The 57,671-nt window shown below is 65.7% G+C and carries 52 protein-coding genes, 1 tRNA gene and 1 other RNA gene (2 of these 54 only partly in view); 28 read left to right on the forward strand and 26 right to left on the reverse strand.

The genetic code is table 11. The features are described 5' to 3' along the window. The 7 genes from G015_RS0100405 to G015_RS0100430 all read right to left on the reverse strand — a co-directional run. A protein-coding gene (locus tag G015_RS0100405) for a 50S ribosomal protein L25/general stress protein Ctc (protein ID WP_018993509.1) crosses the window boundary here: on the reverse strand, positions 1-447 show its 5' portion. It extends 258 nt beyond the left edge of the window; 447 of the gene's 705 nt are visible here — the first part of the coding sequence; it begins with the start codon at positions 445-447; its stop codon lies off the left edge, out of view. A 107-nt stretch (positions 448-554) separates the two neighbouring features. After that, positions 555-1,511 carry a ribose-phosphate diphosphokinase gene (locus G015_RS0100410; RefSeq protein WP_026182170.1) on the reverse strand — a complete coding sequence of 319 codons (957 nt, stop codon included), beginning with the start codon at positions 1,509-1,511 and terminating at the stop codon, positions 555-557. Between the two features lie 130 nt (positions 1,512-1,641). Further along, positions 1,642-1,754, reverse strand: a non-coding RNA gene (locus tag G015_RS13805) — RtT sRNA. Positions 1,755-1,787: 33 nt separating this feature from the next. Next, a tRNA-Gln gene (locus G015_RS0100415) sits at positions 1,788-1,862 on the reverse strand. 205 nt (positions 1,863-2,067) lie between these two features. Beyond that, positions 2,068-2,961 (reverse strand): 4-(cytidine 5'-diphospho)-2-C-methyl-D-erythritol kinase, encoded by an 894-nt coding sequence (gene ispE / locus G015_RS0100420; RefSeq protein ID WP_020145976.1) that lies wholly within the window; start codon positions 2,959-2,961, stop codon positions 2,068-2,070. Further along, the gene (gene lolB, locus G015_RS0100425; RefSeq protein ID WP_038049966.1) at positions 2,958-3,563 is read right to left on the reverse strand and encodes a lipoprotein insertase outer membrane protein LolB; all 606 of its coding nucleotides are present in this window, start codon (positions 3,561-3,563) and stop codon (positions 2,958-2,960) included. The genes ispE and lolB overlap by 4 nt, the downstream gene beginning before the upstream one ends. Positions 3,564-3,607: 44 nt before the next feature. Next, on the reverse strand, positions 3,608-5,326 hold the full coding sequence (locus G015_RS0100430) for a tetratricopeptide repeat protein (protein ID WP_020145978.1): 1,719 nt from the start codon (positions 5,324-5,326) through the stop codon (positions 3,608-3,610). A 256-nt stretch (positions 5,327-5,582) separates the two neighbouring features. On the opposite strand from G015_RS0100430, the gene hemA reads away from it, so the two are divergent. Genes hemA through prmC form a run of 3 tightly spaced genes read left to right on the forward strand, consistent with a single transcriptional unit; the run spans position 5,583 to position 8,820 of the window. Then, positions 5,583-6,881 (forward strand): glutamyl-tRNA reductase, encoded by a 1,299-nt coding sequence (gene hemA / locus G015_RS0100435; protein WP_020145979.1) that lies wholly within the window; start codon positions 5,583-5,585, stop codon positions 6,879-6,881. Then, the gene (gene prfA, locus G015_RS0100440) at positions 6,878-7,963 is read left to right on the forward strand and encodes a peptide chain release factor 1 (protein WP_020145980.1); all 1,086 of its coding nucleotides are present in this window, start codon (positions 6,878-6,880) and stop codon (positions 7,961-7,963) included. The genes hemA and prfA overlap by 4 nt, the downstream gene beginning before the upstream one ends. Further along, positions 7,963-8,820: a peptide chain release factor N(5)-glutamine methyltransferase gene (gene prmC / locus G015_RS0100445; protein WP_020145981.1), complete on the forward strand. Its 858-nt coding sequence runs from the start codon at positions 7,963-7,965 to the stop codon at positions 8,818-8,820. The genes prfA and prmC overlap by 1 nt, the downstream gene beginning before the upstream one ends. Before the next feature lie 49 nt (positions 8,821-8,869). Here prmC and G015_RS0100450 read toward each other — a convergent pair whose 3' ends face one another. After that, positions 8,870-9,229, reverse strand: coding sequence for a hypothetical protein (locus tag G015_RS0100450; protein ID WP_026278812.1), 360 nt, complete (start codon positions 9,227-9,229; stop codon positions 8,870-8,872). A 163-nt stretch (positions 9,230-9,392) separates the two neighbouring features. On the opposite strand from G015_RS0100450, the gene G015_RS0100455 reads away from it, so the two are divergent. Then, positions 9,393-10,148 (forward strand): molybdopterin-synthase adenylyltransferase MoeB, encoded by a 756-nt coding sequence (locus G015_RS0100455; protein WP_018175340.1) that lies wholly within the window; start codon positions 9,393-9,395, stop codon positions 10,146-10,148. A gap of 13 nt (positions 10,149-10,161) precedes the next feature. Here G015_RS0100455 and G015_RS0100460 read toward each other — a convergent pair whose 3' ends face one another. From G015_RS0100460 to gatC, 5 genes are all read right to left on the reverse strand, one after another. Then, a complete protein-coding gene (locus G015_RS0100460; protein ID WP_018993503.1) occupies positions 10,162-10,578 on the reverse strand; it encodes a hypothetical protein in 417 nt (138 codons plus the stop codon). Between the two features lie 100 nt (positions 10,579-10,678). Further along, complete coding sequence (gene hslO / locus G015_RS0100465; RefSeq protein WP_018137954.1) at positions 10,679-11,575, reverse strand: Hsp33 family molecular chaperone HslO; 897 nt, start codon at positions 11,573-11,575, stop codon at positions 10,679-10,681. 18 nt (positions 11,576-11,593) lie between these two features. After that, positions 11,594-13,027, reverse strand: a complete 1,434-nt coding sequence (gene gatB / locus G015_RS0100470; RefSeq protein ID WP_020145982.1) for an Asp-tRNA(Asn)/Glu-tRNA(Gln) amidotransferase subunit GatB — start codon at positions 13,025-13,027, stop codon at positions 11,594-11,596. A 10-nt stretch (positions 13,028-13,037) separates the two neighbouring features. After that, the gene (gene gatA / locus G015_RS0100475; protein WP_018137956.1) at positions 13,038-14,489 is read right to left on the reverse strand and encodes an Asp-tRNA(Asn)/Glu-tRNA(Gln) amidotransferase subunit GatA; all 1,452 of its coding nucleotides are present in this window, start codon (positions 14,487-14,489) and stop codon (positions 13,038-13,040) included. Positions 14,490-14,556: 67 nt separating this feature from the next. Then, complete coding sequence (gene gatC, locus G015_RS0100480) at positions 14,557-14,844, reverse strand: Asp-tRNA(Asn)/Glu-tRNA(Gln) amidotransferase subunit GatC (protein ID WP_018137957.1); 288 nt, start codon at positions 14,842-14,844, stop codon at positions 14,557-14,559. 143 nt (positions 14,845-14,987) lie between these two features. On the opposite strand from gatC, the gene G015_RS0100485 reads away from it, so the two are divergent. The 5 genes from G015_RS0100485 to rnd all read left to right on the forward strand — a co-directional run bounded on the left by G015_RS0100485 (position 14,988) and on the right by rnd (position 19,151). Continuing rightward, positions 14,988-16,034 (forward strand): rod shape-determining protein, encoded by a 1,047-nt coding sequence (locus G015_RS0100485; protein ID WP_018137958.1) that lies wholly within the window; start codon positions 14,988-14,990, stop codon positions 16,032-16,034. 128 nt (positions 16,035-16,162) lie between these two features. Further along, complete coding sequence (mreC, locus tag G015_RS0100490) at positions 16,163-17,095, forward strand: rod shape-determining protein MreC (protein ID WP_155987365.1); 933 nt, start codon at positions 16,163-16,165, stop codon at positions 17,093-17,095. Then, positions 17,092-17,583: a rod shape-determining protein MreD gene (mreD, locus tag G015_RS0100495; RefSeq protein ID WP_018137960.1), complete on the forward strand. Its 492-nt coding sequence runs from the start codon at positions 17,092-17,094 to the stop codon at positions 17,581-17,583. The genes mreC and mreD overlap by 4 nt, the downstream gene beginning before the upstream one ends. Before the next feature lie 97 nt (positions 17,584-17,680). Further along, the gene (locus G015_RS0100500) at positions 17,681-17,983 is read left to right on the forward strand and encodes a DUF1244 domain-containing protein (RefSeq protein ID WP_020145983.1); all 303 of its coding nucleotides are present in this window, start codon (positions 17,681-17,683) and stop codon (positions 17,981-17,983) included. After that, complete coding sequence (rnd, locus tag G015_RS0100505; RefSeq protein ID WP_018137962.1) at positions 17,976-19,151, forward strand: ribonuclease D; 1,176 nt, start codon at positions 17,976-17,978, stop codon at positions 19,149-19,151. Before G015_RS0100500 ends, rnd begins: the two co-directional genes overlap by 8 nt. A 36-nt stretch (positions 19,152-19,187) precedes the next feature. Here the strand turns inward: rnd and G015_RS0100510 are convergent, their stop codons facing one another. Beyond that, positions 19,188-19,625: a hypothetical protein gene (locus G015_RS0100510; protein ID WP_018137963.1), complete on the reverse strand. Its 438-nt coding sequence runs from the start codon at positions 19,623-19,625 to the stop codon at positions 19,188-19,190. A 28-nt stretch (positions 19,626-19,653) separates the two neighbouring features. On the opposite strand from G015_RS0100510, the gene G015_RS13810 reads away from it, so the two are divergent. Beyond that, positions 19,654-20,244, forward strand: a complete 591-nt coding sequence (locus G015_RS13810; protein ID WP_081601194.1) for a SprT-like domain-containing protein — start codon at positions 19,654-19,656, stop codon at positions 20,242-20,244. Between the two features lie 27 nt (positions 20,245-20,271). Here the strand turns inward: G015_RS13810 and waaA are convergent, their stop codons facing one another. From waaA to G015_RS0100525, 3 genes are read right to left on the reverse strand one after another with little or no spacing between them, the layout of a single operon-like run. Then, positions 20,272-21,537, reverse strand: a complete 1,266-nt coding sequence (gene waaA, locus G015_RS0100515) for a lipid IV(A) 3-deoxy-D-manno-octulosonic acid transferase (RefSeq protein ID WP_018137964.1) — start codon at positions 21,535-21,537, stop codon at positions 20,272-20,274. A gap of 13 nt (positions 21,538-21,550) precedes the next feature. After that, complete coding sequence (locus G015_RS0100520) at positions 21,551-22,096, reverse strand: D-glycero-beta-D-manno-heptose 1,7-bisphosphate 7-phosphatase (RefSeq protein ID WP_018137965.1); 546 nt, start codon at positions 22,094-22,096, stop codon at positions 21,551-21,553. After that, positions 22,093-22,692, reverse strand: a complete 600-nt coding sequence (locus G015_RS0100525; protein WP_020145984.1) for a D-sedoheptulose 7-phosphate isomerase — start codon at positions 22,690-22,692, stop codon at positions 22,093-22,095. Before G015_RS0100525 ends, G015_RS0100520 begins: the two co-directional genes overlap by 4 nt. A gap of 189 nt (positions 22,693-22,881) precedes the next feature. Between G015_RS0100525 and msbA the strand changes: the two genes are divergently transcribed. The 7 genes from msbA (at position 22,882) to G015_RS0100555 (ending at position 31,117) form a co-directional block, all read left to right on the forward strand. Beyond that, positions 22,882-24,702, forward strand: a complete 1,821-nt coding sequence (gene msbA / locus G015_RS0100530) for a lipid A export permease/ATP-binding protein MsbA (RefSeq protein WP_020145985.1) — start codon at positions 22,882-22,884, stop codon at positions 24,700-24,702. 71 nt (positions 24,703-24,773) lie between these two features. After that, positions 24,774-25,781 (forward strand): lysophospholipid acyltransferase family protein, encoded by a 1,008-nt coding sequence (locus G015_RS0100535; protein WP_020145986.1) that lies wholly within the window; start codon positions 24,774-24,776, stop codon positions 25,779-25,781. Positions 25,782-25,809: 28 nt separating this feature from the next. Beyond that, a complete protein-coding gene (locus tag G015_RS0100540; RefSeq protein ID WP_020145987.1) occupies positions 25,810-26,865 on the forward strand; it encodes a glycosyltransferase family 9 protein in 1,056 nt (351 codons plus the stop codon). Beyond that, the gene (locus G015_RS0100545; RefSeq protein ID WP_020145988.1) at positions 26,858-27,991 is read left to right on the forward strand and encodes a glycosyltransferase; all 1,134 of its coding nucleotides are present in this window, start codon (positions 26,858-26,860) and stop codon (positions 27,989-27,991) included. The genes G015_RS0100540 and G015_RS0100545 overlap by 8 nt, the downstream gene beginning before the upstream one ends. Before the next feature lie 129 nt (positions 27,992-28,120). Beyond that, on the forward strand, positions 28,121-28,996 hold the full coding sequence (locus G015_RS13580) for a sulfotransferase domain-containing protein (RefSeq protein WP_051088991.1): 876 nt from the start codon (positions 28,121-28,123) through the stop codon (positions 28,994-28,996). Positions 28,997-29,063: 67 nt separating this feature from the next. Beyond that, a complete protein-coding gene (locus G015_RS13815; protein ID WP_083925111.1) occupies positions 29,064-30,218 on the forward strand; it encodes a glycosyltransferase in 1,155 nt (384 codons plus the stop codon). Further along, on the forward strand, positions 30,215-31,117 hold the full coding sequence (locus G015_RS0100555) for a sulfotransferase (protein WP_028490859.1): 903 nt from the start codon (positions 30,215-30,217) through the stop codon (positions 31,115-31,117). The genes G015_RS13815 and G015_RS0100555 overlap by 4 nt, the downstream gene beginning before the upstream one ends. A 36-nt stretch (positions 31,118-31,153) precedes the next feature. On the opposite strand, the gene G015_RS0100560 is transcribed toward G015_RS0100555, so the two are convergent. Both G015_RS0100560 and G015_RS13820 read right to left on the reverse strand, forming a co-directional pair. Beyond that, entirely contained in the window at positions 31,154-32,236 is a 1,083-nt protein-coding gene (locus tag G015_RS0100560) for a glycosyltransferase (protein ID WP_028490860.1), read from the reverse strand. 127 nt (positions 32,237-32,363) lie between these two features. Further along, the gene (locus G015_RS13820) at positions 32,364-33,404 is read right to left on the reverse strand and encodes a phosphotransferase (RefSeq protein WP_028490861.1); all 1,041 of its coding nucleotides are present in this window, start codon (positions 33,402-33,404) and stop codon (positions 32,364-32,366) included. A 481-nt stretch (positions 33,405-33,885) separates the two neighbouring features. On the opposite strand from G015_RS13820, the gene G015_RS0100575 reads away from it, so the two are divergent. From G015_RS0100575 to G015_RS0100600, 6 genes are all read left to right on the forward strand, one after another. Beyond that, positions 33,886-35,277 (forward strand): O-antigen ligase, encoded by a 1,392-nt coding sequence (locus G015_RS0100575; protein ID WP_020145994.1) that lies wholly within the window; start codon positions 33,886-33,888, stop codon positions 35,275-35,277. 65 nt (positions 35,278-35,342) lie between these two features. Then, entirely contained in the window at positions 35,343-36,023 is a 681-nt protein-coding gene (locus G015_RS0100580; RefSeq protein ID WP_020145995.1) for a 3-deoxy-D-manno-octulosonic acid kinase, read from the forward strand. After that, positions 36,016-37,152 carry a glycosyltransferase gene (locus G015_RS0100585; RefSeq protein WP_020145996.1) on the forward strand — a complete coding sequence of 379 codons (1,137 nt, stop codon included), beginning with the start codon at positions 36,016-36,018 and terminating at the stop codon, positions 37,150-37,152. The genes G015_RS0100580 and G015_RS0100585 overlap by 8 nt, the downstream gene beginning before the upstream one ends. Then, positions 37,149-37,751, forward strand: a complete 603-nt coding sequence (locus G015_RS0100590; RefSeq protein ID WP_020145997.1) for a hypothetical protein — start codon at positions 37,149-37,151, stop codon at positions 37,749-37,751. The genes G015_RS0100585 and G015_RS0100590 overlap by 4 nt, the downstream gene beginning before the upstream one ends. A gap of 70 nt (positions 37,752-37,821) precedes the next feature. Next, positions 37,822-38,493: a sulfotransferase family 2 domain-containing protein gene (locus G015_RS0100595; RefSeq protein ID WP_020145998.1), complete on the forward strand. Its 672-nt coding sequence runs from the start codon at positions 37,822-37,824 to the stop codon at positions 38,491-38,493. Continuing rightward, on the forward strand, positions 38,477-39,769 hold the full coding sequence (locus G015_RS0100600; protein WP_020145999.1) for a hypothetical protein: 1,293 nt from the start codon (positions 38,477-38,479) through the stop codon (positions 39,767-39,769). Before G015_RS0100595 ends, G015_RS0100600 begins: the two co-directional genes overlap by 17 nt. Before the next feature lie 12 nt (positions 39,770-39,781). Here the strand turns inward: G015_RS0100600 and G015_RS0100605 are convergent, their stop codons facing one another. The 5 genes from G015_RS0100605 to glnE form a co-directional block, all read right to left on the reverse strand. Further along, positions 39,782-40,591 (reverse strand): sulfotransferase, encoded by an 810-nt coding sequence (locus G015_RS0100605; protein ID WP_018137981.1) that lies wholly within the window; start codon positions 40,589-40,591, stop codon positions 39,782-39,784. Beyond that, complete coding sequence (gene hldE / locus G015_RS0100610) at positions 40,588-42,024, reverse strand: bifunctional D-glycero-beta-D-manno-heptose-7-phosphate kinase/D-glycero-beta-D-manno-heptose 1-phosphate adenylyltransferase HldE (protein WP_020146000.1); 1,437 nt, start codon at positions 42,022-42,024, stop codon at positions 40,588-40,590. Before hldE ends, G015_RS0100605 begins: the two co-directional genes overlap by 4 nt. 76 nt (positions 42,025-42,100) lie before the next feature. Continuing rightward, positions 42,101-42,325, reverse strand: a complete 225-nt coding sequence (locus tag G015_RS0100615; protein ID WP_018860791.1) for a zinc-finger domain-containing protein — start codon at positions 42,323-42,325, stop codon at positions 42,101-42,103. A 17-nt stretch (positions 42,326-42,342) separates the two neighbouring features. Beyond that, positions 42,343-43,263 (reverse strand): branched-chain amino acid transaminase, encoded by a 921-nt coding sequence (locus G015_RS0100620; protein ID WP_020146001.1) that lies wholly within the window; start codon positions 43,261-43,263, stop codon positions 42,343-42,345. 13 nt (positions 43,264-43,276) lie between these two features. Beyond that, on the reverse strand, positions 43,277-46,204 hold the full coding sequence (gene glnE / locus G015_RS0100625) for a bifunctional [glutamate--ammonia ligase]-adenylyl-L-tyrosine phosphorylase/[glutamate--ammonia-ligase] adenylyltransferase (protein WP_020146002.1): 2,928 nt from the start codon (positions 46,202-46,204) through the stop codon (positions 43,277-43,279). 433 nt (positions 46,205-46,637) lie between these two features. Here glnE and G015_RS0100630 point away from each other — a divergent pair, with 433 nt between their 5' ends. From G015_RS0100630 to G015_RS0100650, 5 genes are all read left to right on the forward strand, one after another. After that, on the forward strand, positions 46,638-47,675 hold the full coding sequence (locus tag G015_RS0100630; RefSeq protein ID WP_018993472.1) for a Fe(3+) ABC transporter substrate-binding protein: 1,038 nt from the start codon (positions 46,638-46,640) through the stop codon (positions 47,673-47,675). 217 nt (positions 47,676-47,892) lie between these two features. Further along, positions 47,893-49,572 (forward strand): iron ABC transporter permease, encoded by a 1,680-nt coding sequence (locus G015_RS0100635; RefSeq protein ID WP_018649234.1) that lies wholly within the window; start codon positions 47,893-47,895, stop codon positions 49,570-49,572. A gap of 1 nt (position 49,573) precedes the next feature. Then, positions 49,574-50,689 carry an ABC transporter ATP-binding protein gene (locus G015_RS0100640; RefSeq protein ID WP_018139064.1) on the forward strand — a complete coding sequence of 372 codons (1,116 nt, stop codon included), beginning with the start codon at positions 49,574-49,576 and terminating at the stop codon, positions 50,687-50,689. Positions 50,690-50,861: 172 nt separating this feature from the next. Further along, a complete protein-coding gene (locus G015_RS0100645) occupies positions 50,862-52,592 on the forward strand; it encodes an autotransporter assembly complex family protein (RefSeq protein WP_020146003.1) in 1,731 nt (576 codons plus the stop codon). Next, the gene (locus G015_RS0100650; RefSeq protein ID WP_020146004.1) at positions 52,589-56,737 is read left to right on the forward strand and encodes a translocation/assembly module TamB domain-containing protein; all 4,149 of its coding nucleotides are present in this window, start codon (positions 52,589-52,591) and stop codon (positions 56,735-56,737) included. Before G015_RS0100645 ends, G015_RS0100650 begins: the two co-directional genes overlap by 4 nt. 73 nt (positions 56,738-56,810) lie before the next feature. Here the strand turns inward: G015_RS0100650 and G015_RS0100655 are convergent, their stop codons facing one another. Together G015_RS0100655 and G015_RS0100660 are read right to left on the reverse strand one after the other, a co-directional pair. Next, the gene (locus tag G015_RS0100655) at positions 56,811-57,311 is read right to left on the reverse strand and encodes a thioredoxin fold domain-containing protein (protein WP_018139061.1); all 501 of its coding nucleotides are present in this window, start codon (positions 57,309-57,311) and stop codon (positions 56,811-56,813) included. Between the two features lie 190 nt (positions 57,312-57,501). Next, a protein-coding gene (locus tag G015_RS0100660; RefSeq protein WP_038049998.1) for an OmpA family protein crosses the window boundary here: on the reverse strand, positions 57,502-57,671 show its 3' portion. Its footprint extends 472 nt past the window's final position; the window shows 170 of its 642 coding nt (coding positions 473-642); the start codon falls outside the window, past its right edge; the stop codon is at positions 57,502-57,504.

The raw sequence follows: 57,671 nt of genomic DNA on the forward strand, positions 1-57,671 counted from the left end.
GATATCGATGGACTCGGGCAGGTCGCCCGGCAGGCACTCGACTTCGATGTCGTTCAGCATGCGGCTGACCATGCCACCACCCAGCTTCACGCCCTTGCATTCTTCCTCATTGTGGAAGTGCAGCGGCACGTGCACACGGATCGGCTGGTTCGCCGACACACGCAGCAGATCCACGTGGTAGATGGTCGGCTTGAACGGATGACGCTGCACGTCGCGCAGGATCGCCTTCTCGCTCTTGCCATCCAGCTTGACCGTCAGGATGTGCGAGTAGAACGCATCATGCTTCAGGTTGTGCACCATCGCGTTGTGGTCGAGGGTGATCGGCTGCGCGTCATTCTCGCCACCGTACAGGATGGCGGGCAGCTTGCCGGCGCGACGCAGGCGGCGGCTCGCACTCGATCCCTGCTCGTCCCGCTTCTCGGCTTCAATGGTAAAACTCATGCTCATCGTTGCTTTCTCCAAATGAACACGCCTCATCCGCGACCAGATGAGGCGTGAAGTTGGGGGACAATCCCCCGAAATCGTGGCGCCAGTAGCGCCTTGTGCCCGAGGCTTCAGTCCACAAACAGCGAACTGACCGATTCCTCGAGATTAATCCGACGAATGGTCTCGGCCAGCATCTCCGCGACCGACAGCTGCCGGATCTTTGCACAGGCCTGGGCATTCGGCTGCAGGGCCAGAGTGTCGGTCACCACCAGCTCGTCCAGCGCCGAACCGTTAATGTTATCAATTGCTGCACCAGAAAGCACGGGGTGCGTGGCGTAGGCGCTCACCGACGCCGCACCGTGCGCCTTCAGGGCCTTGGCCGCCTGACACAGCGTGCCGGCGGTATCCACCAGGTCGTCGATGATGATGCAGGACTTGTCGCGCACATCACCGATGATATGCATCACCTCGGACTCGTTCGCACGCGGACGGCGCTTGTCGATGATCGCCAGATCGGCATCATCCAGGCGCTTGGCAATCGCGCGGGCACGCACCACACCGCCAACATCCGGCGAAACCACGGTCAGATTGCCGGAGACATGCCGCCAGACATCGCCCAGCAGCACCGGCGAGGCGTAGATGTTGTCCACCGGGACGTTGAAGAAGCCCTGCACCTGATCCGCGTGCACATCGATAGTCAGCACGCGATCGGCACCGACCGCCTCGATCATGTTCGCGACCACCTTGGCCGAAATCGGCACCCGCGCCGAGCGCACCCGGCGGTCCTGGCGGGCGTAGCCGAAGTACGGGATCACGGTGGTAATGCGACCGGCCGAGGCGCGCCGCAGCGCGTCCACCATGATGACCAGCTCCATGATGTTCTCGTTGGTCGGCTGCCCGGTCGGCTGGATCAGGAACACGTCGCGACCGCGCACGTTCTCCAGGATCTCGACCTGCACCTCGCCGTCGCTGAAGCGGCCCACAATCGCCTTGCCCATCGGCAGGCCCAGGTGCTCGGCAACGCTCTGTGCCAGGCGGGGGTTCGCGTTCCCCGCGAAGACCATCATTCGGCTCTTGTCGACCACGGTTTTTTCCGGTCTGGGTGGTGCGGAGCGGGTGAACGGGTCACCTGGCTCCAAAATAGACCCCGGCGTGGCGCCGGGGCCTGTGGTGTGTGGCGCGGTGGCGATATCCAGCATCACCACCCGCGTTGTATGGCTGGGCCGGCAGGATTACGGCGCTTCGGGCCGCCGCCAGTGGCGGCGTTCTCTCGCGGCTATGCCGCTCGAGTCGAACCCGGTTCTCATCCTGCCAGCCCTTTGGCCGGTGCCGCGGCGCCGTGCGCCGCGGGTTTCGTTGTATGGCTGGGCCGGCAGGATTCGAACCTGCGCATGACGGGATCAAAACCCGTTGCCTTACCGCTTGGCTACGGCCCAATTACTCGTTGTTGCCTGCCCCAACCCTGTCCAGGTTCCGCTTCCGGAACCGATGACGGATCGGCTACCGCCGATCCGGGCCGGCAGGATGATGGCGCTGCGCGCCACCCTTCGGGCGCCACCTGCGGTGGCGTGCTCTCGCGGCTGCGCCGCTCGGGTCGAACCTGCGCATGACGGGATCAAAACCCGTTGCCTTACCGCTTGGCTACGGCCCAATTACTCGTTGCTCGGCACCATCATCCTCGGCGGCGCTGCGCGGAAGCCACTGCCGCAGGGGCGAAACATTCGCCAGCGGCGTCACCCAGCTCCGCCAGGGACGGGGCTGTGCGGTCTGCGCCTGGCGCGCGGCCGCCTCGTTCGGGAACATCCCAAAGATGCAGCCCCCGGTGCCACTCAAACGCGCGCGCTCCGTTTGCCCGCCCATCCAGTCCAGTGCCTCGCCAATGGCGGGATACTGCCGGCGAACCAGCGGCTCGAACACATTACGAAAGCGCGCGGCATCAATTTCGGGCGAAATTGTCTCGGCGGGACAGTCGCGTGTCAATTCCGCTGAGCCAAACATGGGCCCTGTCGCCACCGAAACGCCGGGGTCCACCAGCAGCAACCAGGCCAGATCCGGCTCCAGAGGAACCAGGCGATCCCCGACGCCTTCGGCCCAGGCCGCCCGGCCGCGCACAAAAACCGGCACATCAGCCCCCAGGCCCAATCCAATCGCGGCCAGGTCATCCTCCAACAGCCCGAGATCGAATAGTCGGTTCAGTACGACCAGCGTGGTTGCGGCGTCGGAACTGCCCCCACCCAGGCCACCTCCAATCGGGATGCGCTTGTCGAGATGCACCCGCACCCCAAAGGATGAACCGCTGGCCTCCGCCAGCGCCCGCGCGGCCCGCAGGCACAGGTTGTGACCTCCATCGAGCGCCCCGGCCGACATCTCGAATCGCCCCCGCTCCAGCGGTTCGAAGCGCAGCGAATCCGCCAGCCCGACGAACTGAAACACGCTCTGCAGCTCATGGTAACCATCGGCGCGCCGCCCCGTGATATGCAGAAATCGGTTGATCTTGGCCGGCGCGGGGAAGGCCACATCGAAATCGCCGCTCATCGCGTCGCCACGTGCCAGTTAGCGATGCGCACACGCAGCTCCACGCCCTCGCGCTCGAGGTCCATGCGCACCGGGAGCGCCATGCCGTCAACCTCATCGAACTCGCCGAACTCGATCACCCAGCCGGACTGCTCGATGCGCCGGGGCAAGCCGTCCTCGTCCACCTCGAGATCGTACTCGGCGCCCGGCGCGAGCAGACCCCGCACCCAGTAGCGCATGCCGGACACCGGTATCGACTCGTTCGTCAGGTAGGCGACCAGAGCATCCGGGTCCTCGGCCTGATACTGCTCGCCGGCTCGCGTGATCAGCACCGCGGGTTGATCCGGGGCCAGCGTCAGACGGCCACCCCCACGTCCCATGGGACCAGACAAGTCGAGGACATGGCGCTCCTGCTGCACGCGCCAATTCAGCTGCGCGGACCAGTATTCCGTCTCGGTGGAGAGCCCCAGACGGGCCGCCAGGCGCCACTCATCAAAGGCCTTCACGACCTCGGCGCGCTCGTCGAAGGCCTGTCGTGCAGCGGGGTCTTCGGTACGAGGCATTGGGGCCGTACAACCGATCAGCACCAGCGCCACGACGACACCTGACACCCAACGGGTCACTCCCGCCCACGAGGGCGCACGGGACTCTGGGGATCCAGACAACATCAATCGAGAAGTTCGTCACGCACCCGCAGCAGGCGCTCGTGATCCGGCTCGCGCTCCAGTGCCGCCTCCAGAATGGAGCGGGCCTCGTCGCGTTCGCCCCGCTCCCAGAGCACCACGGCGAGGTTGCTCGCGATCTCCCCGTCGTCGGAGAGATCGTAGGCGCGGCGCAGGAAGTCCTCGGCCTCGTCGAGGCGCCCGAGGCGATAGAGGACCCAGCCATAACTGTCGATGATCGCCGCGTCGTCGGGCTCCTGCGCGTAGGCCCGCTCGATCAGATCCAGCGCCTCCTCATAGCGGTCGGTGCGATCAGCCAGGGTATAGCCGAGCGCATTCAGCGCGGCGACGTTCTCCGGATCGTTGTCCAGGATCGCGCGGAAATCCGCCTCGGCGGCCTCGATTTCATCCTGGCGCTCGTGCACCAGGCCGCGCATATACAGCAACCGGGTATCGCCGGGGAACTGCACCAGCCCCCGGTTCAGGCGTTCGCGCGCAGCCGTGTACTCGCCCTTTTCACGCAGCAGGTTCGCCTCGCCGAGATAGGCGCGTCGGGCAAGCTCCGTATCCGGGCCCTGCTGCATCTGTTCGAAACGCTCGCGCGCAGCCGACTCGCCCTCGACCTCCAGCGTCATACGCGCCGCACGCAGGCGGGCATCATCGGCGTGGCTGCCGCCCCCGACCCGCTCGTACGCCTGGCGCGCCCCCTCCGGGTCGTCTTCCATCTCGTGCAGCCGCCCCAGGTAGTAGGCGATGTCGTCCTCGCGCTCGCCCAGGGCGTCCAGTCGCTCCAGATAGGTCCGGGCCGGTCCCAGCTGTTCGGCCTCGAGGTTCATCAGCGCCAGGGCCAGCAGCAGCTGCACATCCTCCGGGTCCTGCTCGACCAGGCGGTCCATCTCTTCGCGTGCCATTTCGCGATCATCGTGCTCCGCCAGCATGCGGGCATAGCCAAAACGGGCCTCTCGGCTCTCGGGGTGGCTGGCCACCGTCGTGCGCAGTTCTTCCAGTGCCTCGTCGGACTGCCCCACCTCGTCCAGGGCACGGGCGCGCAACAGACGCAAAGACACGGATTCCGGGAAGCGCTCCACACCCCGAGCGGTCGCCTCCAGCGCCGGCTCGCCGGGCGCGAAGCGCAGTGCGGCCTCTGCAAATACGCGATGGACACCGACGTCGTCCTGACGCTGATCCGTCAGGCTCTCCAGGGCCTCCAGCGCGGCCTCGCGGTTGCGTGTCTGACCGACCACCGCCCCCAGCGCCGCGTAGGGATCTCCACCCTGCACGGTCTGCAGGTCAATCACCGTGCCCATCTGCTCGGCAGCGGGGTCCGGCTGCCCAAGGTCCAGACGCAGCACCGTGGACAGCTGCAGGGCATCCAGGCTCTCCGGTGCCAGCTGGCGCCAGCGCTCGGAAGACTGCAGGGCCTGGTTGCGGTCCTGGGCGAACAGCGCAATGCGGGTGGCCCGTTCGGCGATAGCCGGGTCGTCGCTGAGCAGGGCCGCGGCGCCGTAGTAGCGCGCGGCCTCTTCGTACTGCCCGGAGCGCACAGCAATCTCGCCGACCAGCACACCCAGCATCAGGGCCGCTTCCGGGTCCTGCGCCGGCATGATCGGGAGGATCACGGGGCGATCCACCTCCGGGGCCTCGCCCTCCGAGGCGCCCAGAGGCATGTGGGCGCAGCCCACCAGCACGAGCGCGGCCAGCGCCGCAAAAAGGGGTCGAATCATTTCGGGTCCGATCGGATTACTCCGTTGCATTCTGGGGAGACTCAGATAAGTGCATCACTTAGTTGCATCACTAATGGGACGCCCATCCCGTGCCACGGTTCCAAACCGGCAACCGTGCGGCACACCGGCTGGACACTGTAACGGACGGCACGGGTCGTTACACTACGCGCGTAGCCCTTGGGGAAGCACAAGTATCCTGGGTGACTTGTATGTTTTGGGGGCCTTTTCCGGGTATTTGCGGCACAATAGCGTCAGCATGCTGTTCACTCTTGGTATCAATCACAAAACCGCCCCGGTCGCGATCCGCGAACGGCTGTCGGTGAATGAAAGCCAGCTCGGCGAGGCCCTGCACTCGCTGCGCTCGGGCGTCCTGTTGCCGGAAACCGCGATCCTGTCGACCTGCAACCGCACCGAGGTGTACTTCCGCGAGGGCGGCAAGCAGTCGGAACATCGCGTGCTGGACTGGCTGGGCGGCTACCACGGCATCGACCGCGACGAACTCAGGCCCTACCTCTACCTGCACCACGACGGCTCCGCGGTGCGCCACACCCTGCGCGTGGCGAGCGGCCTGGATTCGCTGGTCCTCGGCGAGCCCCAGATCCTCGGGCAGATGAAGACGGCCTACCAGCATGCCCACGACGCCGGCACGCTGGGCCGCTCGCTGGAGCGCCTGTTCCAGCATGCCTTCGCCACCGCGAAGGACGTGCGTACCCAGACCGCGATCGGGCAGAGCGCCGTCTCAGTGGCCTTTGCCGCGGTCTCGCTGGCGCGCCAGATCTTTGGCGACCTGAAGCCGCTGACCGCGCTGGTGATCGGCGCCGGGGAGACGATCGAACTGGCGCTGCAGCACCTGTCCGGCCACGGGATCGGCCAGGTGATCGTCGCCAACCGCACCGAGGAGCGCGCCCAGGCCGTCGCCGAGCGCTTCGATGGCGAAGCGATCAGCCTGAACCAGTTACCGGATCGCCTGGCCGAGGCCGACATCGTCATCTCGTCCACCGCTGCCCCGCTGCCGATCCTCGGCAAGGGGGCGGTGGAACGCACCCTGCGCAAGCGCCGTCACAAGCCGATCTTCATGGTCGACATCGCCGTCCCGCGCGACATCGAGCCCGAGGTTGGCCAGCTCGAGGACGTCTACCTCTACACGGTGGATGACCTCCAGGAAGTGATCGACGAGAACATGGCCTCGCGCCAGGCCGCCGCCGCACAGGCCGAGGAGATCATCACCCAGCGCGCCAGCGAATTCATGCGCTGGCTGCGCGCCCGTGACTCCGTGGACAGCATCCGCCAGCTGCGTCAGCGCGCCGAGACCGTCAAGGCCGAATCCCTGGCCAGGGCCGAGGCGATGCTGCGCGCCGGCAAGTCGCCGGAAGAGGCCATGCAACTGCTGGCCCACACCCTGACCAACAAGCTGATGCACGCCCCCTGCAAGTCACTGAACACCGCCGCCCACGAGGGCGACGCGCGCCTGCTCAATGCCGCCCATCGGCTGTTCCAGCTTCCCAGCCCGGAAGACGACCCCGGCCACGACCCCGAGTCCGGCACCCGTTCGTGAAGGCCTCGTTCCGCACCAAGCTCGAGGGCCTGGCCGAGCGCCATGCCGAGATCGCACAGCTGCTGGCCACGCCGGACGCCGCCGAGGACGCCGACCAGCTGCGCCGTCTGTCGCAGGAATACAGCCAGCTCGAGCCGGTCGCCGCGGCCTGGAAGGCCTGGCACGACAACCAGGCCGCGCTGGAAGAGGCCCGCGCGATGCTCGCGGAGGACGACCCCGAACTGCGCGAAATGGCCGAGGCCGAGATCGCGACCCTGGCGGAACAGGCCGAGGCGCTGGAGGCCGAGCTCCATCGTCACCTGATCCCGAAGGACCCGCACGACAACGCCAACGTGTTCCTCGAGATCCGCGCCGGCACCGGCGGCGACGAGGCCGCCATCTTCGCCGGCGACCTGCTGCGCATGTATACCCGCTACGCCGAACAACAGGGCTGGAAGCTGGAGATCCTCAGCGCCAGCGAGGGCGAGCACGGCGGCTACCGCGAGGTGATCGGGCGCCTGGCCGGCCAGGGCGCCTTCTCGCGACTCAAGTTCGAGTCCGGCGCCCACCGCGTGCAGCGCGTGCCGGAGACCGAATCCCAGGGCCGCATCCACACCTCCGCGGCCACCGTCGCCATCCTGCCGGAGCTGGACGAGGTCGAGATGCCGGATATCAACCCGGCCGACCTGCGCGTGGACACCTTCCGCGCCTCCGGGGCCGGCGGCCAGCACGTGAACAAGACCGACTCCGCGATCCGCCTGACCCACCTGCCCACCGGCATCGTGGTCGAGTGCCAGGAAGAACGCTCGCAGCACAAGAACCGCGCCAAGGCGATGACCTACCTCGCCGCGCGCCTGTTCGAGGCCGAGCGCGAGGCCCAGGCCGCCGCGCAGAGCGCCGAGCGCAAGAGTCTGGTCGGCAGCGGCGACCGCTCCGAGCGCATCCGCACCTACAACTTCCCGCAGGGCCGCGTCACCGACCACCGCATCAACCTGACCCTGTACAAGCTGGAGCAGGTGATGGCCGGCGACCTCGACCCGGTGATCGACCCGCTGATCCACGAATACCAGGCCGAACAGCTCGCGACTCTCGCGGAGGCGTAATGGAAACGCCCGCGACGCTGGATGCCCTGCTGCGCGAACTTCGCCGCCGCCTGCAGGCGGCCGGATTGGAAGAGCCGGGGCTCGAGGCCCGCCTGCTGCTCGGCGCGGCGACCGGCCTCGACACCAGCGCCCTGATCGCCCGCGGGCTCGATGTCGCCTCCGCGTCGCAGCGCGAACGTGCCGACACCCTGTGCCGGCGTCGCGAGGCGGGCGAACCGATCGCCCATATCCTCGGCCGCCGCGCCTTCTGGACCCTCGATCTTGAGGTCTCCCCCGCCTGCCTGATCCCGCGCCCGGAGACCGAGCTGCTGGTGGAACAGGCAATCGCGGCCATCGACGCCTGCGAACGCGCGCATCCCCGGGTACTGGATCTGGGCACCGGCAGCGGCGCGATCATCCTCGCGCTGAAGGCGGAACGCCCGGCCATCGAGGCCGTCGCCACCGACCGCAGCCCGGACGCCCTGCGCCAGGCCCGTGCGAACGCCAACACCCTGGGGCTGGACGTGACCTTCCTGCAGGGGGCGTGGCTCGCCCCGTTCAAGCCCGAGGACGCCTTCGACATGATCGTCAGCAACCCGCCCTATATCGCCCAGGACGATCCCCACCTGACCCGCGGCGACCTGCGCTTCGAACCGAGGGAGGCACTGGCCGCACCGGAAGCCGGACTTGGCGATCTGTACACCATCATCGATACCGCACTCCTCCACCTGCTCCCGGATGCCCCGCTGCTGCTGGAGCACGGGTTCGATCAGGCCCGAGATGTTCGCGCCCGCATGCAACAGGCGGGCTATCGCGAGGTGCAGAGTTTGCGTGACCCCGCCGGGCACGAGCGCATCACGATCGGGAGCCGTCCATAAAAAAGCCCCGGCGCGAACGCCGGGGCCAACCGTGTGATGCGGGTGCTGCCTAGAACGGCAGATGCAGGTGCAGGTTCATCGAGCCGCTGGGCGAGCGGTGCCGCGGGCGGCTGTGGTAGTGGTGATGATGGTGCTGCTGGTAGCTGTGATAGTGCCGGTGATGATGGCCACGCCCGCGCTTATGCGAGCGCTTGGAATGCTTGTAGCCACGATAGCCGGGATGGCTGCGGGCATGCGGCGGGCCACCATAATGGCCCGGGCGATGATGCACATGCTGCAGAGCATCAGGGTCGAAGGCCGCGGCACCGGTGTGCACAAAGCCGGAGACCGGCTGGGCCGCATGCGCCGGGGCCGCCAGGGCAAACGCCAGCAACGCCGCCGGCGCCAGGGCGATCATCATGCGTTTCATCGTGTACCTCCTTGAACTGCGCAACTGGCAGAATTGCCAAGGTCCAAATTACGGGGTCTTCCTGAACGGTTCCTAACCGAGCCGCCCCAGGAGCGTGACGCCGGTTACACTTTGCCGTACTACGTGACTAAGCCTTGACCCGATTCACACTGGAGAACGCCCCGTGGATGACCCGGAACTGCTGCGCTACAGCCGCCAGATCATGCTGCCCGGTGTCGGAGTCGAGGGGCAGCAGCGCCTGCAGGAAGCACATGCGGTCATCATGGGCCTGGGCGGACTGGGTTCGCCGGTAGCCGCCTACCTCGCGGCCGCCGGGGTCGGACGACTCACGCTGGTCGACCCGGACCATGTCGAGGTCACGAACCTGCAGCGGCAGATCCTGCATACGGACGCGGATATCGGCCGCGACAAAGTGGAGTCCGCGGCGCGGCGCCTGGCGGCGATGAATCCGAACTGCCACGTCGAGACCCGCGCCGAACGCCTGGATGTGGATGCCATGACCACCCTGTTTGCAAAGGCCGACGTGGTCCTGGACGGCACCGACAACTTCGCCAGTCGGGGCGCGATCAACCGCGCGGCCGTAGCCAGCGGCACACCGCTGGTCTCCGGCGCGGTGATCCGCTTCGAGGGACAGCTCACCACCTTCGACTACCGCGACCCCGAGGCCGCCTGCTACCACTGCCTGTATGGCGAGGGCGGCGGGGACGAGGACACCTGTGCGGCCAATGGCGTACTGGCCAGCCTGCCGGGGGTGATCGGCAGCCTGCAGGCCACCGAGGCGCTCAAACTGCTGATCGGGCTCCCGACCCTGAGCGGGCGGCTACTGATGGTGGATGCGGCCGGCATGCAGTTTCGCGAGATTCGTCTGCGCCGCGACCCGGGTTGCCCGGTCTGCGCACAGCGCCCGGCGCGGGCCTGAGCGGCACGCTGAGTCAGGCGCTGGAACGGGGCCGGAAGGCGACCACCTGGCCACGGGGGATACGCTGATCCTCCTGGGCCAGGGCGGCGGTCAGGCGGTCGGCCATACAGTTCAGGGCGCGATTGGTAACCATGGGCGCCATGGAGTGGTAAAGACGCAGCTCGCAGGCCACCGGGCGATGCAGGTTGTGCCGGTGGGCGGCGCGGAAGGCCGTCCAGGCCACCACCGGCATATCGTTGAGCACACGATCCACCACAACCCAGGCATCCGGCTGCAGGATCAGGTCCAGGTGTTTGAGGATTGGCAGGGGCAGACGGATCTCGGGGCCCAGCCGCCGCAGGGCCAGGGCCACCTGGTTGTAATAGCGGGCCTCGACCTGCCATCCGGGTCGGGTATCCAGGGTGGGAATCTCGGTATGCCGGGAATACATGACCAGCCCCCCGCCAGGGAAACACTGATGCCATTACTATCTCTATAGCAAAGACTGTCTCTCGGCGGGAAGATTCCGTGTCCGGTTTATTTGCACCCGGCTACTGGCGCGTGTCGGGGGTTGGCGGCTGGGCTGTCTGGGTGGCGCAGAGGGCCTCGGCATCCACCGGGTCGAAGTGGTATTGCGCGTTGCAGAACTCGCAAGTCACCTCGATCTTGCCCTGCTCCTCGATGATGCCGCGGATCTCGTCCTGCCCGAGGCCGCGCAGGGTCTCGGCCACCCGCTCGCGCGAGCAGGGGCAGTGGAACTGAACCGGGGTCCCGTCGAACAGGCGCACGCGCTCCTCGGCGAACAGCCGGCCGAGCAGCGTGCCGGCATCCAGCTTCAGCATCTCCTCGGGGGTGGTGGTGTCGGCCAGGATGTTCGCGCGGTTCCAGTCCTCGGAGTCACGCGTGACTGCATGACCACCCTCACCCGGTACCGCCTGCAGGAGCATCCCGGCCGCGGACTGACCGTTGGCCGCCAGCCACAGCCGGGTGGGCAGCTGCTCGGAACGTTCGAAGTAGACATTCATCGCATCCGCCAGGGTCTCGCCCTCCAGCTCGACCACCCCCTGGTAGCGCTCGCCGCCATCGCCCGGGTCCAGCGTCAGCATCAACCGGGCGTTGTCGCCGGCACACTGGGCCAGCGTCGCATCCTCGGGGGGCGTCTCGCGAAAGCGCGCCAGGCCGCGCAGCCGACCCTGGCCATCGGCCTGGGCCACGATCATGTGCACGGGACCAGTGCCGGTGATTTGCAGGATCAGTGAACCATCGAACTTGAGCGTGGCGGCCGTCAGCGCCACGGCCGCATAGGCCTGCCCCAGGAGGTCGCGCACCACCGGCGGATACTCGTGGCGTTCCAGCAGGGCCTGCCAGGCCGCGTCCAGGTGTACCCATTCGCCACGCACCCCGGCTTCTTCCAGCATGAAGCGGTGCAGGGTGTCGGTTTCAAGCATGAAGTCCGCAGCCCTGCATCATCCGTCCAGCTTGGCCTTCAGGCGCTCGTTCACCTGAGCCGGGTTGGCCTTGCCCTGGGTGGCCTTCATCACTTGGCCGACAAAGAAGCCAAACAGCTTGTCCTTGCCACCACGGTACTGCTCCAGCTGCTGCGGATTGTTGGCCATCACCTCGTCGATGATCGCGTCGATCGCGCCGGTATCGGTGATCTGCTTGAGCCCCTTGGCCTCGATCACGGTGTCGGCATCGCCCTCGCCGTTCCACATCGCCTCGAAGACCTCCTTGGCGATCTTGCCGGAGATGGTCTCGTCCTGGATGCGCGCCAGCAGCCCGGCGAGGCCCTCGGCGTTCACCGGGGCGTCGGCCAGCTCGACCTCGGAGCGGTTCATCGCGGCGGAGAATTCGCCCATCACCCAGTTGGCGGCGATCTTCGGCGCGCCACAGCCGGCGGCCACGGCCTCGTAGAAGTCGCCCATCTCGCGCGCGGCGGTCAGTACACCGGCGTCGTAGTCGGACAGGCCGTACTGTTCGACGAAGCGGGCGCGCTTGGCATCCGGCAGCTCAGGCAGCCTGGCACGCACGGACTCGATGAAGGCCTGGTCCACGACCAGCGGCAACAGGTCCGGGTCGGGGAAGTAGCGGTAGTCGTTGGCCTCTTCCTTGCTGCGCATGGAGCGCGTCTCGTCACGATCCGGGTCGTACAGGCGGGTCTCCTGGACCACGCTGCCACCACCCTCGATCACGTCGATCTGGCGCTCGATCTCGTGATTGATCGCGCGCTCGACGAAACGGAAGGAGTTCAGGTTCTTCAGCTCCGCACGGGTACCGAACTCGGTCTGGCCCTTCGGCCGGATCGAGACATTCGCATCACAGCGGAAACTGCCTTCCTGCATGTTGCCGTCGCAGATATCGAGATAGCGCACCAGCGAGTGCAGCTTTTTCATGTAGGCGACGGCCTCTTTCGCCGAACGCAGTTCCGGCTCGGAGACAATCTCGATCAGCGGCGTACCGGCGCGGTTGAGGTCGATGCCGGTCATCGACTCGAAGCCCTCGTGCAGGCTCTTGCCGGCGTCTTCCTCCAGGTGCGCGCGGGTTACCCCGATGCGCTTGATCGTGCCGTCCTCCAGCTCGATATCCAGATGCCCCAGCCCGACGATCGGCAGTTCGAACTGCGAGATCTGGTAGCCCTTGGGAAGATCCGGGTAGAAGTAGTTCTTGCGCGCAAACACCGACCGCGGCGCGATCTCGGCGTTAATCGCCAGCCCCAGCATCACGGCCCGCTCGACCGCGCCCTGGTTCAGCACCGGCAGCACGCCGGGCATGCCCAGGTCCACCGCGCAGGCCTGGCGGTTGGGCTCGGCGCCGTAGGCGGTCGGCGCCCCGGAGAAGATCTTGGAGACGGTGTTGAGCTGGGCGTGAATCTCCAGCCCGATGACGGTTTCCCATTCCATGCGGCGATCCTCAGGCGAAGGCCGCCGGCACACGGGTGTGCCAGTCGGTTTCTTGCTGGTACTGGTGGGCAACGCCGAGCAGGCGCGCCTCGTCGAAGTAGTTGCCGATCAACTGCAGGCCCACCGGCAGGCCGTCGATCTCGCCGGCCGGCAGCGACATCGCCGGCAGGCCCGCGAGGTTCGCGGCAATGGTGTAGATGTCCGACAGGTACATGCTGACCGGATCGGCCTTGGCGCCCAGGGCGAACGGCAGCTCCGGCGTGGTCGGGCCGAGCAGGACGTCGACGTCCGCGAATGCGCTGCGGAAGTCGTCGGCGATGATGCGGCGGACCTTCTGCGCCTTCAGGTAGTAGGCGTCGTAGTAGCCGGCGGACAGCACGTAGGTACCGACCATGATGCGGCGCTTCACCTCGTCGCCGAAGCCCTCCCCGCGCGAGCGGGTGTAGAGGTCCATCAGGTCCGCGGGGTTGTCGCAGCGGTGGCCATAACGCACGCCGTCGAAGCGCGCGAGGTTCGAGGAGCACTCGGCCGGAGCGACCACGTAGTAGGCCGGCACCGACAGGTGGCTGTTCGGCAGGCTCACCTCGCGGATCTCGGCGCCGCGGCCCTTGAGCACCTCGACGGCCGCGTCGATCACGCCGCGTACCTTCTCGTCCAGGCCCTCGCCGAAAAACTCCTTCGGCAGGCCAATGCGCAGACCCTTCAGGTCCTGGCTCAAACCGGCGGTGAAGTCCTCGGCCGGGCGCTCGACGCTGGTGGAGTCGCGCTCGTCGAAACCGGCCATGGCGTTCAGCATCAGGCCGCAGTCCTCGGCGGTCGCGGCCATCGGCCCACCCTGATCGAGGCTGGAGGCAAAGGCGATCATGCCGTAGCGCGACACGCGCCCGTAGGTCGGCTTGAGCCCGGTAATGCCGCAGAACGCGGCCGGCTGACGGATCGAGCCGCCGGTGTCGGTGCCGGTCGCCCCCGGCACCAGGCGCGCACCCACCGCCGCGGCGGAGCCACCGGAGGAACCGCCGGGGACGCGCTCGGTATCCCAGGGATTGCGCACCGGGCCATAGAAACTGGTCTCATTGGACGAACCCATCGCAAACTCGTCCATATTCGTCTTGCCGAGCATCACCGCCCCGGCGGCGTTCATGCGCTCGACGACGGTGGCGTTGTACGGCGAGACGAACGGATCAAGCATGCGCGAGCCGCAGGAGGTCCGCACGCCTTCGGTGCAGAAGATGTCTTTCTGGGCGACCGGCACGCCCAGAAGCGGGGTCTGCTCACCATTGGCCAGGCGGGCATCGGCCGCTTCGGCCTGCGCCAGCGCGGACTCGGCGGTCACGGTAATAAAGCTGTTGAGCTGCGGATCGAGGCGCTCGATCCGGTCCAGATACAGCTGGGTCAGCTCGCGCGAGCTGATCTCGCGGGCCTGGAGCTTGCGCGCCCAGCCGGACAGGGTTTCCTGGGACATGGTTTCGGGAACTCTTGTCTAATAAAGCGTGATGAAATCGGCGAAATCGGCCAGCGGTGCCCGCGGCTTACTCGATCACGCGTGGCACCAGGTAAAGCCCACCCTCGACGGCCGGCGCAATCGCCTGGAAACCCTCGCGATTGTCGGTCTCCGTGACCGCGTCCGGGCGCAGGCGCTGCTCGGCATCCAGCGGGTGGGCCATGGGTTCCACGCCCTCGATGGGGGCGCCGTCGAGCTGCTCGACAAAATCGAAGATATCGCTCAGACCGCCGGCAAATTCGCGGGCCTTTTCGTCGCTCATCGCCAGACGAGCGAGGTGCGCGATGCGCTGAACTTCGGAGGCTTCTACAGACATGATCGGCAAGGGCCCCTGTATCAGTCGATGGTGATGCGGAATGCGGCCGGCAAACTTACCACAAAGCCGTTATTGCCCAAACCCCGGGCAGTTGCTAGAGTCTCGGGCTTTCCCGCCCGACCACCAACGCAGGTTTCTTCTTCATGCTCAAACGCCTCCTGGGGTTGTTCTCCAACGACATCTCCATCGACCTCGGCACTGCCAACACCCTTATCTATATGCGCGGCCAGGGGATCGTCCTGAACGAGCCGTCCGTGGTCGCGATCCGGCAGGACCGAGGCCCGGGCGGCCCGCGCTCCATCGAAGCCGTGGGGATCGAGGCGAAGAAGATGCTGGGGCGCACGCCGGAGCACGTGGTGACCATACGCCCGATGAAGGACGGCGTGATCGCCGACTTCACCACCACCGAGAAGATGCTGCAGTACTTCATCAAGAAGGTGCACGAGCGGCGGATCTTCCGGCCCAGCCCGCGGGTACTGGTCTGCGTGCCCTGCGGCGCGACCCAGGTGGAGCGCCGCGCGATCCGCGAATCCGCGTTCGGCGCCGGGGCGCGCAAGGTCTACCTGCTGCAGGAACCGGTGGCCGCGGCCATCGGCGCCGGCATCCCGCTGGATGAGGCCGTGGGCTCCATGGTGCTGGACATCGGTGGCGGGACCTCCGAGGTCGCGGTGCTGTCGATGAACGGCATCGTCTACTCCGAGTCCGTGCGCATCGGCGGTGACACCTTCGACGAGGCGATCATGTCGTATGTGCGCCGGAACTACGGCGTGCTGATTGGCGAGGCCACCGCCGAGCGTATCAAGCATGCGGTCGGCTCGGCCTATCCAGGCAAGGAGCTGCTGGAGATCGAGGTCAAGGGCCGCAACCTGGCTGAAGGCGTGCCGCGTTCGTTCACCCTGAACTCCAACGAGATCCTCGAGGCCCTGCAGGATCCGCTGTACGGAATCGTCTCCGCCGTGCGCACCGCGCTGGAACAGACCCCGCCGGAACTGGGCTCCGATGTCGCCGAGCGTGGCATCGTGCTGACCGGCGGCGGCGCCCTGCTGCAGCAGATCGACCGCCTGCTGATGGAAGAGACCGGCATCCCGGTGGTCATCGCCGACGACCCGCTGACCTGTGTGGCGCGTGGCGGCGGGCGTGTGCTGGAGATGCTCGACGAGAAACAGGTGGACTTCCTGTCCATGGAGTAGACTCCGGGCTGGATCGGGGGATGGGGTGTCGCCCCGCATCCTGGGAAATTGGTGGGGCTCTTCCCATCGCACCTGCCAACCGCGGTGCCGCCCTGACCCAATCACGACCCGCAACCGGAGGTTAAGCCATCAGCAAGCCGCTGTTCAGACTGGGTGTATCGCCCACTCTGCGCCTGCTCGCGGTGATCCTGCTGGGTGTCGCGCTGATGGCGCTGGATCACCGACTGAACGAGCTGCAGACGGTGCGCAATGCGCTGTCCACGGTGGCCTACCCCCTGCAGGTCGCGGTCGATGCACCGATCCGGGCGGGCAGCCGGCTGCTCGAGTCCTTTACCAGCCGCGAAGACCTGATTACCGAGAACCGCATCCTGCGCGAAGAGAACGCTGAGCTGCGGGCCCGCCAGTTGCGCTTCGATGCGCTGCAGATGGAAAACGACCGCCTGCGCGCACTCCTGAACACCGCCGAACGGGCACAAGAGCGCGTCGAGATCGCCAAGCTCCTGGCCGTGGACCTGGACCCCTTCCGCCAGCAGATCGTGCTCAGCAAGGGCAACCGGCACGGTGTCTACCCGGGGCAGCCTGTCATCCACCCCGATGGCGTGATCGGACAGGTCCTGTCCACCCAAATGACCAGCTCCACCGCGCTGCTGATCTCCGACCCCGGCCACGCCTTGCCTGTGCTCAGTGCCCGTACCGGCCTGCGCGGCATTGTCGTCGGCACCGGCAACCCGCGGCGCCTCGAAATGCGGCACGTACCGCCCCAGGAGGACATCGAGGAGGGCGACCTGCTGCTGACCTCCGGGCTCGGCGGGCGCTTCCCGCCGGACTACCCGGTCGCCCGAGTGACCTCGGTCGAACGCCAGCCGGGACAACCCTTTCTTGATATCCAGGCCGAGCCTCTGGCGGCCCTGGACCGCTCGCGCGAGGTCCTGCTGCTGTGGACCAGCGAACGTCCGGACGCGGACACCGATACCCGCCCGGAAGAAGAAGGGGAAACGACCGAACGGGAAGCAGAACCGGAGGGCGAGGCCGACATTCCGGGGGCGGCTGAGAACCCATGAACCACACGCTGGGCATCCCCTGGCTAATCGCCCTGACCCTGGTCGTCGCGCTGGCCCTGGCCATCGTGCCCATACCCGATGCGCTGCCCCCAGCCCGACCTGAATGGCTCCTGCTGGCGCTGGTGTACTGGATCATGGCCTTCCCTCAGCGCTTCGGGGTGCTGACGGCCTTTGTCATGGGGTTGCTACTGGATGCCCTGTACGGCCAGTTGCTCGGGCAGAACGCCATCGCCCTGGCGGTGGTGGCGTACATCGTGCTGCAGATTCATCCACGCCTGCGTGTTTACCCCGTCTGGCAGCAGGCCATCGTGGTGGCCGTCCTCACGGCGCTTTACAAGCTCCTGGCCCTGTGGCCACAGGGCGCGATTGGACTGCCGCCCGACAGCGCCTGGTATTGGGCGCCGGTGGCGACCAGCGCACTGGTCTGGCCGTTGATCTTCGTGCTGCTAAGGGACATGCGGCGGCGCTGGCTGCTCCACCTGAGCTGAACACGGGCCACCCGTTCTGGTCGAACGCCCCCAAAAGCGACTCATGCGCGAGCGTGTACGTTGATCACTAGTCCCCTGACGAATGGAGAGAGACACGATGGACCCGAAGACCCGCACCGAAATCGAGGCCGCTGTATTCCAGCGCCTCTTGCAGCATCTTGATGAACGCAAGGATGTGCAGAACATCGACCTGATGAATCTCGCCGGTTTCTGCCGCAACTGCCTGTCCAAGTGGTACGTCGCCGCCGCCGAGGAACGCGGCGAGTCGATCGATTACGAGGAGGCCCGCGAGATCGTCTACGGCATGCCCTACAGCGAATGGAAGGAGCGCTACCAGAAGGAGGCGACCGCCGAGCAGAAGGCGGCTTTCGAGGCGAGCCAGAAATCGACCCATGCATGACCACGGACTGATCGAGACGCCCGAGGCCCTGCAGGCGTTTCTCGATTCGATCACCGGGACGGACTGGATCGCGCTGGACACGGAGTTCCTGCGCGAGAAGACCTACTATCCGCAGCTCTGCCTGGTACAGGCCGCCACGCTGGATCAGCTCGCCTGCATCGACCCGCTACGCCTCGACATCCAGCAGCTCGCCCCGCTGTTCCGGGACGCGCGCATCACCAAGGTCTTCCACGCCGCCTCGCAGGACATGGAGTTGCTGTATCGCGAGCTGGGGTTTGTGCCCAGCCCCGTGTTCGATACGCAGATTGCGGCCAGCATGCTCGGCTACGGCGAGCAGGTCGGCTATGCCAACCTGGTCAAGAACGTGCTCGATCGCGATCTCGACAAGAGCCAGACCCGGACCGACTGGTCCCGGCGTCCGCTGAGCGCGGACCAGATCCGCTATGCCGCCGACGACGTCCGCCACCTCGCGACACTGTTCAACCGCCTGCTGCACGAGCTGGATACCCACGACCGCATGCACTGGCTGCGCCCGGAGATGGAGGCGCTCAGCAATCCGGCCCTGTACGAACCGGACCCGGAACAAAGCTGGCAGCGCGTATCGGGGGTCAAGCGGCTGAAGCCCAAAGAACGCGCGGTACTCAAATGCGTCGCGGCCTGGCGCGAGCGTACCGCGCAAAGCAGCAATCGTCCCCGGCGCTGGGTGCTGTCCGACGACCTCCTGCTGGACATCGCACGCCGCACACCGGCTGATACCCAGGCTTTGCGCGAACTGCGCCAGTTCCCCGGCGGCATGAAGCCCGACCACATCGAATCGCTTCTGGCCGCCATCCGGGAAGGCCAGGCCCTGCCACGCGAGCAATGGCCGCATTTGCCGGAGAAGCCGCGCCTGAGTGAGCGTGACGAGGTGCTGGTCGATATCGGCATGGCTCTGCTGCGCGAGTGTGCCCGCGAACACCAGATCAGCGCCGCGGCGATCGCGCAACGCAAGGATGTGATCGAACTACTGAAGAGCGACGGCACGGAAGGCCGCCTGGCGAGTGGCTGGCGCCGGGAGATTGCAGGTCAGACCATCCAGCACTGGTTCAGCGGCGAGAGCCGCCTGGCCTGCAAGCCCAGTGGTGAGCTTGATATGGAACCCGTTAGCGAAACGATTGCGACGGAATAGCCGCCGCAATCGTCGCAAGATGCAGATGCAACCCGCTCAGGCCGCGGATTTGTACACACCACGGCGCGGGGACTTCAGACGTCCCTGGCGCTTGAGGTAGGCAAGCGTTTGCGAGATGTTCTTGGTATCCAGGCCGGCCTTCTCGGCACGCTCCTTGATCTCCTTGGTCGCCATCTCGGATTTCTCCGCCACGATCTCGACCAACTGCTGACTGACCGAGCTGCCGCCCCGGCCACCACGGCGACCACCACCAGCACGACCGACACGGCCGCCCAGTTCACGGATCTGGCGCTCAAGCTCGTTGAGTTCTTTGCGATGACGCGCGATCATCTCTTTGCGCTTTTCCATCAGCTTTTCGCGCTTCTTGCGGCGCTCGGCGTCCTGGCGCTCGGCTTCTTCCTTTTCCCGCTGACGGGCCAGTGCATACAGCTCTTCGGCGGAAAGTTCGGAGGCCTTCTTGCTATCCAGACTCATTACTCGTCTCCTCGTTCGGAACTTCTCAATGACCAGAACGGCTTCCAACTCCTCGCACGCCCTGGACGGCACATATCGCACGGGTGAATATGATAAAAATGGAAGTAAATTACAAGAGCCGAGAAATAAATTAACACCCGAAGAGGAATCGAAAATCCGACAAAAGGTGTGCGGCTTTTACATTAAGGCGCATCCGGAACAGTCGAACACGATTCCAGAAGTTCTTTTTAACCTGCGGGGCAAAGCCGCCGGACAATGGCGACTGCGCAACGGGCACGAGCAGCTACGGTTCAACCCCGAGGCGTTCTGTCAGGACTGGGATTCACACTTCCCGGATACCGTCGCCCACGAGGTGGCACACTCGCTCGTGTACCGGACGTCCGGGTTACGCCGCGTACGCCCTCACGGCCCGGAATGGCGGGCCTGGATGGAAACGTTCGGCTGCCAGCCACGCGTTACGCACAACACCCCCCTGAAAGGCAGAAACGTCAGGACCTATACCTACCGTTGCGCCTGCCAGACCCACGCGCTGAGTGCGCGTCGGCATTATCTGATTCAGCGGCGCCGATACCGCTATGAATGCCGAGAGTGCGGACAGCGACTACAGCAGGAGAAATAAAGATCATTAGAAAACCTGGCGGGGCGGTCAATGCAGATCATGCAACCGGCTTTCCAACTCGGCCAATACGCGCTCCACTGCGCCACGCCCCTCCTCGATCACCGTGCGCGCCGCATCACCCATGGTTTTCCGACACTCGGAATCTCCCAGCAAATCCGCGACGGCGCGGCCCAGCGCCTCGGCATCCTGCACACGCCACAAAGCGCCTCGCTCCTCGAGGCGCTCGACTGCGAATGTAAAATGCTCGGTGCTGGGCCCCACAAGCACCGGCCGTCCGAGTGCGGCGGGCTCGAGTACATTTTGCCCTCCCAGGGGAACCAGGCTGCCCCCGACAAAAGCGGCATCCGCAGCACCAAGGTAGGCCCCAATCTCGCCGATCGTATCGCCCACCAGCACATCCAGCGGCGGCCCCGGACATTGCGTGCGCCTCCCGACCGAAAACCCGGCTTGCCGGGCCGCCTCGAAAGCCACGTCAAAGCGATCGCGATGGCGCGGCACCCAGAGCAATAGGGCGTCGGGATGGGATTCGCGCACCGCGCGATGGGCCTCGAGCACGGCCTCTTCCTCGCCTTCCCGCGTACTGACCGCCACCCAGACCGGCACGCCTTCAGGCGCAACAGTCGCACGCAGATCCGCCGCCTGCTCATGGCCGGGCGGCAATGTGCGATCGAACTTCAGGTTCCCCACCACCTGGACACGCGCGTTCGGCGCCCCCAGCTCGCGAAAGCCCCGGGCGGCCGACTCGTCCTGGGCCAGGATCTTCTCGGCACGCGCAAGGGTTTCCCGCACCAGAGGCTGCAGACGCCGGTACCGCTTGATTGAGCGTGGTGATAGCCGCGCACTCACCACCCAGAGCGGAATACCGGCCTGTTCGCAGGCACGATAGAGATTGGGCCAAAGCTCGGTCTCGACGATCAGCGCGACGGCCGGACGGGTGCGCCGCAAGAATCGGCGAACGGCCCCGGGCAGGTCCAGCGGCAGATAGGCGTGCTGGACATCCCTCCCGAGAGCCGCTTCCACCCGGGCGGCCCCCTCCGGTGTCGTGGTCGTCATCAGGAGCGCATGCTCCGGATAGCGGCTACGCAAGGCACGTGCGAGCGGTACCGCCGCCTCCACCTCGCCCACCGAGGCGGCATGGAGCCAGATGGTGCCGGATGTTAGCGGCTCCCCGGCTCCCAGCCATTCGCGCCAGCGGGCCACTGGTACCGCGTTTGTCCGAGCGCGGCGCACCAGCCGCGCCAGCAAGGCCGGAGAAGTCAGTCGCAGGAGGGCCGTATAGAAGATGTGGCGCATCGCGGCTAGCGGCTCAGTCGAGCCACGCAATGGCCTCGGGCAGGGTGCGGATACGGATGTCTCCGTCTTCAGTGGGCAGCGGTTCCGCGCCCGAGGGATCAAACAGCAATCGGGCGCCGACCCCGGCGCGCCGCGCGGCCTCGAGATCGGACGCGCGATCCCCGACGAGCACCGAACCAGGGAGATCCAGATCCAAGTCATCCCGCGCCCGCAACAGCATGCCCGGCTCCGGCTTGCGATCCGGACAGGCCCGACGATAGTCGGGCTGCGCATCATGGGGATGATGAGGGCAGTGGTAGACGGCCTCGATGCGGCCACCGCGCTCGGCAAAGCGCTCGCGCATCCAGTCCGTCAGCTGCCGGAAATCGCTGTCGCCGTAATAGCCGCGGCCAATCCCGGACTGGTTGGTGACGACCACCACCGGCCAGTGCCGGGAAGTGGCGGCCGCCACCAGTTCGAAGATGCCGGGGACGAACTCGACCTGGTCAGGGCGATGCACGTAGCCATGGTCGACATTGATCACCCCGTCGCGGTCGAGAAACAGGGCGCGCGCACTCACGCCGACCCCGAACGTTCCTGATCGGCCACCAGCGCATCCTCGACGATCCCGCACAACAGATGCCCGATCAGCCCGTGGACCTCCTGAACCCGCGCGGTAGCGGCATCGGGCACCCGCAGCACATGATCTGCGGGATGCGTCTCCGGCAGCCCCTTCTCGCCGGTCAGGGCAACCGTAACCAGCCCACGCTTGCGCGCCATCCCGATGGCCTCGAGCACATTGGGCGAATGCCCGGATGTGCTGATCCCGACGAATACATCACCCGGTTGCCCCAGCGCCTCGACCTGACGCGAGAACACATGCTCGTATCCAAAATCGTTCCCGATCGCCGTCAGCACCGAGGTGTCGGTCGTCAACGCGATCGCCGCCGCCCCCGGGCGCACCGCCCGATAACGACAGACAATCTCCGCCGCAATGTGCTGCGCATCCGCCGCGCTGCCACCATTGCCCGCCAGCAGCACCTTGCCGCCGTCGCGGATGCACTGCAGCCAGCGCCGCCCGACCGTCTCGACCTCGGCTACAAACGCCCGGTCTTCAGCCAGCCGCCCGAACAGCCGGCTGGCCGCAGAAAGCTCCGTTGCTACCCTGTTCTGCAAGATCGTTCCCCGCAACCGCAAATCCCGGAGTATAACGCCGCAAGCACGGGCACTGACGAACCACAGGCGAAACCGACGACCAGACAACACAAGCCTCTGGTAGCATGGCGCGCTCTCGTTGCCAAAGTCCGAAGCTTTACGACGACACTCGCCCCCTGATCGACGCAGCTCCCTTGAAGGATCTCTTGGATGAACGCCAAGCCGAAACATCCTCAACTGGCTCAGCCGACGGCCGGCGAATCCTGGACGCTGTACAAGCGCATTTTTGCGTTCGTAAAACCGTACTGGCGCCTGGGTGCACTAGCGATTGTCGCGATGATCCTGGCAGCACTGGGACAGACTGCGTTCGCCTGGGTCATTCAGCCCCTTGTTGACGGGACATTCATCGAACAAGACCCGGATGCGCGCATTTGGGTGCCAGCTGCACTGATCGGTATCTTTCTGTTTCATGGGCTGACTACTTTTGCCTCTGACTACAGCGTTGCCTGGATCGGCCGAAAGGTCGTGAAGGACATCCGTCAGGCGGTATTCGAACAGTATCTACACCTCCCTTCGTCTTTCTTTGACCGGAACTCACCGGGGACTCTGCTTGCCAAGCTGACGTACAACGTCACTCAGATCAGCGCAGCTGCGTCCAAGGCAATCGTCGTGCTGATCCGCGACTCGTTCACGGTACTGTTCCTGCTGGCGTACATGACGTATCTCAGCGGGTGGCTCGTGCTGATTGTATTTACCCTCGCGCCGATCGTTGGGGTAGTGATCGCCAGTGCCAATCGAAAATTCCGCAAGATCAGCCGGCGCATGCAACGCTCAACCGGAGACTATGCCCAGATCGCGGAGGACGGCATTCGCGGGCAGGCCGAGGTCAAGATCTTCGGCGCCACGGATTACGAGGCGCGCCGGTTCGAAGAGACCAACGAAAAATTCCACCGCCAAGCCATGCGCCACAAAGCGGTCCAGGCGGCCGCACAACCCCTTTCGCAATTGGGGGCCATCATCGCGCTTGCCGTGATCGTATATCTGGCAACCATGGATCTGGTTCTCCAGACCATCACTCCTGGCGGGATGGTTTCATTCATCGTGGCCATGGTACTGATGCTCCCGCCCCTCAAACGCATCGTGGGAGTGAACGCTGAAATCCAGAAGGCTCTAGCTGCGGGGGAAAGCGTATTCGAGGTACTCGACACGCCCGCAGAATCCGACCACGGTCAGCGCCCGCTGGACCGCGCACGGGGGCACATCGAATTCAGGCATGTAGGCTTTCGCTACCCCACAAGCCACGAACAGATACTGAAGGACATCAACTTGACCGTTGAACCCGGCCAGACAGTCGCCCTGGTCGGCCGGTCCGGCAGTGGCAAGACCAGCCTTGCACGGCTACTGCCCCGCTTTTACGAGATCGAGGAAGGCGAGATCCATCTGGATCGCCACCCGATCCAGGAATACCGCCTGCGCGACCTGCGGGCACAAATGGCCCTGGTGAGCCAGCACGTCGTGCTGTTCAACGACACCCTTGGCCACAACATTGCCTACGGGCTCAATCGCGAACCCTCGCTGGACGAGTTGCGCGAGGCGGCGCGCGCCGCTAACGCCATGGATTTCATCGACGAACTGCCGGACGGCTTTGACACCATCGTCGGCGAGAACGGGGTCATGCTCTCCGGTGGGCAGCGCCAGCGGGTCGCCATTGCGCGGGCGATCTTGAAGGACGCCCCGATCCTGATCCTGGACGAAGCCACTTCGGCACTGGACACGGAATCCGAGCAGAAGATTCAGAATGCGCTGGAGCGGTTGATGGAAAACCGCACCACGCTGGTCATCGCCCACCGGCTGTCCACCATCGAGAATGCCGACCGCATCGTGGTACTGGATCAGGGCCGCATCGTCGAGGCCGGCACCCACGCCGAACTACTCAATCGCAAGGGCCACTACGCCGCGCTGCAAATGGCCGAGTTCGAAGAAACGCCCGCGTCGACAGATCACGCGGATGACGATGACCCCGCTCCCTGAACCGGGCATCCGCCTATGCGATGTACAATGTGCTGCTTCCGACCCTTACCTGACAGGATCTACTCGGCGCGATGAAAGGCCCGCGTAGCGACAACGCCTTGCACCCGTCCAACTGGGGCCAGACCACTGCGATCGCCGCTCTGTGGTTCATTGCGCGCCTGCCGTGGCGCTGGGCCATTGGACTGGGCGAAGCGTTGGGCATAGCGCTCTACCACGTCGCGAAATCGCGCCGCTACGTCGTACGCCGGAATCTGGAGATGTGTTTCCCGGAGCTGTCGGAGTCGCAACGGGAGAAATGGGTCCGTGCCAACTTCCGCTATACCGGGCGCGGCGTGGCCGAAGTCGCCCTCGGCTGGTTCGGCGGCAAGGCCGTTGACCGGATTCCCTGCCGAATCGACGGTCTGCACCATCTGCGCGCCGCAGCCGAGGAAGGCATTCCCGTGATTCTGCTATCCGGCCATTTCAGTTGCATCGAACTGGCCGGAAGACTGTTCGGCCAGCACGCCGAGATGGCCGTAATCTACAAGCCGATGGAGAAAAAGCCAGTACTCGAACGCGCCATGAAACAGGGGCGCGAGAATAGCCTGAGCCGTGCGATATCCAAGGATGACATCCGCGGCATCCTGCGTACCCTCAAGTCCGGTGTCCCTGTCTGGTATGCGGGCGACCAGAACATCCGCCGTGCCGAGCAAGTCTTCGTTCCATTGTTCGGGATGACGGCCGCGACGACCACTGGGCTTCCCCGTCTGGCACAGATGGGCCGCGCACGGGTGTTGCCGCTGTTTTATCACGTCAACTCCGAAGGCGACGGATACGAGATCGAGATCGGCCCCCCAATCGAGGCCTACCCAAGCGATGACCGAACCCGAGATGCCGCTCGCATGAACGAGGTGCTCGAAGAAGCCATACGCGCCAACCCACAGCAGTATTTCTGGGCCCACCGACGCTTCAAGACCCAGCCCGAGGGATCCCCGGACCCCTATCCGGCCATTCGCAGCAAACACATCGGCCGCCTGCCGTGGCAGAAAAACAAGCGCAAAACGAAGAAAAAGCGGAAGGCGTCCGGTGACGGCTCCTGACGAGTCAGCCACGGCCCCATCGCACCCGATGCCGCCCCGGGAGATCGCCCTGCTGCGCCTCTCGGCGCTGGGCGATACCACCCATGTAATCCCCGTCGTGCGATCGTTGCAAAAGGCCTGGCCCAGCACCCGCATCACCTGGATCATCGGGCGCCTCGAATACCAGTTGCTGGGAGACCTGCCCGGGGTTGAGTTCGTCGTGGTCGACAAGGCGCGGGGGCTACGCGCCTACACAGACCTCCGGCGCGCCCTGAAGGGCCGCCAGTTTGATGTCCTCCTGCAGATGCAGGTCTCCCTGCGCGCCAGCCTGATGGGAATGCAGGTTCCGGCACGGCGCAAGATCGGGTTCGACCGCGAGCGGGCACGCGACTTCCAGTGGCTGTTCACTCGGGAGCGTATCGCCGCCCGGCCGCGCCAGCACGTCCTCGACGCCTTCTTCGGCTTTGCCGAGGCACTAGGCGTGCAGGAACGCGACCTGCGCTGGGATATTCCGATCCCGGCTAGCGCGAGGGAATGGGCCGATCGGCACCTGCCCACCGACCGCCCCGTCCTGGTCATCAACCCGTGCTCCAGCGCGCGCTTTCGCAACTTTCGCAACTGGGCCGCCGAACACTACGCGGCCGTCGCCGAACACGCCGTGGAACACCACGGCATGACCGTCGTGCTGACCGGCGGCCCCACCGAACTGGAGCGGGGCTATGGCGAAGCCATCGCCTCCGTCTGCCGCCACTTTCTGATCAACCTGATCGGGACGACCAGTCTCAAACAACTACTGGCGGTGCTCGAACGGGCTGACGCGGTGGTCTCACCCGACTCGGGCCCGGCCCACATGGCCAATGCAGTCGGCACACGCGTGATCGGCCTCTATGCCGGCTCCAATCCCGAACGTACGGGGCCGTACTGCAGCCGCCAGTGGGTCGTCAACGCATACCCCGAGGCCTGCCAGGCGGCCTTCGGCAAGCCACCGGGGGCGCTGCGCTGGGGACAGCGGGTCCGCGACCCCGACGTGATGGACCGCATCAAGGTCGCGGACGTTACCGCGAAACTGGATTCACTGATGGAAGAGAAGACGACCAATGCCTGAAACCCCATCGTCCCGGATTGCCCTGCTGTTTGCCACCTCGGGACATAGCGGCGTCGACCGAGTGGTCGCCAACCTCGTCCGGGAATTTGGCCACCACCCTCTGGAATTCGATCTGCTGACCCTGCGCGGACACGGCCCTTATATCGACGACCTGCCCCCCAACGTGCGTCGGATACCGCTGCACGCCGCCCATCGCAACACGGCTCTGCCCGCCCTGATCGCCTACCTGCTGCGCCATCGCCCGCAGGCGCTTTACACCGCCAGCCACCGGCTTAACCGCACCGCACTCCTGGCACGCCGCCTGGCCCGGCCCGGCATGCCCGTGGCAATCCGCATGGGCATGTCCATCAGCGCCACCCTCGCCGAGATGAAGCCCCACCGCGCTCGACGCCTCCAGCGCTCGATGCAGCGCTGGTATCCGCAGGCGGACGCCGTCATCGCACCCTCGGAGGGAGTTGGGCAAGAGCTGGGCACTCTCGCGGGCGTGTCTGCCGATCGGCTCCATGTGATCCCCAACCCGATCGTAACCCCACGCCTGCACGAACAGGCCAGAGAGCCCACCGGGGAACCCTGGCTGGATGACGAGAACCGGGAAGTCCCAGTCATCCTTGGCACCGGCTCGCTTAAACCACGCAAGGACTTCGCCACCCTGATTCGGGCCTTCGCCGAAGTGCGCCGACAGCGGGCGGCGCGATTGATCATCCTCGGCGAAGGTGGCGAACGCGATGCGCTGGAAGAGCTCGCCCGAGAACTGGGTGTGCAGCAACACCTGCGGCTACCAGGGTTTCGCCCCAACCCCTATGCCTGGATGTCCCGGGCCGACGTATTTGCCATGACGTCCCGCCGAGAAGGCTCTCCCGCAGTTCTGATCGAGGCGCTCGCCTGCGGTACGCCAGCCCTGACCACAGACTGCCCCTCTGGCCCTGCTGAAATCCTGGATAACGGCCGCCTCGGACCGGTCGTGGGGGTGGCGGATCCCGAAGACGTGGCCCGCGGGCTCGTGCAGTTACTCGACGCGCCGCCGTCACCAACGAGCCTGAGACAAGCCGTAGCACCGTTCAACGCATCCCTGTCGGCCGTGAGCTACCTGAAGGCCCTGGACCTCGCGCACGAGGAAACCGGGTAACGAGTCCGTCCCGAACAGTCTGGCGATATCCGCGGCACTGGCCTGTCCGTGGGCCACTGTGATGTAATCGGCCCGGCCCGCGAGGTCCGCTATTGGCCGCCGACTCAGGATTCAGGAAACTACTAGCCCATGGGCGCCATCGTTCGAAAACGCGGCCCTTTTCGCCGATCAGTTCAAAAAGCCCGCCGCGCCTGGCGCCGATGGCGCGCAGACGTGCACCTGATTTCCTATCCCAAATGCGGCCGAACCTGGCTCGTCTTGATGATCGGCCGCGCCATCCAGCTGCATTACGGACTGCATAACCGGAATCTGCTCAAGCTGCGCCACTTCGTCCGCCCCTGGCGTGACATCCCCTACATCCTGCAGCATCACGATGGAGGCCCGGAATTTCTCCTTCCGGAAGAGCTCTCCGACGACAAGTCTGAATACCGTGGACGCAAGGTCATCTTCATGGTCCGCGACCCTCGCGATGTACTGGTTTCCTCCTATTTCCAAAAGACGCGACGCAACCTGAACTACGAGGGCACCCTCGAGGAATACGTTCACGAACGCCGGGGTGGCATCGAAACCATCACGGCCTTCTACAATATCTGGGCCCGGAATCGGGACGCACCGAAAGCTTTCCTCCTAGTCCGCTACGAGGATTTTCACACCAATCCGGCGATGGAGCTCAGACGGGTACTGGATTTCAGCGGGCTTGGCCATATTCCAGACACCGTCATCGAAGAGGCCGTGGAGTACGCCCGCTTCGACAACATGCGCAAACTGGAATCGACTAATGCCTTGGGCACCAGCGCCCTGGCCGCACGCGACCATCAGGACGAAGCCAGTTACAAAACCCGCAAAGGCGAAGTCGGCGGCTACCGCGAGTATCTCGATGGTGCCGCCCTCGAGCTCGTCGACCAGGTCATTGGGGAGCAACTCGACAACATGTACTCCGACTATATAGCCCCAGCATCCGATGATGACCCACTCCATCGGTACTGGACACCCCTTACGGAATAGCTCTTGAGATCATTTTGATCTCAGTGATGAACCCAGAACCTCAGAAAAAGAAACCACAGCCCGTGACATGAATGTAAAACCCCCACAGGCCCCACTCATCGTGATCTTCGGCTCATTCAGAGATCACGGAGCAATCCAAGACACCCTCGAAAAAATGATCGATAAATGGGTGCAATGGGGTTGCAAAGTCGAAATTGTTTCATTCCGCGAAGGAGAGGGCTTCTACTCTGGCCCATACCCCATTCAGCACGTGCACCTCAAAGTTCGGCACAGGATAACGGCCACCATTGGACTCTGGGTCTATCTGCGACGGAAGAAACCGGCTGCAGCCATGGCTTGCACGCATATAGCAAATACAATACTCGCCAGCACGAGGAGTCTTCCCGGGAAATCCCCAAAAATAGTACTCGGGATACACCAAAATTATGCGGACTCCAAGAAAAATGACAGCCGCCCCCTGAAACAGAAAAACAAGATAAGGGAAATAAAAAAACACTACCCCTCTGCCCACGGAGTAATAACCGTTTCTCACGGCATTCGAGAGTCCCTCGAGAAAAAACATCAAACGGAAGGGATAAACTTTAAAACGATATACAACGGAATCCTGACAGACAAGATCCACGAACTGGCAACACAAAATCCGAACCACTCGTGGCTCCAGGAAGAAAAGTCGGGCCCGGTGATAGTAACCGCAGGCCGACTAACCGAACAGAAAGACCAAAAGACGCTTCTTGAGGCTTTCAAGATAGTACTTCACAGAGCCCCTTCGGCCCGACTCATAATTTTAGGGGAAGGCAACCAGCGCGCCGAACTCGAAGAACTGGCCAGACACCTAAAAATAAGCCAAGAAGTCGACATGCCAGGACACAAAGAAAACCCATACCCCTACATGGAACGAGCTGATGTTTTTGCGCTCTCATCCCGGTGGGAAGGCTTGGGGAATGTCCTGATTGAGGCCTTGGCACTCAGCACGCCGGTGGTTGCCACCGACTGCCCGAGTGGCCCTCGCGAAATTCTCGCGGACGGGTGCTACGGGACGCTCGTGCCGCCCGGGAAGCCGGAAGCGCTGGCCGAGGGCTTACTCAAAGTCTTGCAAGGCAACGCACCTCAATTTGATCGAAACGAGGCTATCGAAAAATTTCGCGCGGAATACGCCGCGCGCGAGTACCTAAATTTCATGGGTATTACACCCCCGAACTCCAGGCCGTGGACACCAGAATGAACACCAAAACCCGAGCACCGGTCATAATTATCGGCATGCACCGCTCGGGCACCAGCCTGCTGACCCGGGTTCTGCAGCAGGCCGGATTCTTCATGGGGGTCGGTGCCAGCCGCAACGAAGAGGCGGCCTTCACCAACGCGATCAACGCCTGGCTCTTCCGCGAGGCCTCCGCGAGCTGGGACCGCCCCGAATCCTTCGACTGGCTGCTGGAAGACGAAACGCTCAGGCCCTGGCTGCTGGACTACATGGACGGGATCATCCGCGGCCCAGCCAGTCTGCGCTTCCTCGGGATCCGCCGAGGCCTGCGCGGCGGTATGCCCGGACAGACTCGTCCCTGGGGCTGGAAGGATCCGCGCAATACCTACACCCTGCCGCTGTGGCTGGAACTGTTCCCTCAGGCGCGGGTCTTGCACATCACACGGCATGGCGTAGATGTCGCGGCAAGCCTGCGCGCCCGCCGCCGCGGCGTTTTCGACAAGCGGGTGCGCCGCTATCGATCAATGCGTGCTTGGTATCGCAACCATCCCGGCGCCCCGACACGTCGCGGCTTCGCACCGCAGGTGCGATGTCACACACTAGAGGGTGGCTTTTCCCTGTGGGAAAGCTACCTGCAGCGAGCCCGGGAGCATGTCCGGTCTCTGGGTCCCAATGCCATGGAGATCGCCTACGAGGACCTGCTGAGAGATCCGGCGCGGCTGCTGCCGCAGGCACTGGAGTTCTGTGGCTGTCCCCACGATATCGGACGGATGACCGCAGCGGCCGCGGGTTTCCGGGCCGACCGGGCCCACGCCTGGCAGCATAACGAAGAGCTGCGCGCCTTTGCCGCCAGCGTGGCCGACCGCCTGGCCCGGCTCGGTTATGCCCCGCCTGCCGTGAACGCCCCGGGCAGAACCGGATAACGGCGGCCCAGCGAGGCGTCACGACCTCGCCGCAGGTCACTCGGCCTTCACGAGCCCCATGACCTGCGCATACCGAAGGGCGACGCGGTCGCTGCGGAAGCGATCCAGACCTTCCCGAATCCGCTCCTCGCCGGGCGGGTCTGCCAGTGTCGACTCCAGGGCCCCGGCCAGGGCACCAGCGTCTCCTACCGGCACAAGCGGTCCGATCCGGCCGTGCTGGAGGATCTCGGCCGGACCTGAGGGGCAATCGGTCGCCACCGCCGGCGCACCGGCCGCCAGGGCCTCGATCAGGACGTTGCCCAAGCCTTCGTAACGCGAAGACAGGCAGAAGACCCCGGCCCGGGCGAAATAGGGCAACGGATCCGGCACATACCCGGGAAGGTCGACGGCCTCCGCCACCCCCAGCCGCCGTGCCTGCCCCAGCAGGGCTTCACGCAGGGGCCCCTCGCCCAGGATCACCAACCGCACCGAACGCCGTTCGCGCACCCGGGCGAAGGCATCCAGCAGCGTGGCAAAATCCTTCTGTGGTGTCAGGCGCCCGGCCCCGACAATGACTGGCGGTCCATCACCGGCAAACCAGGGATGACCCACGGGCGCCTTCACGCGCTCGGGAATATCCGGGGTTACGGTCGGGTTGTAGATCACCTCGATCCGGTCGGGGTCCACGTCAAAATGCTCGATCAGATCATCCCGGACGCCTTCGGAGATTGCGATGATCCGGTCGGCACGCCGGTACAGCCAGCGCGCCGAGCGGCGCTTGAACCTGCGTCGCAATGTCTGGCTGGGGGTGTTGGTCACCTTCACGAACACCGGCGACGGCACCCACCCCAGCATACGCCCCAGCACAGCCACCTTGGCCGAATGGTCCTTGGCGGTCAGCACCGCCGCGGGTGGATCCTGCCGCAGCAGACGCCGCAGCTTGAACAGACTGTCGAATTTGCCCCGGCTGCGCAGATCCACCACCTCCACGGCCGACGGGAGTTCTTCCGGATAGGGCACCTCTCCGCCACGGGTCAGAACAAGCCGGGGCAGGATGCCCAGTTGCAGGAATTCCCGACAGAGGATCAGCATCTTGCGCTCGATCCCGCCCCAGGCCTTGAAGGGCGCAAAAATCACCAATCGCGGGTTCAATTCTGTTCTCCCTATTGCAGGCTGGAGCGAAGACCCGCCCGCTCCATACTCGGTCTCGTGTACACATCCTGCCTGAATTCAGGAGATCCCGATCTTCCCGAAGTTCTGCAGGGGGTTACCTCCAGCCGCAGTCGGCCCGCATGATTTCGCAGGCCCCGATGAATTTCTTCCGGCGCTTGCGCGAAGGTTTCCGGGCGAACTGCGGACGAAACGCGTGGGCCAGGGCATTTGCCAGCAAGACACCCTCACGCCCCTCGGGGTCCCAGGTCTGCCCCGCGGCAGCCCAGACCTCGGCCAGAGGCGGGTCGAAATGGCCGACCAGAAAGGCTCGGCGCAGAAACTGATCGGCGGCATGGGAACCGCGTAAAACGGTCAGGGCATCAAAAAAGAAAGGGACCGACTGCACCGTTTCCAGATCGATGAGGGTTACCGAACCGTCGGGCAGTACGAAAATGTTGCCGCTGTGACAATCCGCATGGCTCGCAAGCAGCGGACATCCCTGCAGCAGGTTTTCCCAGCGAGCGCGATGCTCCTCCACCGCCCGAGAAAGCCATTCCGGGAGGGCCCAGCGATCTAGCTCCTGGCTAACCGTAGCCAGATCAAACCGACCCTCCCATCGGCCGGCGTGCACGCTGCACATTTGCAGCAGGTCGCGATACGCCGTTTCCCAGGCCGCCTTGGGCACCGCGCGCATCATCGTGCCCTCAACAAAGGATTCGGTTACGCCGGCGAAGCCTCGCGGCAGATCCGCCAACGGTTCCAGGCGCGGGCACCGATACGCCGATGACAGCCAGCGCGCGTTTTCCAGCAACCCCTGTACACGTTCGATATCTCGCGTAACGCGCAGAACACGTTTGCGCGTGCGCTCTACCAGAAGGGTCCAGGCACCTCGGTCAATCAGGGTGTCAAACCCCGGATCCTCCCCCTTTGGGCGAATCGTCACACGGACCGGCGGATGACCCCGCTCGCCCTGGCCGGGCAACAGGGTGTCACGCAGATGCTGTTGGTAGGCGTCGGGTTCCCCGTCCGCCCCCGCGGGCAGCCACGCCAGCGGCCCCTCCAGCCGCCAGTCGCCGGGAACAAGACAGCGCTCCAGCGCCCGCAACAGTCCGGCCACTTGACGCTGCTCTCTCCAGCCTTTCCAGAAAACCTTCATGCGACCTGTCCCGTTTGCCGCCGCTCTAGATCAATAAGGTCCAGGTAGGCCACAACTGCGGTTTCCGTGCGAAACCGACGCACCGCGTCTTCCCGGTAAAGATGCCCCTCGCCCCGAAGCACGCGATCGAGCCCCTCAGCCACTGCCTCCGGACCCTGCATCGGTATCAGAACCCCGTCGCGAAAGGTCACGAGCTCCGCCGGCCAGCCATCCCGGGTCCAGATATGGGCCTGGTTCACCAATCGCCGGTAGGCCCCACCCCGCGGCCGAAACATCCCCGAAAGGACGATATCTGGCATGCTGTCCCCAGCCATATGTCTGGAACCGGACTCTAGGCTCCGTGAATTCCGCCGCCATGATACAGCGGCCGACCGCTCAAGGCCCGCCTCCGACTCCAGCGACGCATCCCCCTGCGCCCCACGGGAAACACTGGCAAAATGCCACCCTCTCAAACCCCGCCCTTGGCAACGCCGGCCCATCCATGATGAACATCCATGCCCCTGCATCCATACGGAACTTTCTGCCCGAGGATACCCTCGGCCTCTGGGCCGTCGGAGCCCTCTACGCGGGTGCGTTCGTGGCTCCCCTGTCCATCTCTCTGGGACAGGCTTTCCAGCTGCTCCTCCTGATCCTCGGGATCCTGTTCGTTCGTCGCAACTGGGCATATCTGAAAGGGTCCCCTCTGATCTGGCTCCCTGTCGCTTTTGCGGCTTACGTGGTCCTGCGGACGGTATTTGCAGCCTTGTTCGAACGCCCGGATCTCGCCACCTCACATTGGGACGAGATGGCCACCTGGATGAAGACCGCGATCGTACCCGTGTTGATCTATGGTCTCGCCCTCGCTGCCACGGGAAACTGGCTCCGCCATGGTCTGGTCACAGTAGCCCTGCTGATGGCCGGCTACTGTGTCTATCTGGCAATGCACCTCTCGCCCGCGGACCTGGTGGCAGCCCTCCAGACCACCGATCGGTACAACATGGAACTGGGGTTCCGATCCTCGGCCATCAAGCTCCCGGCCATCATTACGGGCCTCGTAATCACAACCGTTTTCTTTTTCGCCACACTGTCGTCTGCGACCTCACAAACGCGATGGTCCCTTCTGCTCGGCAGCAGCCTGTTTTCCCTGGCGCTTCTTGCTTTCTTCATCGCCTCGATCATCGCAACCAAGAGCCGCAACGGCTGGCTCACTCTGGCGATTGCCCTGGTTGCGGTCCTGGCGTTGAGCATCTGGGCATATCGCAGAGATCTCCACCGCATCCGGGGAGCACTGCTGGGCGCGATGGTGGCGATGCTGCTCGCCGCTGGCACACTGACAACCTTCAGCTGGGACCACATCAGTGAACGCTGGGAGCAGACGGCCGATACGGTACAGCAGACGATCGCTCTGCCTTTTCACGGGAACGTCGAAGAGCTGGAACGCGATTCCGTGGGCATCCGGGTCGCCTACTGGGCATTTGCATGGGAACGCTTCCTCGACCGTCCACTGGTCGGCCGGGGTGCCGCAGACCAGCGCCACTTAACCGAAGAATTCCCGATTCCGCCCCAACTTGAGGATCGCGACGACACCTTCCACAACTCTCATCTCGACATCCTGGTCCGTTTCGGTCTTGTCGGGTATGGCATGATCGCCATCTTCACGGTCTTCCTTGCCGTAGCCGCGTGGCGCATGCTCGGCGTAGCGGGCGGCACTCGTGCTATCGGGATCTACACCCTGGCCTTCCTACCGGCGCTGTTTTTCTGGGCCATGAATGCTCAACTCCTGCATCGATATACCATGGAGCACTTCTACGGTCCGATCCTGGCTCTATCCTTTGCATTCGCAATATCGGAGATGCTGACCAGGAACAAACCCGAGTCACCCCGGCCATCATGATGCGTCCTTTTCCCGGGACACCGGAACGATGGAATCCGTATCCGGATATCGGGACTTGCCGCATCTTGTCTAACCCCGGGATCCTGCGGAAGTGCAAGAGCGACCTGTTCGAACCCGAGGCATTGCGGGCGCTAGGTCAGTGGACCGGCAGCAGCAGCGGCCGACGTGCAGCCCACTTCCTGCATCATGAAGGGCGCGACTGGGTCTTGCGACACTACTGGCGGGGCGGACTGATTGCGCGGGTTGCCACGGATACCTACCTGTGGACCGGGCTGGACCGCAGCCGCCCGGTGCGCGAGTGGCGCCTACTGGCGCGACTGCACGAACTCGGGCTGCCGGTCCCGCGTCCGGGGGCCGCGCGGGTTTGCCGCCGCGGACCCGTGTATCGCGGGGACCTGCTGAGCGAACGCATCCCGGACAGCCACCCGCTGGACGAATGGATCGGAGACGGAAAGGACACGCCCGAACTGTGGGACGCGATCGGGCGAGTGATCGCCCGGTTCCACGCCCATGGCGCCTGGCATGCGGATCTCAACGCCCGCAACATCCTGATCCAGGACAACGGGCAGGTGTGGCTGATCGACTGGGACCGGGGCCGAATGAACACCACCAGAGGATTGAAGCGCAACCTTAGCCGACTGCAACGCTCGCTCGAAAAATGGCCCGAAACCCGCGAACGTGGTCGCGCTGGCTGGCCACACTTGGTACGCGCTTACCGCAAGGCGCAGAGAGTCCAGGATGGCTGACCGGCTGGCAATCCTCATCGCCTATAGCGGCGACGGCGGAGTGGAGAAGATGATGAACCACCTGCTGCGAGGCTTCGTGGACGCGGGCGTCACCGTAGACCTGCTCCTGCTCAAGGCCCGCGGGCGTCACGTCGAAGAGATCCCCGAGGGCGTTAACGTGATCCGCCTGAACGTCCGCACGTCACTCCTCGCACTGCCCGCTGTTGCACGCTACCTCCGGGGCCATCGGCCTGCGGCGCTCCTGGCTGCCAAGGACCGAGCGGGGCGGGTCGCAATTCTCGCGCGCGCACTTGCCGGTGTGTCGACCCGCGTGGTCCTACGCATGGGCATGCACCTTTCGGGTTCCCTGGCCGGGAAAACCCGGCTGCAAAGACTGGCACGCCACATCCCTGTGCGATGGCTGTATCCCCGTGCGGATGCGATCATCACCGTGGCCCGGCCCGTAGCCGAGGACCTCGCCGCGATTGGGCGGATACCGGAATCCCGATTCCATGTGATTGCCAACCCCGTCGTTCCCCCCTGGCTGGACGAACTCGCTGCGGCCCCAGTGGACCATCCGTGGCTGACCGAATCACCACGCAAGACACCGGTACTGGTAGCGGCTGGCAGGCTGCGGCCGCAAAAGGGGTTCGATTTGTTGCTGGAAGCCTTGGCCGAGGTGACCCGACAACGCGACGTGCGTCTGCTCATCCTGGGCGAAGGACCAGACCGCAAAGCCCTGGAAAACCAGGCAGCGGAACTGGGCATCGGTCCGTCCGTGGATTTCGTCGGATTCCTGCCCAACCCCTATTCCATCATGCGGGCCGCCGACCTGTTCGTTCTCTCCTCGAGGTTCGAGGGTGCCCCCAATGTGCTGATCGAAGCGATGGCGCTTGGCACTTCTGTCGTCGCAACCGACTGCCCCAGCGGGCCTCGCGACATCCTGGAACATGGGGCACTCGGTCCTCTGGTGCGACCTGGAGACCCGGGCGAACTCGCGCAGGGCATCCTGCAGGCGCTTGATGCGCCGGTTCCTGCCTCACAGCTGCAGGATGCGGTCGCCCCTTACACCATATCCCGCAGCAGCCGGGAGTATCTGCGTGTCTTGCGGTTGGCTCCGTGCGACCACCCAGCAGACGAGCAAACATGACCTCCCCTCTCCTGATCGACCTGCCCACCGAAAGCCTGCAGCGCTGCCTGGTCAAGCGCGGGGCCATCGACAAGGCTTTGTTCGCTGTCGAGGGACTCCTCCTTCCGCGTGGCGTGAGGCGCGGCCGATGGCACCGGGATGCGATCCCTTTCGAAAATCACCCAGTGGTTCCGATGATGCGTGCACTGCTGGATCCCGAATCAACGGCCGCTCAACAGGAAAACGCCCTGCGCACCTACTATGAGGCGCGTGGAAAGTCGCCGGCGCACGCCGCTGAAAAGGCGCAGCACATACGCGAGGACTACGTGCGCGAGTACCGGGCATTATGGGAAAGCCTGCGCACTCACGGCTACATCGCCGGCGCCGGAAAGGACGAGATCGGTGTTGCGATCGGTCCGGATGGGGAGTTCATCAAGGTCGCCAACGGCAATCATCGACTGGCGGCGGCACGGCTGGCTGGCGTCGATCAGGTGGTCGCGGAGCTGCGGTTTGTCCATAGTGCGTGGCTCCACCATCACGCCCGCGGTCCTGGAACGCCTGGACAGCGAATCGAGGCGGCACTCACCGACTTTAATCCGCGCCGGGACGGGACAGACTAGATGCCAGGCGCGTCAAGCTTGCCAGCGCTAGAATGGCGCCCCAAGCCGGGGTTCCGATAACGAAGAAGCCATGCTGATCTCCTATCGCAAGAATTTCCTGTTCGTGCACATCGCCAAAACGGGCGGGACCAGCATCCGGGCGGCGCTGCGGCCGTATCGCTGGGGCGGGTGGTACACCATTCCGCTTTGGGCGGCGAGCCAGGTCAGTCAGCTGACCCGGCCGCGGCACAAGCTCGGGCTGAAATTCCCCCGCCACGCGAAGGCGATCGCGGCGAAGGAGATGCTGCCGGAGCCGGTCTACCGCGAGCTGTTCAAGTGCGCGATCGTGCGCAACCCGTGGGATCTTCAGGTGAGTTCCTGGCACCACATCCAGCGAGAGAAGCCGGAGGTCCTGAAAGGGGTCAAATCCTTCGGAGATTTCCTGCGCCTGAAGTTCGATCCCGAGCGCCCATACGACTACATGCTGGACACCTCGGCGGAGTTGCAGCACGAGTACATCGTGGATCTGCAGGGGCGGGTGATCGTCGACTTCATCGGCCGCTACGAGAACCTGCAGGAGGATTTCCGCACCATCTGCGACCGCATCGGGATACCTGCGCCGGGGCTGCCGCATCTGCGCCGCGCCACCGGGCGCGACGACTACCGGACCTACTATGACGATGCCCTCGTGGACTTGGTCGCGCAGCATTATCGCCGCGACCTGGACCTGCTGGGCTACCAGTTCGATGCGCCGCACACCTGAAACGGGTGACCGCCCGGATATCCCCGGGCTTGGAACGCTCGCACTGGAACAGTGCATTCACGAGTACCCGGGCAAACGACGGATCTTCCGCGCCCGGCTTGCCAGCGGGCAGCCGGTGGTTGCCAAGTTCTACCTTAGGCGCATCGGCCAGTGGGCCGAATGGCGGCGCGGGACGCGTGGAGCGCGCCTGCTGGAAGCCGCCGGCGTCGCCGCGCCAGCCGTGCGCCACGCCGCTTACTGCCCCCGGTATCGTGCCTGGCTGCTGGTCCTGGATCTCGTCGAGGCGGACGAACCCTGGCCACCGTCCGGAGACGACCCGGGAGACCAGGCCCACGGGCGCCTGCTGGCCACACTGGCCGAACACCATCGCGCTGGCCTCGTGCAGAACGATCTCAACTGGCTGAACTTCATCCCCCGCGAGGGGCGTCTGTTCGCCATCGACGGAGATCGCGTGCGTCGCCGCAACGGGCCGCTCGGCCGCCGAGCGGCCCTCGACCACCTGCAACGGCTGTACGCCTCCAAGACCCGCCTGCCCGAGACACTAATACGGGAGGGCTTCCGGCAGTATCACGAACTGAGGGGCTGGGGAGTGACGGAAGCCGGGTTGCCACGCTTCCTGCGCGACCTGCGCCGCGCTCGTCTCCGGCACGCTCGCCGCGTCGCCCGGCGGGCGTGCCGGGGGTGGAAACACTACCCCCGATTCCGTATGGACGACCTCCGGGTGATTCATGACCGCCGGGCCCTCTCCCGTGGACAGGCCGAACACCTCGCCCTCCAGCTGTACGAAACCGGCGAATTGCCGGATGGGTTCTCCGGGCATGCCGAACGGCCATATCAGGCCCAGCGAATCGAGGCCCCCTGGCAGACTCTGCCCGGCTTGTTGCGCCCTGCACTCACGCGTCAGACGGCCCGGCGGGCCTGGAGCCATGCTCTCACGCTGCGGCGTCTGGGACTCTCGGTGCCCCGGCCGGTAGCGATCATCGCCGCCGATCGCGGCCTGGTCTGGCTGGTCTGGGAGACGGACCCGGAATTGCGCCCGCTGGATGCCGCCAGCGAGCCCCCGGGAGCGGCGGCGGCCGAGACCCTGTGGGCCGGGCTGCGGGATTACGGGATCCGCTTTCGGGGGCGGGACCCGCGCATGCTGGGCAGCGATGGCCAGGCGCTGTGGATCCTGGATCCCCTGCCGCTGGCCTTCGGACGTCCGGAGTCGCGGGGGTTTCTGCGGGCCGCGGAGGGCGACCGGGCATGGCTGGAACGGGTTAGCGAGCCTCGCTGATCCAGCTGGGGCTCAGTCGATTCCCCAGCGACGCTCCTTGGCGTCGTTGGCGACCCGACCCGGCCAGGCAATCAGGTTCTGGATGCGCTGCATGTAGGGCGGGATCACCTGTTTCCAGGCATCGTCGGGCCGGATCTGACTGCCCTCGGTCTTGCGAAAGACATCCGCGGAACCGATGTTGTGGTGCGGCATCTCCGCCCAGGCGTCCAGCTGCGGGCGCTCGAACTCCAGACCCAGCCGGGCCATCAGCTTCGGCAGCTGATCTTCCGGGTCGTACGCCAGCTTTTCGTAGTTCAGCACGATGTGCGGCTCGTTGCGCAGGAGGTAGTAGAGGCGCAGCGAGCGATGCGAATACGAAAACGTGGGGATGTAGTTCTGCTGTTTGCGCTTGCGCAGCGACTGGGCCCGGCCGCGCGGGTCACGCAGGACATGGATCGGGATGACGTCGATGTCGGGCGCGGCCATCAGGCGGCGCAGGCGCTGCACCGACTTGGAGTTATCGGTCACGAACGGGACGCCGCTGACCTCGGAGACCACCTCGAACAACGTGCGGTTGTGCTCGTTGAAACGCGCCGGATCGCGTGCGTGCACATCGAGCGTCTCCAGGGTGCAGCCAAGGCGTTCCTCCAGACGGGCGTTGACGGCCGACCAGAACTCGCACTCCCAGAAACTGGGGGCACCACAGGGGCAGGGATGCTTGCGCGCATAGTGCGCCAGCCGCCGCACCCCGCCCAGCGCCCGAATCTGGCTGTGGGCATCCAGCAGGATATCCGTCAGCGTCGAGCCACTGCGGCCCATACCCACAAGGTAGAGTACTTTCATCGTTGTTCCTGACTCGCTCGTATGCGTTCCACCACGGCGCTGGTGGAACAGGCGTCCATGAAATCCAGCACTCGCACCTCGCCTCCGTTCGCCACTACTGCATCGTGCCCAGCGATGGCCTCAGGCCGATAGTCGCCACCCTTGACCAGCACGTCCGGCAGGGCCTCGGCGATCAGGTCGGCCGGGGTGTCCTCGGAGAACGGGACCACCCAGTCCACCGCGCCCAGGGCCGCCAGCACGGCCATGCGCTGGTCCAGCGGATTCACCGGGCGTCCCTCTCCCTTCAGGCGACGCACGGAGGCATCGTCGTTCACCGCGACCAGCAGCCGGTCCCCCAGGGCACGGGCCTGCGCGAGATAGGCGACATGGCCGGCGTGCAGGATGTCGAAACAGCCGTTGGTCATCACGACCCGCTCGCCCGCTGAACGAGCCCGGCGCAGCACCTCCGCCAGCTCGGCACGGGACAGCATGCCCTGACCGGCTGCCCGGGGGGCGTAGATCTCGCGCTCGATCTCGGCCAGCGAGACGGTGGCGGTGCCCAGCTTTCCGACCACGATGCCGGCCGCCAGGTTGGCCAGCTGCATCGCGTCCTCGATCGTCGCGCTGGCCGCCAGGGCGGCGGCCATGGTGGCGATCACCGTGTCACCCGCCCCGGTCACGTCGAACACCTCGCGCGCTCGGACCGGCTGATTCACGGCCGCCTGCCCCTCGCGGAACAGCGTCATCCCGGCCGCGCCACGCGTGACCAGGAGCGCCGGGATTCCGCAGTGCTCCATCACGCCGCGGGCCGCCCGTTCGAGGCTTTCATCGTCCGGACAGGGACCTGCCACACCTTCCAGTTCGGCGAGGTTGGGGGTAATCAGGTCCGCTCCACGGTAGAGGGAGAAGTCGCGGCCCTTGGGGTCGACCAGTACGGGGACCCCGGCGGCGCGGGCGGCCTGAATCAGGGGTTGGGGGTCGCGCAGCGCGCCCTTGGCGTAGTCGGACAGGACCACGGCGCCGCAGTTGGCCAGCAGGGGCTCGACCTGTGGCAGCAGGTCGGCGGCGCGGGCGCCGGGGAAGCCGTCCTCGAAGTCGAGGCGGATCAGCTGCTGGTGGCGGCTGATCACGCGCAGCTTGGTGATGGTGGCCGCGCCCGCCTGGCGGCGGAAGTGACAGGCCACGCCCGCCCCTTCCAGCAGGCCGGCCAGTTCGGCCGCGGCCTCGTCCTCGCCGGTCACACCGACCAGATCGGCGTGACCGCCCAGGGCGGCGAGATTCAGTGCGACGTTGCCGGCCCCGCCCGGGCGCTGCTCGATGTCGCGCACATGGACTACCGGAACCGGGGCCTCGGGCGAGATGCGGTCGGTGCCACCATGCCAGTAGCGATCCAGCATCAGGTCGCCGACCACCAGCACACGGGCCTGATCAAACGGGGGCAGGGAAAGCTTCATCGGATGCGTGCGCGGGAACGCCCGGGGCGGGCACGATTCACCCCGGCGCAGATGCCAGGGCGCGGGCCCACGATGATCAGGCGTCGTCCTTCAGGATGAACTGGGTGCCGCAGTACGGGCACTGAAAACGGCCGTCCGGGGTCTCGTCGATCGGCAGGAATACGCGCGGGTGCGAGGCCCACAGTGCCATCTTTGGCGTCGGGCAGTGCAGCGGCAGGTCCTTTTTGGTGACCGTGATCTCCGGCTGCGCGTTTGCGGTCTCGTACTGGTCCTGGTGATGGGCGGTATCGGGATTGACCATGGTTTTCGTCTCGCGTGTCAGAGGTAGGTCAGCCAGCCGTCGTGCTGACGGTCGCGGCCCTGTACGACATCAAAATAGCGCGATTGCAGGCGTTCGGTAATCGGCCCGCGGGTGCCGGAGCCGATCGGCCGGTCGTCGACCTCGCGGATCGGGGTCACCTCGGCGGCGGTCCCGGTAAAGAAGGCCTCGTCGGCAATGTAGACCTCGTCCCGAGTGATGCGCTTCTCCACCACGCGCAGGCCTTCCTCCTCGGCCAGCGCGATCACCGTGCGGCGGGTAATGCCGTCCAGCGCGGAGGTCAGGTCCGGGGTGACCAGCACGCCATCGCGCACCAGGAAGATGTTCTCGCCACTGCCTTCGGCCACGTAGCCCTCGGTGTCCAGCAGCATCGCCTCGTCGTAGCCGCAGCGGGTCGCCTCCTGCAGGGCCAGCATCGAGTTCATGTAGTTGCCGTTGGCCTTGGCCTTGCACATGGTCACATTCACGTGGTGCCGGCTGTAGGACGAGGTACGGATGCGGATGCCCTTCTCCATGCCCTCGTCGCCCAAATAGGCGCCCCAGTGCCAGGCCGCGACCATCGCGTGCACATTGAGGTTGTCCGCGCGCAGGCCCATGCCCTCGGAGCCGAGGAAGCACATCGGGCGCAGGTAGGCGCTCTCCAGACCGTTGTCGCGGACCGAGGCGATCTGTGCGTCGTTCAACTCGTCGGCCGAGTACGGGATGGTCATGCCGAGGATCTTGGCGGAGTTGAACAGCCGCCGGGTGTGGTCCTGCAGGCGAAAGATCGCCGGGCCGCGCTCGGTCTGGTAGGCGCGCACGCCCTCGAACACGCCCATGCCGTAATGCAGGGTGTGGGTCAGTACGTGGGTCTGCGCCTCGCGCCAGGGCACCATCTGCCCGTCCAGCCAGATCACCCCGTCGCGGTCGGCCATCGACATGTCTTGTATCCCTCTAGGCGTTCTTGTTGGCGACCGGATCCGGCGCGCCGAACAGGTCATTCCAGGTTTCGATTATGCGGTCGCGCACCGCCAGCAGCTCGTCGTCCGGCTCCTCGACCCGGGCCTCCCGGCCCGCCAGCGTCAGGCGATGGATGCGGTTGCGCAAATCCCGATAGGCATCCGCCAGCGCCTCGCTCAGATCCTCGCCGATCACGCCCTCGCGTCCGAGGGTCTCCAGCGTGCGGATCTTGTCCGGCCAGTCGCAGACGGCGGGATGGTCGTGGGCGGATACCAAAACCCAGTATTGAACCATGAATTCGATATCAGTGATACCGCCCCGGTCGCGCTTGAGATGGAAGCCCTGGCCCTTTTTCGAGGCGTGCTCGGCCAGCATGCGCTGGCGCATCTCGACGACCTCCGCCCGCAGGGCATCGGTGTCGCGTTCGCGGGTCAGCACCTCGCGGCGCAGGGCATCGAACTGCTCGCCCAGTGCAGGATCCCCGGCGACGAAACGGGCGCGCACCAGTGCCTGATGCTCCCAGGTCCAGGCGGATTCGTCCTGATAACGGCGGAAGGCCTGCAGCCCGCTGACCAGCAGACCGGACGTGCCGCTCGGGCGCAGCCGCGTATCCACTTCGTACAGCCTGCCGGCTGCGGTAAAGGCCCCCAGCAGATGAACCACGCGCTGCGCGACCCGGGCAAAGAACTCGGTGTTGTCGATCACCTTCGGCCCGGCGGTCTGCGCGTCCTCGCCCTCGGAATCATGCAGGAACACGACGTCCAGATCGGAGCCATAACCCAGCTCGAAGCCGCCCAGCTTGCCGTAGCCGATCACCGCGAAGCGCGCCGGGCGCAGGTCGTCGCCCTCGCCGCAGCGCGGCTCGCCGTGACGCTCGATCAGCTTGTCCCAGGCGAGCTTGAGCACCCGCTCGAGCATCACCTCCGCCAGCCAGGTCAGGTGGTCGGAGACCTTCATCAACGGCAGAAAGCCCATGATGTCGGCCGCCGCCACGCGCAGCGTCTGCACCTGCTTGAACTGGCGCAGGCGGTCCAGCATCTGCTCGTGATCCTCACCCGGGAACTGCGCGAGCTCCGCCTCCAGTTCCTCGCGCATCCCGTCCCGGTCCGGCGGGGCATACAGGGCACGCGGGTCGAGCAACTCGTCCAGCAGGACGGGGAAGCGCGTCAGCTGCTCGCTGATCCAGGGGCTGGCCGCGACCAGCTTGACCAGCTGCGACAGCGCCAGCGGATTCTCGACCAGCAGCGACAGATACACCGAGCGGCGGGCGATGGTGCGCACCATTTGCAGAGCGCGGGGTAGCACCGTGCCGGGCGCATCCATCTCGGCCAGGGCCCCGATCAGCAGCGGCATCAGACGATCCAGCCGTTGGCGTCCCGTGGTGCTCATCGCGCGCACGCCGGGGCTCTCGCGCAAATCCACGAGCCCCTCCAGGGCCGCTCCGGGGTCGTCGAAGCCGAGGGAGGACAAGGCCTCCCGTGCCACGTCGTCGTCCAGCGAGCCCTGCCACAGGCGATGCAACTGCTGCTCGCGGTCCGCCTCGGGCGAGCTGTCCATGGACTCGGCATCGTCGCGCTGCGGGGCGGTAAACACCTGCTCGAAGTGCGCATGCACCCGGCGCTGTTCGCGCACCAGCGCCGCCTCGAAGGTCACCTCGCTGTCGAATCCCAGCGACAAGGCCAGGCGGGTCCGGTCGCCGGCAGAGCGCGGCAGACGGTGGGTCTGCTGATCGTTGAGCATCTGCAGGCGATTCTCGACCCGGCGCAGAAAGCGATAACTGCGCTCCAGCTGGTCGACCGCGTAGCCCGGCAGCAGCCCGCGCGCGCGCAGCACCTCCATCACGCCCAGCAGGTCCCGCCGCTGCAGGGCCTGGTCGCGCCCGCCGCGAATCAACTGGAACGACTGGGCGATAAACTCGATCTCGCGGATCCCGCCCTCGCCATGCTTCACGTCTTCGTAGCGGCCGCGACGGGCGGACTCGTCGTTGATCATCTGCTTGAGTTCGCGCAGGTTCGCGAGCGTGCCGTAATCAAGATAGCGGCGGTAGATGAACGGGCGCAGGCGCTTCATCAGTGCATCGCCCGCGGCCGCGTCCCCCGCCAGCGGGCGCGCCTTGATCAGGGCGTAGCGTTCCCATTCGCGTCCATGCGCCTGGTAGTAGTCCTCCATGGCATCGAAGTGCATCACCAGCGGGCCCGAGTCGCCGAACGGGCGCAGACGCATATCGACGCGATAGCAGAAGCCGTCCGCGGTCACCTCGGACAGCGCCGCGATCAGGGCACGCCCCAGCTTCTGAAAGTACGCACCGTTATCCAGCACCCGTTCGCCATCGGTCTCGCCGGACTCGGCGTAGGCAAAGATCAGATCGATATCGGAGGAAAAATTCAGCTCGCCGCCACCGAGCTTCCCAAGCCCCAGCACGACCAGCGACTGCGGTGCACCGTCGGTCCCGCGCGGCTGCCCGTGGCGCTCCTGGTAGTGGCGGTCGAGCCAGTCCAGCGCGCCCTGGATCAGGCCCTGGGCAAGCCGACTGAGGTCGTGCATGACCTCGTCCAGGTCCGCGCGCCCCTCCAGGTCCCGCCAAGCGATGCGGATCATCTCGCGATGACGAACCTCGCGCAGCGCCTGCTTCAGCGGCCCTTCGCCTTCGGCCTTCTCCAGCGCGGCACGCAGCATCGCGGCAAAGGCGTCGTCATCCCGCGCGGGCACCCGCCCCTTGTCATCCAGGGTGTCGAGCAGATAGTCCGGATGCCGACCCACCGTCTGGGCGAGGTAATGGCTGAAGGCCAGCGGGCTGGCCGACTGACCCGACAGGCTGCCGGGCCAGTCGGCCTTTTCGCCAAGGTCCTGCAATAGGTGCTCGACCTCCTCGTCCAGGAAGGGGGGCAGGGCTTCGGGGGTATCAGGCAGGGGCTTGTCCATGGGCCAAGCTTAGGGAAACACTGATCAATTTACACGCTCGCGCTCGAGTCGCTTTTGCGTGCGAACAAGGCGCGGCGACTGCCGTGCAGTCATTCTGCACAAGGGAGCCGCAACGCAGTTCCCGCGCCCGTTGTGATCAAAAACGGGCGGCCGAGCCCCTTCGGGGTTGGCACCCCAGGTTCCCCGATCCTGCGTTGCGCCGCTTGCGGGTAGAACCACTACCCGCTGCACGACGCGCCTTGTCTCGGAAAACCTGGGGTGCCAACGCGAGTGTGTAAATTGGTCAGTGTTTCCCTTAGGAAACACCGGCCGACGTGCATGCCACCCCCTTGGAAAGGTGCAAAGCCCCAACTCGGCAGCAGAAAATCGTTGACAAGGATGAGAACACAAATAACAATCGTTCTCGTCTAATTTGATCAATGGAAGATTCAGTATGCCGTTTCGCCCCCTTTCCTGGCTGGTGATGGCCGCCGCGGCCGTGGCCGTCTCCATGCCCCTGGTCGGCTGCAGCCCGGCCGACGAAGATGAAGTGAACCTCTACTCGGCGCGGCAGGAGAATCTGATCCAGCCGCTACTCGAGCAGTTCACCGAGGAGACCGGGATCAAGGTGAACCTGGTCACCGGCAGCGCGGACAGCCTGCTGCAACGCCTGCGCCATGAGGGACGCAACTCACCCGCGGACGTGCTGATCACCGTGGACGCCGGGCGCCTGCACCACGCCCAGCAGGCGGGTGTGCTGCAGGCTGTGGAATCCGACACGCTGGCCGAGAACATCCCCGAGCGCTATCGCGATCCCGAAGGCGAGTGGTACGGCCTGTCGCTGCGCGCGCGCCCAATCCTCTATCACAAGGACCGGGTCGATCCGGATGACCTGTCCACCTACGAGGCCCTGACCGACGAGCAATGGGAAGGTCGTATCTGCATCCGCTCGTCCGACAACGTCTACAACCAGTCGCTGGTGGCCGCGATGATCGCGACCGAGGGCGCGGAGGCCGCCGAGGCCTGGGCCGCCGGCATCGTGAACAACATGGCGCGCCGGCCGCAGGGCGGCGACCGGGACCAGATTCGCGCGGTGGCCGACGGGGTTTGTGATGTTGCCATCGCCAACACGTACTACCTGGGGCTGATGCTGGACGGCGATGGCAGCGACCGCGATGTCGCCGAACAGATCGGCGTCTTCTGGCCCAACCAGGACGACCGCGGCACACACGTGAACATCAGTGGTGCGGGCGTAACGGCACATGCCCCGAACCGCGACAACGCCATCCGCCTGATCGAGTTTCTGACCTCGCAGGAGGCGCAACAGTGGTACGCCGAAGCCAACCAGGAATACCCGATCCGGGATGACGTGCCGGCCAGCGAGATCCTGCAGGGCTTTGGCGAGTTCAAGTCCGACGACATCGAGCTGCACCTGCTGGGCGACAACAATAGCGAGGCGGTGCGAATCATGGACCGCGTACGCTGGCGCTGATGCCCCTCGGGTCCACGCGTTTCGCAAGCCCCCGGCTCCGTCCGGGGGCTTACTGTTTCTGCGAAGCCTTTAATGGAGGAGCGGTCTTGGTGGTATTCGAAACAAGAACCTTTATTATTCGCACTCCATGAGCGCCCAGCCCTCCAACCCAGCCCTGCCCGCTACGCGAACCATTTCTCGGGGCCGGCCGCGACTGTCGTTCAGTCTGTGGTCGGTCGTGGCGATTACGGTGGCGCTGGTGCTCGCACTGCCGGTGCTGGTGATCTTCGGGCACGTGTTCATCCCCGCGGGCGAGGTCTGGGAACACCTGCGCCAGACGGTACTGGCCGATTACGTCACCAACTCCCTGGCCCTGCTGGTCGGTGTCGGCATCGGGGTGCTGCTGATCGGCGTCCCGGTCGCCTGGCTGGTGAGCATGTGCGAGTTCCCCGGACGCAGCATCTTTCAGTGGGCGCTGATGCTGCCGCTGGCGATGCCGGCCTATATCATCGCCTACACCTATACCGGCATGCTGGACTTCTCCGGGCCGGTGCAGAGCCTGATCCGCGACCTGACCGGGCTGGGCTACGGGGAGTACTTCTTCCCCGAGATCCGCTCGCTCGGCGGGGCGATGGTCATGCTGATGCTGGTGCTCTATCCGTATGTGTACCTGCTCAGTCGCGCGGCCTTTCTCGAACAATCGGTCTGTGTGCTGGAGGTCTCGCGCACGCTCGGTCAGGGGCCATTCGGCGGATTTCGTCGCGTGGCCCTGCCGCTGGCCCGCCCGGCGATCATCGCCGGGCTGACGCTTGCGCTGATGGAGGTGCTCGCGGACTACGGTACGGTCGCCTACTTCGGCATCAGCACCTTTACCACCGGCGTGTTCCGCACCTGGTACGGGCTGGGCGACCCAGCCGCCGCCGCGCAGCTCTCGGCGGTGCTGCTGACTTTCGTTTTCATACTCATCGTGCTGGAGCGCTGGTCGCGCGCAAAGGCCCGCTTCCACCACACCAGCCGCCGCTACTCCACCCTGCCGCGCTATCGCCTGCAGGGCTGGAAGGCCGCAGCGGCGTTCACCGCCTGCCTGCTACCGGTGGTGCTCGGGTTCCTGCTGCCCGCTGCCCAGCTCACGATCTGGGCGGCACAAACCACCGACCACTGGATGAACGCCCGCTTCGCCGAGCTGGTGTTCAACACCTTCTGGCTGGCGGTGGCCGCTGCCGTGATCGCAGTAGTCCTGGCCCTGGTTCTGGCCTACGCCAAGCGCATGCAAGGCGGGACCTTTACCAACCTCGCCGTGCGCGTAGCGGGCATGGGCTACGCGATCCCCGGCACGGTGATCGCGATTGGCGTGATGATCCCGTTCGCCGCCTTCGACAACGCCTTGGACGGCTTCATGCGCGACACCTTCGGGCTGTCGACCGGGCTGCTGCTGTCCGGCACCGTGTTCGCTCTGCTGTTCGCCTACGCGGTGCGCTTTCTCGCGGTCTCGCTGCAGACCGTGGAGGCGGGGCTGGGCAAGATCCAGCCAAGCATGGACGACGCCGCCCGTTCGCTCGGCATGCGTCCCCTGCAGACCCTGACCCGCGTACACCTGCCGATCATGCGCGGCACCCTGCTGACGGCACTGTTGCTGGTCTTTGTCGATGTACTCAAGGAGCTGCCTGCGACGCTGATCCTGCGCCCGTTCGATTTCAACACCCTCGCGGTGCGCGCCTTCGAGCTGGCCGGCGACGAACGGCTGGCGGAATCCTCCAGTGCCGCACTGGCCATCGTGCTGGTCGGGCTGGTTCCCGTTATCCTGCTGTCGATGACCATCGGTCGCTCGCGACCCGGTCAGGGCGCACCCGACCAGCGCCCGGACACCGAGGCCGACGCGCCACAGAAACCGCTCCCCATGCCCGCCGGTACGACCTGACATGACACAAGCCGCTACTTCCAACGCCGCCATCCAGGTCACCCATACGCCACTGCTGGAACTGGATGGCATCGACATCGGTTATGACGGCAAGGCTGTGGTGCACGGGGTCTCGCTGGCCCTGCCCGAGGGGCAGATCGGCTGCCTGCTGGGCCCCTCCGGCTGCGGCAAGACCACCCTGCTGCGCGCGATTGCGGGCTTCGAACCGGTGATGCGCGGGGCCATTCATCTGGGCGGGCGGGCCGTCAGCGAGCCCGGACACACGGTGCCCCCGGAACGCCGTGGCGTCGGCATGGTGTTCCAGGATTTCGCGCTGTTTCCGCACCTGAGTGTCGCCGACAACATCGCCTTCGGCATCCGCGACTGGAGCCGCGATGCACGTACCGATCGCGTTCAGACACTGCTGAAGCTCGTCGGCCTGTCCGGATACGGCGAGTCCTATCCGCACGCCCTGTCCGGCGGCCAGCAGCAGCGCATCGCACTGGCGCGCGCCCTGGCGCCGAAACCCGCGCTCCTGCTGCTGGACGAGCCCTTCTCCAGCATGGACGTGGAGCTGCGCGGTGACCTGGCCCGCGAGGTGCGGCGCATCCTGCGTGCGGAGCACACCACCGCGATCCTGGTGACCCATGACCAGCACGAGGCCTTCGCCTTTGCTGACCGCATCGCGGTGATCCACCAGGGCCGCATTGCGCAATGGGATACCGCCTATAACCTGTACCACCGCCCGGCCGACCGCTTTGTCGCGGACTTTGTCGGCGAGGGCACACTGATCCCCGGCATGGTATGCACCGAGGACCAGGTCGACACGGCCTTTGGCGAGATCCAGGGTTCGATGTCCGAGCAGCTCCCGCCGGGCACTGCGGTGGACGTGCTGGTACGCCCGGACGATATCGCCATCGACAACGAACAGGGCACGGTGCAAACCGAGATCCTGGACAAGGCCTTCCGCGGGGCTGACTTCCTCTACACCCTGAGGCTCCCCGACGGGATCAGCGTGCTGTGCATCGCACCCAGCCACGACAACTTCGTGATCGGCGAGCATGTGCGCCTGCGCCTGGACTTCACCCATCTGGTGGTGTTCTCGCGCGGGAGCGGAGTGGACTGCCCGAGCGTCTGAACCCAGGGGAGACACGGACGTGATCCTTGTCGGGAACTCACGTCCGCGGCAAGACACTGATAGGGACGCCCCCTTTTCCCAAAGCCCTGCGGCTTCCCGCTATCATCGATCCATGACCCTTCTTCCTCGCCCGCATCCATTTTCCCTGCTGCATGCGCATGCGGTTCGGCGGATGAGATGGATCGGGATTCTGCTGGCGCTGCTGGCATTCCCCCTGGCGGCCGACGAGGACAATGGCCCGGTACCGGGCCTGGTGCTGGAGGGCGGCACGGAGCTCCAGCGCGAGAACATTCGCAACAGCCTCAACCTGGCGCGCCAGCCCTGCGACCTGCCCGGCTTTCGCGAGCGCCGCCTGCTGCGCGATACGGAGGAGCGCGCCCGCAATGCCCTGCGCGCCGTCGGCCACTACGATGCCGAACTGGACCTGAGTCTGGAACGCGACAACGACGGCTGCTGGGACCTGCACCTGACGTTCGATCCCGGCCCTCCGACCACAGTGGAAACCGTCGACATCCAGGTCACCGGCGAGGGGGTCGGCGATCTCGCGTTCGAGGCCGTACTCAGCCAGACCGACATCCAGGAAGGCGATGTCCTGCGCCATGACCGCTACGACACCCTGCGCAATCGCATGACGCGGATTGCGGCGGATCGCGGCTATTTCGACGCGGACCTGCACACCCGCCGCCTGGAGGTCGACCGCGAAAACCGCACCGCGACCATCCGCCTGCACATGGACACCGGGGAGCGATACCGCATCGGCCGGGTCACGCTGGACCAGGACATCCTGGCGCCAGAGTTCGTCGAGCGCATGATCCCTTTCGAGGAGGGCGACCCCTACAGCTCCTCGCAGATCATCGCGCTGCAGCGAAATCTGAATGACTCGGGGTACTTTTCCGGCGTACGGGTACGCCCCCTGCGTGACGAGGCCGAGGACCGCCACGTCCCGATCGTGGCCGAGTTCGAACCCCGTCGGCGGCACAGCTACGAGGCCGGCATCGGCTACTCCACCGATATCGGCCCGCGCCTGCGCTTTCGTTTCGAGAACCGCTATGCCAACAAGCGCGGTCACCGCTATCACGCGGAGCTGGAGGCCTCCCCGGTACGCTCCGGTGTGGGCTTCAACTACGCGATCCCGCTGCGTGACCCGCTGCGCGAGCAGCTGAACCTGTTCACGACCTACCGCACCGAGGACACCGATACCCAGCAGTCGGACCGCTTCCAGATCGGGGCCAACCGCGTGCTGCAGCGAACCGGCGGCTGGCAAACCACCGAGGGCCTGCGCTACGAGTACGAGGACTACACCGTCGGCGAAGAGACGGATCGCAGCCGCCTGCTGATCCCGTCTTACCGCATCGGCCGCATGGAGGCGGACGACCCGATGACCCCACGCCGCGGCTACCGCTTCGACATCACCGTGCAGGGGGCCCAGGAAGAGCTGCTATCCAGCACCTCGTTCGCTCAGGTGCTGGCCAGCGGCAAAGTCGTACGCGCCATCGGCCCGGGACGGGTCCTGGCCCGCGCCGATGCCGGATTCACCGAGGTGGATTCGGTCCACGAACTACCCAGTTCCCTGCGCTTTTTCGCCGGCGGGGACGCCAGCATCCGCGGCTACGGCTACCAGAAGGTCGGCCCGACCAACGAAGACGGCGACGTGATCGGCGGGCGCCACAAGGTGGTCGGCAGCCTGGAGTACGACATCCCGGTTCGCGGCAACTGGAGCGCCGCCGCCTTTGTGGATGCAGGCAACGTCGTCAACGAATGGACCGAGTTCGACCCGGTCTACGGCGTCGGCGTGGGCGTGCGCTGGCGTTCGCCCGTGGGACCGATCCGCGTCGACATCGCCCACGGCCCGGATTCCGATGACGACTTCCGCATCCACTTCTCCATGGGGCCGGACCTGTGAGGCGCCTGGGCAAGACACTGCTGTGGCTGATCGGCGGGGTCCTGCTGCTCCTGGTCCTGGTGATCGGGAGTTTGGTCGCCCTGCTCGCCTCCGAGAGCGGTACGCGCTGGCTGGTCGAACAGGCCGAGCAGCACGCCCCAGTGGATCTGCGCATCGAACGCGTGGAGGGCACGCTGTTCACCGAGCTCGCAACCCACGGTCTCTACCTGTCCCTGCCGGACGGCCCCCGCATCGAACTGGACGAGGGCCGCCTGGGCATCGACGCCCGCGCCGGCCTGCGCGGTGAGCTGCGGATCCCGGTTGTACATGCGACCGGGCTGCTGATCGACCTGCCACCCGAGGCGATCGATGACGACGAAGAGCCCTTCGAACTACCCGATGCGATCCGCCTCCCATTGGCCGTGCAGCTGGAGGATGTCCTGCTGAGCGACCTGCGGGTGTACCGCGAAGGCATGCCCCTCGTCGCCATCACGCAGATCGCGGCCCAGGCCCGCGCCAGCGGCGCCCTGATCGAACTCCAGCACCTCGACCTGGACATGCCGGAGATCCGGGCACAGTTACAGGCGCGGGTCGAGACCGCAGATGACTACGCGGTGAACGCCGAGGGCACCTGGACCGCCCCCCTGCCGGACGCCGTGGCCGAAGGCCTCGATACCAGCGAGGCACAGGGGCGACTGGAGCTGGACGGACACCTGCGTGAGCGCCTGCGGCTGCATCACGTCCTGAGCGCCGGCGTGGATCTGACCCTGCAGGCCGAGATCGCCAACGCGCTGGAGGACCCGCGCTTCGACGTTGAGGCCACCTGGACCCCATTCACCTACCGTCTCGCCCCGGACCAGACCGCACATGTCGCCACGGGACGGCTGCGTGCTTCCGGCGAGCCCGACGACTGGTCGCTGGGCCTGGATGGCGGTGCCCGGCTGGACGAAATGCCCGCAGTCGAACTCGTGCTACAGGCCCATGGCGATTTGTCCATTGGCGAGATCGAGACACTGAGGCTGGATTCCGAGGCCGGACGTCTGACGCTCGCCGGGCCCATCCGCTTCGACGAAGTCCTCGACTGGGACCTGCAACTGGCACTCGACGACCTCGACCCCGCCCCCCTGGGTCTGAAAATGGACGCCGGCCTGGAACGGCTACGGGCCAACCTGCGGGGCCGCCTCCCGCTGGACAGCGAACAGACACCGCTCGCGGCCCTGGAAGCCGCGATCGACATCGACGAGCTGCGAGGCCACTTCGAGGACCACACCCTGACCGGGCAGCTGGGCCTGACGCTCGCGGACGGTACGGCCCGCCTGCGGGAGAGCGAACTCAAGGTCGACGAAGACGCCCTGACGGCCACCCTGAGTGGCCAGGTCGCGGGGCTGGGCGGGGACCTGGCCGATCCGGAGCACGCGCTGGATCTCGAAATGGACCTGGCACTGGCCGCACCGGATCTCGCTCGCCTGCAGGAAGAGCTGGAAGGCCACCTGGAGCAGCTGCGCATCGCCGTGTCCGGCCGCTATACCCCCGCCTCGGGACAGCTCCAGGCCCAGTTGCACCTGGACCCCCTGCGGGCCGAAAGCCATGGCATTGGAGTGACCGGCGACGGGCGCGTGGACCTGACCGAGACCGGCGCCCGGATCGATCGCCTGGGCCTGGCGATGGACGACGGCGGGCGCCTGGATCTGGCGGGGGACGTGGGCTGGGCCGAGGGTCTCGACTGGGACCTCGCACTGCAGGCCGAGGCGCTGGACCCGGCCATCATCACGCCCGAGGCACCCGGCCGCCTGGATATGACACTCAACACCCGCGGCCGGCAGGCCGAGGACGGCGTACTGCATCTGCAGGCCGAGCTGGAACGCCTGACCGGCACCCTGCGCGAGCAGCCGGTCGAAGGGCGCGGCCGGGCCGAGCTGGAAGATGATGCCCTGACCGTCGAAGAACTGGAGCTGGCACTCGGCGCCAATACCCTGAGCGCGCACGGCCGCTGGACCGAGGTGCTGGATTTCCGCCTGCGGGTAGACGCCCCGGAACTGCACCAGCTATGGCCCGACCTTGCGGGACGACTGAACCTGGATGCACACGTCACCGGGTCTCCCGAGGCGCCACAGGTAGCGGCCGAGGGCGACGGTGCCGGGGTCCGGCTGGGGGATATCGCGCTGGCGCGGCTGCAGCTGAGTGCCGAGGCCGGGCTCGCGGAAGACGCCCCCGCCCGGCTGGACCTGCGGCTGGAGGACCTGGAACCGGCCACCGGGATTCACCTGGCCGGCGTGCACTTGAGGGCCTCGGGGACCGTCGATGACCATCGCCTGGATCTGGACGTGGACGGCCGGGACCTGGGTACGCTGGCACTGGCGCTGGCGGGGGGCTTCGACCTCGAGGCCACGCACTGGAGCGGCCGGCTGACCCGCCTGGACCTGACGCAACCCCAGGCGGGCGACTGGTCGTTGCCGTCCCCGGTCGCCCTGGAAGGCGGCCCGGAGTCCGCACGCCTCGAGCGCCTGTGCCTGACCCGGGAAGGCGGGCGCATCTGCGCCGAAGGTCGCTGGCAGGAGGCGACAGGCGGGGACTTCAGTGCACTCCTGGAGAACCTGGAGCTTGACTGGCTGGAGACCCTGTTGCCGCCTGAACTGGGCATCGAGGGGCAGATCAATGCCGAGGCCAGCGGACGCCTGGATGACCAGGGGCGCATCGACGCGGACCTGGCCGTGCGCCCGACGGATGGGCGGCTGATGGTGCGCGACGAGGATGGGGAGCTGCAGGATGTGCCCTATCGCGATGTCCGCCTTGATGCGCGCGTACGCGACCGCGACGTGGATGTCGACTTTCGACTCAGCTTTCTCGATGGCGGTATCGCACGGGCGGCGCTGGAACTGCGCCCCGACGGCGACGATATGCGCATCGACGGCGACTTCGAGGCCCGCCTGGATGATCTGTCCTGGATTGCGGCGGCAAGCCCCGACATTCAGCGCCTTCGCGGCGTGCTCGATGCCCGTCTGACATTCGGCGGTCGCCTGGACGCCCCGCTGGTCGAGGGCGCTGTGCGCTTTACCGACGGGGGCGTGCTGATCCCGGATGCCGGGATCGACATCCTGATCCCCGAGGTGACCGCAAACGTCGTCTCCGCCGAGGAGATGACCCTGGACGGGCGGCTGGAGTCAGGCGATGGTGCCATCGACCTCGCGGGTCGCGTGGACCTGGGGGGTGATGGGCCGCGTGCCGAGATGCAGCTGCGTGGAGAAGACTTCCTCGCCGTGAATCGGGTGGACGCCGAGGCGACGATCACACCGGATCTGGAGCTGGTGTTCACGCCCGAGGACGGCATCCGCGTGCGCGGCGAGGTGCTGCTGCCCTGGGCCCGAATCCGCCCACCGGACCTGCCCCCGGGCGCGATCCGCGTCTCCGGAGACGAGATCATCCTGGGCGAGGAGCTGGAAGAGGCACAGGCGCTGAAGACGGATATCCGCATCCGCATCCGCCTGGGTGACGACGTGCGATTTGACGGCCACGGACTGACCGCCCGCTTTGCCGGCGAGGTGGATGTCGAGGAGATCGCCGGGCGCCCCACCCAGCTGTTCGGGGAGATTCGCATCCCCGAGGGCCGCTTCAATGCCTACGGCCAGGACCTGCGGGTCGACCGGGGCATCCTGCTGTTCCAGGGGCCCGCGGAAACACCGGAACTGGACCTGCGCGCCGTGCGCACGGTACGCGAGTACAACGTGGCCGTCGGGCTCGAGATTGGCGGGACCCCGGACAACCTGCGCTCCAGGGTCTTCTCGGAGCCCGCGATGGACGAGACCGAGGCCATGGCATTCCTGTTGACCGGACGCCCCCTGTCGGGAGCGTCCGAGTCGGACGGCAACATGATCGCTTCGGCAGCAGCGGCCTACGGACTGGAACAAAGCGCGCTGATCACCCAGCGGATCGGGACGGAACTGGGGTTGGACGAGGTCACGATTGATACTGAAGGCGGTATCGAGGAGAGCGCCCTGACCCTGGGGCTGTATCTGTCCCCGCGCCTGCTGCTGCGCTACTCGGTGGGCTTGTTCGACAATACCTCGCGGGTGTTGCTGAGCTACGAGCTCAGCCGGCGACTGACACTGGAGACCTCCTCCGGCACCACCGAGCAGACCGTAGACCTGATCTACCGGATCGAACGCTAAGCCCGAACCAGGCTCCGGGGCCTGTCAGGATCGCTCCAGCTTCTTCGCGCGTTCCGACCTCTGGTGCGTCTATCTAGCTCGATTCCCCGTTGTGGCGAATAGCCTGCTGAATGCGCTGACGGATCTGGCTGCGGTAGAGCTGCTCGTTGGGGATACCGACTAGCGGCTGGCCCACCGGATTGCCCTCGGCGTCAAAGGCCATGATGGTCGGGACCACACGCGCCCCGTAGGCACGGCCCAGCTCGTGACCGCGGCGCACCTCGCCGTCGAAGTCACGCACCTCGTCACGGTTGAGGATGACCTTGCGAATGTGGATACCCTCGTAGCTCGCATCCTCGCTCATCGGACCCAGGTGCTGGTGTTCCGCCCGATCACAATAGGGACAGCTGTCGGAGGCGAACATGATCAGGGTCGGCTTGCCGTCCCCGTTCTGCACCAGGGACTGGAGATCCGTGGCCCGCTCGATCCCATGCGCGGAGGCGGCGCCAGACAGCAACATGCCCCCGAGCATCAGGACGATCGTCAGGCCGACCAGACGGATGCCCTTGTGTAGCTTGAGCGTATGCAGATTCATGATCAGTAAGGTCCTCCGGTTTTGGAGTTAGTCTAGGACGGAAGGCTTAACCGGAACTTAACGCGCCCCCGCGCCGCAACCACATAACCAGGGCTCCAAGACCCTTCATAAAAAAGGCCCCGCCGAGGCGGGGCCTGATTCCCGGACCATCGGACGAACCGATGGCCGGATACCGACAGCTATAGAGACCTTAGTCGGCGCGCTGACGCACGTCGGAGGTCACTTCCACGCGACGGTTGGCCTCGCGGCCTTCGCGGGTGGAGTTGTCGGCGGTCGGGCGGTCCTCACCGTAGCCCACGGTACGGATGTCGTCTTCACGCACACCTTCGCTGGCCAGGAAGTCGGCCACGGACTGGGCGC

This window comes from Thioalkalivibrio sp. ALJ15, from assembly GCF_000383695.1.
In the GTDB taxonomy this organism is placed as follows: Bacteria; Pseudomonadota; Gammaproteobacteria; order Ectothiorhodospirales; family Ectothiorhodospiraceae; genus Thioalkalivibrio.

Bases quoted from the DNA above. Each gene is read 5' to 3' on its own strand.
- ispE (WP_020145976.1), bottom strand. From the start codon at position 2,961: ATGAGCGGCGATTTCGATGTGGCCTTCCCCGCGCCGGCCAAGATCAAC.
- G015_RS0100430 (WP_020145978.1), bottom strand. From the start codon at position 5,326: ATGATTCGACCCCTTTTTGCGGCGCTGGCCGCGCTCGTGCTGGTGGGC.
- hemA (WP_020145979.1), top strand. From the start codon at position 5,583: ATGCTGTTCACTCTTGGTATCAATCACAAAACCGCCCCGGTCGCGATC.
- prmC (WP_020145981.1), top strand. From the start codon at position 7,963: ATGGAAACGCCCGCGACGCTGGATGCCCTGCTGCGCGAACTTCGCCGC.
- G015_RS0100450 (WP_026278812.1), bottom strand. From the start codon at position 9,229: ATGAAACGCATGATGATCGCCCTGGCGCCGGCGGCGTTGCTGGCGTTT.
- G015_RS0100460 (WP_018993503.1), bottom strand. From the start codon at position 10,578: ATGTATTCCCGGCATACCGAGATTCCCACCCTGGATACCCGACCCGGA.
- hslO (WP_018137954.1), bottom strand. From the start codon at position 11,575: ATGCTTGAAACCGACACCCTGCACCGCTTCATGCTGGAAGAAGCCGGG.
- gatB (WP_020145982.1), bottom strand. From the start codon at position 13,027: ATGGAATGGGAAACCGTCATCGGGCTGGAGATTCACGCCCAGCTCAAC.
- gatA (WP_018137956.1), bottom strand. From the start codon at position 14,489: ATGTCCCAGGAAACCCTGTCCGGCTGGGCGCGCAAGCTCCAGGCCCGC.
- gatC (WP_018137957.1), bottom strand. From the start codon at position 14,844: ATGTCTGTAGAAGCCTCCGAAGTTCAGCGCATCGCGCACCTCGCTCGT.
- G015_RS0100485 (WP_018137958.1), top strand. From the start codon at position 14,988: ATGCTCAAACGCCTCCTGGGGTTGTTCTCCAACGACATCTCCATCGAC.
- mreD (WP_018137960.1), top strand. From the start codon at position 17,092: ATGAACCACACGCTGGGCATCCCCTGGCTAATCGCCCTGACCCTGGTC.
- G015_RS0100500 (WP_020145983.1), top strand. From the start codon at position 17,681: ATGGACCCGAAGACCCGCACCGAAATCGAGGCCGCTGTATTCCAGCGC.
- rnd (WP_018137962.1), top strand. From the start codon at position 17,976: ATGCATGACCACGGACTGATCGAGACGCCCGAGGCCCTGCAGGCGTTT.
- G015_RS0100510 (WP_018137963.1), bottom strand. From the start codon at position 19,625: ATGAGTCTGGATAGCAAGAAGGCCTCCGAACTTTCCGCCGAAGAGCTG.
- G015_RS13810 (WP_081601194.1), top strand. From the start codon at position 19,654: ATGACCAGAACGGCTTCCAACTCCTCGCACGCCCTGGACGGCACATAT.
- waaA (WP_018137964.1), bottom strand. From the start codon at position 21,537: ATGCGCCACATCTTCTATACGGCCCTCCTGCGACTGACTTCTCCGGCC.
- msbA (WP_020145985.1), top strand. From the start codon at position 22,882: ATGAACGCCAAGCCGAAACATCCTCAACTGGCTCAGCCGACGGCCGGC.
- G015_RS0100535 (WP_020145986.1), top strand. From the start codon at position 24,774: ATGAAAGGCCCGCGTAGCGACAACGCCTTGCACCCGTCCAACTGGGGC.
- G015_RS0100540 (WP_020145987.1), top strand. From the start codon at position 25,810: ATGCCGCCCCGGGAGATCGCCCTGCTGCGCCTCTCGGCGCTGGGCGAT.
- G015_RS0100545 (WP_020145988.1), top strand. From the start codon at position 26,858: ATGCCTGAAACCCCATCGTCCCGGATTGCCCTGCTGTTTGCCACCTCG.
- G015_RS13580 (WP_051088991.1), top strand. From the start codon at position 28,121: ATGGGCGCCATCGTTCGAAAACGCGGCCCTTTTCGCCGATCAGTTCAA.
- G015_RS13815 (WP_083925111.1), top strand. From the start codon at position 29,064: ATGAATGTAAAACCCCCACAGGCCCCACTCATCGTGATCTTCGGCTCA.
- G015_RS0100555 (WP_028490859.1), top strand. From the start codon at position 30,215: ATGAACACCAAAACCCGAGCACCGGTCATAATTATCGGCATGCACCGC.
- G015_RS13820 (WP_028490861.1), bottom strand. From the start codon at position 33,404: ATGAAGGTTTTCTGGAAAGGCTGGAGAGAGCAGCGTCAAGTGGCCGGA.
- G015_RS0100575 (WP_020145994.1), top strand. From the start codon at position 33,886: ATGATGAACATCCATGCCCCTGCATCCATACGGAACTTTCTGCCCGAG.
- G015_RS0100585 (WP_020145996.1), top strand. From the start codon at position 36,016: ATGGCTGACCGGCTGGCAATCCTCATCGCCTATAGCGGCGACGGCGGA.
- G015_RS0100590 (WP_020145997.1), top strand. From the start codon at position 37,149: ATGACCTCCCCTCTCCTGATCGACCTGCCCACCGAAAGCCTGCAGCGC.
- G015_RS0100595 (WP_020145998.1), top strand. From the start codon at position 37,822: ATGCTGATCTCCTATCGCAAGAATTTCCTGTTCGTGCACATCGCCAAA.
- G015_RS0100600 (WP_020145999.1), top strand. From the start codon at position 38,477: ATGCGCCGCACACCTGAAACGGGTGACCGCCCGGATATCCCCGGGCTT.
- G015_RS0100605 (WP_018137981.1), bottom strand. From the start codon at position 40,591: ATGAAAGTACTCTACCTTGTGGGTATGGGCCGCAGTGGCTCGACGCTG.
- hldE (WP_020146000.1), bottom strand. From the start codon at position 42,024: ATGAAGCTTTCCCTGCCCCCGTTTGATCAGGCCCGTGTGCTGGTGGTC.
- G015_RS0100615 (WP_018860791.1), bottom strand. From the start codon at position 42,325: ATGGTCAATCCCGATACCGCCCATCACCAGGACCAGTACGAGACCGCA.
- G015_RS0100620 (WP_020146001.1), bottom strand. From the start codon at position 43,263: ATGTCGATGGCCGACCGCGACGGGGTGATCTGGCTGGACGGGCAGATG.
- glnE (WP_020146002.1), bottom strand. From the start codon at position 46,204: ATGGACAAGCCCCTGCCTGATACCCCCGAAGCCCTGCCCCCCTTCCTG.
- G015_RS0100630 (WP_018993472.1), top strand. From the start codon at position 46,638: ATGCCGTTTCGCCCCCTTTCCTGGCTGGTGATGGCCGCCGCGGCCGTG.
- G015_RS0100640 (WP_018139064.1), top strand. From the start codon at position 49,574: ATGACACAAGCCGCTACTTCCAACGCCGCCATCCAGGTCACCCATACG.
- G015_RS0100645 (WP_020146003.1), top strand. From the start codon at position 50,862: ATGAGATGGATCGGGATTCTGCTGGCGCTGCTGGCATTCCCCCTGGCG.
- G015_RS0100655 (WP_018139061.1), bottom strand. From the start codon at position 57,311: ATGAATCTGCATACGCTCAAGCTACACAAGGGCATCCGTCTGGTCGGC.